This window comes from Streptomyces javensis, from assembly GCF_039525925.1.
In the GTDB taxonomy this organism is placed as follows: Bacteria; Actinomycetota; Actinomycetes; order Streptomycetales; family Streptomycetaceae; genus Streptomyces; species Streptomyces asiaticus.
In genome coordinates this window covers 1-57327 of record NZ_BAAAIF010000068.1, presented here as the reverse complement: position 1 = coordinate 57327, position 57327 = coordinate 1, and the positions used below count along the sequence as shown (strand labels likewise).

Annotated in this window: 42 protein-coding genes; 13 read left to right on the top strand and 29 right to left on the bottom strand. The window is 68.4% G+C overall.

Going from position 1 to position 57327, the window contains the following annotated elements:
* Positions 1-332: 332 nt before the first annotated feature.
* The 3 genes from ABD329_RS38460 to thyX form a co-directional block, all read right to left on the bottom strand.
* Positions 333-2018, bottom strand: a complete 1686-nt coding sequence (locus ABD329_RS38460) for a ribonuclease J (protein ID WP_198279279.1) — start codon at positions 2016-2018, stop codon at positions 333-335.
* A 124-nt stretch (positions 2019-2142) separates the two neighbouring features.
* The gene (gene dapA / locus ABD329_RS38455; protein WP_198279278.1) at positions 2143-3042 is read right to left on the bottom strand and encodes a 4-hydroxy-tetrahydrodipicolinate synthase; all 900 of its coding nucleotides are present in this window, start codon (positions 3040-3042) and stop codon (positions 2143-2145) included.
* Between the two features lie 206 nt (positions 3043-3248).
* Positions 3249-3989, bottom strand: coding sequence for an FAD-dependent thymidylate synthase (thyX, locus tag ABD329_RS38450; protein ID WP_198279277.1), 741 nt, complete (start codon positions 3987-3989; stop codon positions 3249-3251).
* A 178-nt stretch (positions 3990-4167) separates the two neighbouring features.
* On the opposite strand from thyX, the gene ABD329_RS38445 reads away from it, so the two are divergent.
* Both ABD329_RS38445 and ABD329_RS38440 read left to right on the top strand, forming a co-directional pair.
* Entirely contained in the window at positions 4168-4410 is a 243-nt protein-coding gene (locus ABD329_RS38445) for a hypothetical protein (RefSeq protein WP_037960714.1), read from the top strand.
* A 65-nt stretch (positions 4411-4475) separates the two neighbouring features.
* Complete coding sequence (locus ABD329_RS38440; RefSeq protein WP_198279276.1) at positions 4476-5027, top strand: PH domain-containing protein; 552 nt, start codon at positions 4476-4478, stop codon at positions 5025-5027.
* Positions 5028-5043: 16 nt separating this feature from the next.
* Here ABD329_RS38440 and ABD329_RS38435 read toward each other — a convergent pair whose 3' ends face one another.
* From ABD329_RS38435 to ABD329_RS38395, 9 genes are all read right to left on the bottom strand, one after another.
* Positions 5044-5505 (bottom strand): tetratricopeptide repeat protein, encoded by a 462-nt coding sequence (locus ABD329_RS38435; protein ID WP_020868049.1) that lies wholly within the window; start codon positions 5503-5505, stop codon positions 5044-5046.
* A gap of 10 nt (positions 5506-5515) precedes the next feature.
* Positions 5516-6268, bottom strand: a complete 753-nt coding sequence (gene dapB / locus ABD329_RS38430; RefSeq protein ID WP_198279275.1) for a 4-hydroxy-tetrahydrodipicolinate reductase — start codon at positions 6266-6268, stop codon at positions 5516-5518.
* Positions 6269-6357: 89 nt separating this feature from the next.
* The gene (locus tag ABD329_RS38425) at positions 6358-7737 is read right to left on the bottom strand and encodes a M16 family metallopeptidase (protein ID WP_198279274.1); all 1380 of its coding nucleotides are present in this window, start codon (positions 7735-7737) and stop codon (positions 6358-6360) included.
* Entirely contained in the window at positions 7734-9983 is a 2250-nt protein-coding gene (locus ABD329_RS38420) for a polyribonucleotide nucleotidyltransferase (protein ID WP_198279273.1), read from the bottom strand. Before ABD329_RS38420 ends, ABD329_RS38425 begins: the two co-directional genes overlap by 4 nt.
* Before the next feature lie 405 nt (positions 9984-10388).
* Positions 10389-10676 (bottom strand): 30S ribosomal protein S15, encoded by a 288-nt coding sequence (rpsO, locus tag ABD329_RS38415; RefSeq protein WP_020868053.1) that lies wholly within the window; start codon positions 10674-10676, stop codon positions 10389-10391.
* Positions 10677-10934: 258 nt separating this feature from the next.
* Entirely contained in the window at positions 10935-12992 is a 2058-nt protein-coding gene (locus ABD329_RS38410) for a serine/threonine-protein kinase (RefSeq protein WP_344317595.1), read from the bottom strand.
* Between the two features lie 75 nt (positions 12993-13067).
* Entirely contained in the window at positions 13068-15260 is a 2193-nt protein-coding gene (locus ABD329_RS38405) for a protein kinase domain-containing protein (protein ID WP_198275608.1), read from the bottom strand.
* Between the two features lie 11 nt (positions 15261-15271).
* Entirely contained in the window at positions 15272-17392 is a 2121-nt protein-coding gene (locus ABD329_RS38400) for an outer membrane protein assembly factor BamB family protein (protein ID WP_198275609.1), read from the bottom strand.
* Between the two features lie 23 nt (positions 17393-17415).
* A complete protein-coding gene (locus tag ABD329_RS38395; RefSeq protein ID WP_198275610.1) occupies positions 17416-19857 on the bottom strand; it encodes an outer membrane protein assembly factor BamB family protein in 2442 nt (813 codons plus the stop codon).
* Between the two features lie 439 nt (positions 19858-20296).
* Here ABD329_RS38395 and ABD329_RS38390 point away from each other — a divergent pair, with 439 nt between their 5' ends.
* From ABD329_RS38390 to ABD329_RS38380, 3 genes are read left to right on the top strand one after another with little or no spacing between them, the layout of a single operon-like run.
* On the top strand, positions 20297-20737 hold the full coding sequence (locus tag ABD329_RS38390) for a hypothetical protein (RefSeq protein WP_308279835.1): 441 nt from the start codon (positions 20297-20299) through the stop codon (positions 20735-20737).
* 12 nt (positions 20738-20749) lie between these two features.
* Complete coding sequence (locus ABD329_RS38385) at positions 20750-23044, top strand: DUF6571 family protein (protein ID WP_198275611.1); 2295 nt, start codon at positions 20750-20752, stop codon at positions 23042-23044.
* A gap of 6 nt (positions 23045-23050) precedes the next feature.
* Positions 23051-23749, top strand: a complete 699-nt coding sequence (locus ABD329_RS38380) for a hypothetical protein (RefSeq protein WP_198275612.1) — start codon at positions 23051-23053, stop codon at positions 23747-23749.
* 110 nt (positions 23750-23859) lie between these two features.
* Here ABD329_RS38380 and eccD read toward each other — a convergent pair whose 3' ends face one another.
* On the bottom strand, positions 23860-25317 hold the full coding sequence (gene eccD, locus ABD329_RS38375) for a type VII secretion integral membrane protein EccD (protein ID WP_198275613.1): 1458 nt from the start codon (positions 25315-25317) through the stop codon (positions 23860-23862).
* 174 nt (positions 25318-25491) lie between these two features.
* On the opposite strand from eccD, the gene eccCa reads away from it, so the two are divergent.
* The 4 genes from eccCa to ABD329_RS38355 all read left to right on the top strand — a co-directional run bounded on the left by eccCa (position 25492) and on the right by ABD329_RS38355 (position 33040).
* Positions 25492-29442, top strand: coding sequence for a type VII secretion protein EccCa (gene eccCa, locus ABD329_RS38370; protein WP_198275614.1), 3951 nt, complete (start codon positions 25492-25494; stop codon positions 29440-29442).
* Positions 29443-29544: 102 nt separating this feature from the next.
* Positions 29545-29994 (top strand): type VII secretion target, encoded by a 450-nt coding sequence (locus ABD329_RS38365; RefSeq protein ID WP_198275615.1) that lies wholly within the window; start codon positions 29545-29547, stop codon positions 29992-29994.
* A 50-nt stretch (positions 29995-30044) separates the two neighbouring features.
* Positions 30045-32354 (top strand): hypothetical protein, encoded by a 2310-nt coding sequence (locus ABD329_RS38360; RefSeq protein WP_198275616.1) that lies wholly within the window; start codon positions 30045-30047, stop codon positions 32352-32354.
* A gap of 20 nt (positions 32355-32374) precedes the next feature.
* A complete protein-coding gene (locus ABD329_RS38355) occupies positions 32375-33040 on the top strand; it encodes a hypothetical protein (RefSeq protein WP_198275617.1) in 666 nt (221 codons plus the stop codon).
* Between the two features lie 67 nt (positions 33041-33107).
* On the opposite strand, the gene ABD329_RS38350 is transcribed toward ABD329_RS38355, so the two are convergent.
* The 10 genes from ABD329_RS38350 to eccB form a co-directional block, all read right to left on the bottom strand.
* On the bottom strand, positions 33108-33419 hold the full coding sequence (locus ABD329_RS38350) for a WXG100 family type VII secretion target (protein WP_198275618.1): 312 nt from the start codon (positions 33417-33419) through the stop codon (positions 33108-33110).
* 81 nt (positions 33420-33500) lie between these two features.
* Complete coding sequence (locus ABD329_RS38345; protein WP_198275619.1) at positions 33501-33875, bottom strand: WXG100 family type VII secretion target; 375 nt, start codon at positions 33873-33875, stop codon at positions 33501-33503.
* Between the two features lie 132 nt (positions 33876-34007).
* Entirely contained in the window at positions 34008-35264 is a 1257-nt protein-coding gene (locus ABD329_RS38340) for a S8 family serine peptidase (RefSeq protein ID WP_198275620.1), read from the bottom strand.
* Between the two features lie 41 nt (positions 35265-35305).
* Positions 35306-36871 (bottom strand): WXG100 family type VII secretion target, encoded by a 1566-nt coding sequence (locus ABD329_RS38335; protein WP_198275621.1) that lies wholly within the window; start codon positions 36869-36871, stop codon positions 35306-35308.
* 14 nt (positions 36872-36885) lie between these two features.
* Complete coding sequence (locus ABD329_RS38330; RefSeq protein ID WP_198275622.1) at positions 36886-37344, bottom strand: hypothetical protein; 459 nt, start codon at positions 37342-37344, stop codon at positions 36886-36888.
* Positions 37345-37688: 344 nt separating this feature from the next.
* A complete protein-coding gene (locus ABD329_RS38325) occupies positions 37689-38258 on the bottom strand; it encodes a hypothetical protein (protein ID WP_198275623.1) in 570 nt (189 codons plus the stop codon).
* Positions 38255-40219 (bottom strand): alpha/beta hydrolase, encoded by a 1965-nt coding sequence (locus ABD329_RS38320; protein WP_198275624.1) that lies wholly within the window; start codon positions 40217-40219, stop codon positions 38255-38257. The genes ABD329_RS38325 and ABD329_RS38320 overlap by 4 nt, the downstream gene beginning before the upstream one ends.
* A gap of 7 nt (positions 40220-40226) precedes the next feature.
* On the bottom strand, positions 40227-40688 hold the full coding sequence (locus ABD329_RS38315; protein ID WP_198275625.1) for a hypothetical protein: 462 nt from the start codon (positions 40686-40688) through the stop codon (positions 40227-40229).
* A gap of 89 nt (positions 40689-40777) precedes the next feature.
* Positions 40778-42037: a type VII secretion-associated serine protease mycosin gene (mycP, locus tag ABD329_RS38310; protein ID WP_198275627.1), complete on the bottom strand. Its 1260-nt coding sequence runs from the start codon at positions 42035-42037 to the stop codon at positions 40778-40780.
* Between the two features lie 21 nt (positions 42038-42058).
* Entirely contained in the window at positions 42059-43621 is a 1563-nt protein-coding gene (eccB, locus tag ABD329_RS38305; protein WP_198275626.1) for a type VII secretion protein EccB, read from the bottom strand.
* 181 nt (positions 43622-43802) lie between these two features.
* Between eccB and eccE the strand changes: the two genes are divergently transcribed.
* The 3 genes from eccE (at position 43803) to ABD329_RS38290 (ending at position 46278) form a co-directional block, all read left to right on the top strand.
* The gene (gene eccE, locus ABD329_RS38300) at positions 43803-45146 is read left to right on the top strand and encodes a type VII secretion protein EccE (protein WP_344317590.1); all 1344 of its coding nucleotides are present in this window, start codon (positions 43803-43805) and stop codon (positions 45144-45146) included.
* Positions 45146-45952 carry a hypothetical protein gene (locus ABD329_RS38295; protein WP_198281713.1) on the top strand — a complete coding sequence of 269 codons (807 nt, stop codon included), beginning with the start codon at positions 45146-45148 and terminating at the stop codon, positions 45950-45952. The genes eccE and ABD329_RS38295 overlap by 1 nt, the downstream gene beginning before the upstream one ends.
* A gap of 95 nt (positions 45953-46047) precedes the next feature.
* Positions 46048-46278, top strand: coding sequence for a DUF397 domain-containing protein (locus tag ABD329_RS38290; protein ID WP_037960661.1), 231 nt, complete (start codon positions 46048-46050; stop codon positions 46276-46278).
* A gap of 72 nt (positions 46279-46350) precedes the next feature.
* Here the strand turns inward: ABD329_RS38290 and ABD329_RS38285 are convergent, their stop codons facing one another.
* On the bottom strand, positions 46351-48012 hold the full coding sequence (locus ABD329_RS38285; RefSeq protein WP_344317588.1) for an outer membrane protein assembly factor BamB family protein: 1662 nt from the start codon (positions 48010-48012) through the stop codon (positions 46351-46353).
* A gap of 581 nt (positions 48013-48593) precedes the next feature.
* Here ABD329_RS38285 and ABD329_RS38280 point away from each other — a divergent pair.
* A complete protein-coding gene (locus tag ABD329_RS38280; protein WP_344317586.1) occupies positions 48594-52004 on the top strand; it encodes an SCO5717 family growth-regulating ATPase in 3411 nt (1136 codons plus the stop codon).
* A gap of 183 nt (positions 52005-52187) precedes the next feature.
* On the opposite strand, the gene ABD329_RS38275 is transcribed toward ABD329_RS38280, so the two are convergent.
* From ABD329_RS38275 to infB, 5 genes are all read right to left on the bottom strand, one after another.
* Positions 52188-53141 (bottom strand): bifunctional riboflavin kinase/FAD synthetase, encoded by a 954-nt coding sequence (locus ABD329_RS38275; protein ID WP_198280508.1) that lies wholly within the window; start codon positions 53139-53141, stop codon positions 52188-52190.
* Positions 53142-53367: 226 nt separating this feature from the next.
* On the bottom strand, positions 53368-54306 hold the full coding sequence (gene truB / locus ABD329_RS38270) for a tRNA pseudouridine(55) synthase TruB (RefSeq protein ID WP_198280507.1): 939 nt from the start codon (positions 54304-54306) through the stop codon (positions 53368-53370).
* Complete coding sequence (gene rbfA, locus ABD329_RS38265; RefSeq protein WP_198280506.1) at positions 54303-54773, bottom strand: 30S ribosome-binding factor RbfA; 471 nt, start codon at positions 54771-54773, stop codon at positions 54303-54305. The genes truB and rbfA overlap by 4 nt, the downstream gene beginning before the upstream one ends.
* Positions 54774-54845: 72 nt before the next feature.
* Positions 54846-55142, bottom strand: a complete 297-nt coding sequence (locus ABD329_RS38260; RefSeq protein WP_138917261.1) for a DUF503 domain-containing protein — start codon at positions 55140-55142, stop codon at positions 54846-54848.
* 122 nt (positions 55143-55264) lie between these two features.
* Positions 55265-57327 (bottom strand): translation initiation factor IF-2 (gene infB / locus ABD329_RS38255; protein WP_344317585.1); only part of this gene is annotated, 2063 nt, incomplete at its 5' end.

The following is a 57327-nucleotide window of genomic DNA, read 5'->3' as shown; positions in this document are numbered from 1 at the left end:
AAACCGTTTCACCGGTTTCTCCGGGCGCTTCCCTTCGGTGTTTCCAACCTTACCAGATCCGATTTCCGGTCGTTTCCGATCCGAATTCCGTTTCCGGTGGCCGCTGGAGGGCCTTGCCTTTCGGCTTCGTCGACTTTATCAGAATTTCTCCGAGTCGATTTCCACCCCCGCCGGTGGGCTCCTCCGGAGACCGTTGAGTGCTCCGGGTTCCCCTCTGGCGGAGCCGTAAACGTACTGGAGCGGGGCTCCTCGATGCAAATCGAGGAGCCCCGCCGGGTGTTCAGCGCCGGTGTGGTGCTGAGGGAGTGTCAGAGGTGACGTCAGAGGTGACGTCAGACCTCGACGACCACGGGAAGGATCATCGGGCGGCGGCGGTAGCTGTCGGAGACCCACTTGCCGACCGCGCGACGCGCCAGCTGCTGGAGCTGATGCGGGTCCACGACCCCGTCGGAGGCCGACTTGGCCAGGGCATCCTCGATCTTCGGGATGACCGCGGAGAAGGCGGAGTCCTCGATACCGGAGCCCCTGGCCTGGATATGCGGACCGCCCACGATCTTGCCGGTCGTGCTGTCGACGACCACGAAGATCGAGATGATGCCCTCGTCGCCGAGGATGCGGCGGTCCTTGAGCGAGGTCTCCGTGACATCGCCGACCGAGAGGCCGTCCACGTACACGTATCCCGCCTGCACCTTGCCGACGATCTTGGCGATGCCGTCGACCAGGTCCACCACGACACCGTCCTCGGCGATGACGCAACGGTTCTTCGGAACCCCGGTCAACGCCCCCAACTCGGCGTTTGCGCGCAGATGCCGCCATTCGCCGTGCACCGGCATCAGGTTCTTGGGCTTGCAGATGTTGTAGAAGTACAGCAGCTCACCGGCCGAGGCATGGCCGGAGACATGGACCTTGGCGTTGCCCTTGTGGACGACCGTGGCGCCCCATCGCGTCAGTCCGTTGATGACCCGGTAGACCGCGTTCTCATTGCCGGGGATCAGCGAGGAGGCCAGAATCACCGTGTCGCCCTCGACGATCCGGATCTGGTGATCGCGGTTGGCCATCCGGGACAGTGCGGCCATCGGCTCGCCCTGGGAGCCCGTGCAGACCAGCACCACCTCGTCGTCCCGTAGGTCGTCGAGGGTCTTCACATCCACCACGAGACCGGCCGGCACCCGCAGATAGCCGAGGTCACGGGCGATGCCCATGTTGCGGACCATCGAGCGGCCGACGAAGGCGACCTTGCGCCCGTACTCATGCGCCGCGTCGAGGATCTGCTGGATGCGGTGCACATGGCTGGCGAAGCTGGCGACGATGATGCGCTTCTGCGCATTGCCGAAGACCTGGCGCAGCACACCGGAGATATCGCGCTCGGGCGGCACGAAACCGGGGACCTCGGCGTTGGTGGAGTCCACCAGCAGCAGATCGATGCCCTCCTCGCCGAGCTTGGCGAACGCGGGCAGATCCGTGAGCCGGCCGTCGAGCGGCAGCTGGTCCATCTTGAAGTCGCCGGTGTGCACGACCATGCCGGCCGGGGTGCGGATGGCGACCGCCAGGGCGTCCGGGATGGAGTGGTTGACCGCGACGAACTCGCACTCGAAGGGGCCGATCCGCTCGCGGTGCCCCTCCTCGACCTCGAGGGTGTACGGACGGATCCGGTGCTCCTGGAGCTTCGCCTCGATCAGGGCGAGCGTCAGCTTGGAGCCGATCAGCGGGATGTCGGGCTTCTCGCGGAGCAGGAAGGGGACGCCGCCGATGTGGTCCTCATGGCCGTGGGTGAGGACGATGCCGTCGATGTCGTCGAGACGGTCCCGGATGGATGTGAAGTCCGGCAGGATCAAGTCGACTCCGGGCTGCTCCTCCTCGGGGAAGAGCACCCCGCAGTCGACGATCAGCAGCCGGCCGCCGTACTCGAAGACCGTCATGTTCCGGCCGATCTCACCGAGGCCGCCGAGCGGGGTGACGCGCAGACCGCCCTCGGGGAGCTTCGGCGGAGGGCCGAGCTCAGGATGCGGATGACTCAAAAGACTCTCCTCACCACGCGCGCCACATGCCCCCTGGGCACATGGCGCGCGTGACATTCGTGCACTTGCTGATGTGTCTGTATGCAGTTGTGAAGTATGAAGGTGCGAGAAATCGCCTCTTTACTTAGAGCTGTACCCCGCCTGCGGCGAGATCGCGCTTGAGCTGTTCGGTTTCCTCGGCGGTCAGCTCGACCAACGGCAGGCGCAGCGGCCCCGCGGGCTGGCCCTGGAGGGTGAGCGCGGCCTTGGTGGTGATCACACCCTGGGTGCGGAACATGCCGGTGAAGACCGGCAGCAGCTTCTGGTGGATCTCCGTTGCCTTCGCGACGTCACCCGCGAGATGGGCCTCGAGCATGGCCCGCAGCTCGGGGCTGACCAGGTGGCCGACCACGGAGACGAAGCCGATCGCGCCGACCGACAGCAGCGGCAGGTTCAGCATGTCGTCGCCGGAGTACCAGGCGAGGCGGGAGCGGGCGATGGCCCAGCTGGCGCGTCCGAGGTCGCCCTTGGCGTCCTTGTTGGCGACGATGCGCGGGTGCTCGGCGAGCCGGACCATGGTCTCGGTGCCGATCGGGACACCGCTGCGGCCCGGGATGTCGTAGAGCATGACCGGCAGGCCGGTGGCGTCGGCGATGGCGGTGAAGTGCCGGAGCAGACCCTCCTGCGGCGGCTTGCTGTAGTACGGCGTGACGGCCAGCAGCCCGTGGGCACCGGCCTGCTCGGCGGCCCGGGCGAGCTCAACGCTGTGCCGGGTGTCATTGGTGCCCGCTCCGGCCACGACGTGGGCGCGGTCGCCGACCGCCTCCACCACGGCGCGTACGAGCTGGGCTTTCTCCGCATCGCTGGTGGTGGGGGACTCGCCGGTGGTGCCGTTGACGATCAGTCCGTCATTGCCGGCGTCCACCAGATGGGCAGCGAGTCGCTGGGCGCCGTCGAGGTCGAGCGCGCCGTCAGTGGTGAATGGCGTGACCATGGCGGTCAGCACCCGCCCGAAAGGGGTCTGCGATGTGGATGTCGGTGCCATGGGCTCCACGCTACTCGTAGCGCGCCCCACGGCGCTCGCTCGGGGCTGCGGACGGTGCGAAGAGATGGGACCCGGCACTGCCTGCTCGGGGGTTCAAGCAGTGCCGGGCCCGTTTGTTCAGCCTAGATGAACTTCTCGAAACGCCGCAATACGGACACTTCGCCCGGTGATCCGTCCGGGGAGCGGGCCCCGGGCCACGCGGCCGGTTACGGAGCCACTCGGCCGTTGGCGTTGAAGGCGGCGTGGGTCAGCGGCATCAGCCCCGCCCAGTGCGCCTCCATCCGCTCCCCCACCATCTCGATCTCCCGCTGCGGGAACGACGGCACCGCGGCCTGCTCATGCTGGGTGCGCAGCCCCAGAAAGTGCATCAGCGAGCGGGCGTTGCAGGTGGCGTACATCGAGGAGAACAGGCCGACCGGGAGCACGGCCCTGGCCACCTCGCGGGCCACCCCGGCGGCCAGCATCTCCTGGTACGCCTCGTAGGCGTGGCGGTACGCGTCCTCCATGACCCGGCCGGTCAGCTCGTGCTGCGCCGGGGTGCCCTCGACGAACTCGTACTTCCCCGGGCGGCCCTGCTGGACCAGCTTGCGGGCCTCCCCCGGGACGTAGAACACCGGCTCCAGACGGCGGTACCGACCGGACTCCTCGTTGTACGACCAGCCCACGCGGTGCCGCATGAACTCGCGGAAGACGAAGATCGGGGCGCTGATGAAGAAGGTCATCGAGTTGTGCTCGAACGGGCTGCCGTGGCGGTCCCGCATCAGGAAGTTGATCAGCCCCTTGGAGCGCTCCGGGTCCTTGGTGATCTCCTCGAGCGACTGCTCGCCCGCGGTGGACACCCGCGCGGCCCACAACACATCGGAGTCGGCAGCGCTGTGCTTGACCAGCTCGACGGTCACATCGCTGCGGAAACTGGCCTTCTCGATCTCGGCGGGGGTCTCGGTCACCGGGCGGGTCCTTCCATGGTGCGTCGCTCAGGGCGGCGCCCAGCTTACGGGCCACCACCGACAGTCCCGCCCAGCCGAAAATTTTGACTGAAGTCGTCGGATCCGGGCACCCAATCGGTCATTCACACGTCCTACACATTGAAGTACTCACGTTCGAGGTTCCAAGGAGAGCCCGCAGATGTTCCGCCGGCGAGAGCCCGTGCCGTTCGCCTTCGTCGCCGAAGCCGACCGTTTCCGCAGCAATGTCACTCCACCGCCCCGCCCCCGCGCCACACCGTCCCAGATCGCCGGACGGACCCTGATCGGGCTCACGATCGTCGCGGGATTCATCGGCTCGTTGATGTTCGGGATGCCCGCCCTCGACAGCCAGTCGCACCCCACCCACCAGATCCAGCAGTCAGAGGCGTCCGACGGACGCTGACCGACGCTGGGATAGCCTCACCCAGCACAGGCCCATCCGGACATGTGTGTGAGTGAGGAACTCCCGTGCCCCTGCCCTTCCTGACCGCCGACCGCGCCCGTGACGACGACGCGCCGGCCGGAGCGGACCCGCTCGGCTACGAGGACCCGGACCGCTGGCGCCGCCCTTACCGGCCGGGGCCCTGGAGGGTCGGGGGCGCCGCTCTTCTGCTGCTGCTCGCCTCGTACGTCCTGTTCTCGGCCATGATCATCGCGATGGCCGGAGCGCTGCCCGCGGCGGGCGTCTGCGTCGGCGTCGCGGCGCTGATGATCGTGACAGCCGTGAGGCTGGTGCGCAGCGGTGTCGTGGTGAGCGCCCAGGGGCTGCGCCGGATCGGCCTGCTGCGCAGCACCACCGTGCGGTGGCAGGACATCGCCGCGATACGCACGGCCCAGCAGCCGGTCCGCTGGCTTGGCCTGCCGCGCACCGTCCAGGGGCAGGCGCTGCTGCTCCAGCCCGTGCGCGGCGGAGCGCCGGACACCCTGATCACCAGCCATGACGCGGACTTCCTGGGTCAGGTGGAGAGCTTCGAGAGGGCCGCCGACGCGATCGAGGGCTGGTCCGCCGCCCACCGCTGAGCGGGTGGCCCCGGGTTCAGCCCCCGGCCGCCCGCACCGGCTTGCCGTCGTGCAGGGCGATGGCGCGCTGCATCGCCTTACGGGCGCGCGCGGTGTCCCGGGCGTCGTGGTACGCCACGGCGAGCCGGAACCAGGACCGCCAGTCGTCCGGCGACTGCTCGGTCTCGGCCCGGCGCTTGGCGAAGACGGCGTCCGCCGAGTCCCGGTCGATCCGTCCGCCGGGTGTCCGCACCAGCTCGTCGACCGGGAGGCCGCCCTCCGCCTCCAGCTCCCGGGCCAGCCGGTCCGCGCTCCGTGCGAACTGCGTGGTCTGCCACAGGAACCAGGCGCCGATGAGGGGCATCACCAGCACTGCCACGCCGAAGACGACGGTGACCGGGGTGCCCTCCCGGATCAGCAGCACCCCGCGGTCGCCGACCAGGACGAAGTAGACGACCAGGACGGCCGCGAGAACGAAATATGTGATCTTTGCGCGCACCGCTGTGCCCTCAGTCCAGATCGAGGAAGTGTTCCAGGCCGAAGGTCAGGCCGGGGGTGGCCACCACGCGGCGGACGCCGAGCAGGATGCCGGGCATGAAGCTGCTGTGGTGGGTGGAGTCATGGCGGATCGTGAGCGTCTCGCCCTCGCCGCCCAGCAGGACCTCCTGATGGGCCAGGAGCCCGCGCAGCCGCACCGAGTGCACCGGCACCCCGTCCACGTCCGCGCCCCGCGCCCCGTCGAGCGCCGTGGCGGTGGCATCCGGCTGCGGGGCGCAGCCGGCCTCACGCCGGGCCTCGGCGATCAGCTGTGCGGTGCGCGCGGCCGTGCCGGAGGGGGCGTCCACCTTGTTGGGGTGGTGCAACTCGATGACCTCGACCGACTCGAAGAACCGGGCGGCCTGGCGGGCGAACCGCATGGTCAGCACGGCGCCGATGGAGAAGTTCGGGGCGATGAGCACACCGGTGGTCGGCGAGGCCTCGAGCCAGCCGCGCAGCCGCGCCAGGCGCTCGTCCGTCCAGCCGGTGGTGCCGACGACGCCGTGGATGCCGTGGCGGAGGCAGAACTCGAGGTTGTCCATCACCGAGGCCGGTTCGGTCAGCTCGACCACCACCTCGGCGCCCGCCTCGACCAGGGTCTCCAGCTGGTCGCCCCGCCCCAGCGCGGCGACCAACTCCAAGTCCTCGGCGGCCTCCACGGCTCGTACGGCCTCGGAGCCGATCCGGCCCTTGGCACCGAGGACGGCCACACGCAGCTTGCTCATCGATCCTGTTTCCTTCGATCCGGGAGGCTCTGGCACGGACTGACCGGCGTACGGACTACGCCGGCGTACGGACCGAACCGACTGACGGGCTAGGCGACGGCCTCGTCGAGACGTGCCGCCTGCTTGTCCTTCAGCGGGCCGATGACGGACAGCGAAGGACGCCGTCCCAGTACATCGCGCGCCACCTCGCGCACCTCGTCCGGGGTGACCTCCGCGATCCGCTCGAGCATGTCGTCCACCGACATCTGCTCGCCCCAGCACAGCTCGCTCTTGCCGATCCGGTTCATCAGCGCGCCGGTGTCCTCCAGGCCCAGCACGGTGGAGCCGGAGAGCTGGCCGACGGCGCGCCGCAGCTCTTCGTCGCTCAGGCCGTTCTCCGCGACCTGGACGAGCTCGTCGCGGCAGATCTTGAGGACGTCGTGCACCTGGTTCGGGCGGCAGCCGGCGTAGACGCCGAAGAGCCCGCAGTCGGCGAAGCTGGAGGTGTAGGAGTAGACGCTGTAGGCGAGGCCGCGCTTCTCCCGGACCTCCTGGAAGAGCCGGGAGCTCATCCCACCGCCGAGGGCGGTGTTGAGCACCCCGAGCGCCCAGCGGCGGTCGTCGGTGCGCGGGATGCCGGGCATGCCGAGGACGACATGGGCCTGCTCGGTCTTGCGGTTCAGCAGCCCGACCTTGCCCGCCGTACGGATCGCACGGGTGCCGGCGCGCGGGGCGACCGGGGCCGCGTCGGTGCGGGACAGGGCGCCCGCCCCGTCGAACGCGGCGTGCACCTGGCGTACGACGTCGTCGTGGTCCACGTTGCCGGCGGCGGCGACGACCAGGTGCGTGGGGTCGTAGTGCTTCCGGTAGAAGCGGGCGATCTGGTCGCGGCCCAGGGCGTTGACGGTGTCGACGGTGCCCAGGACCGGGCGGCCGAGCGGGGTGTCGCCGAGCATGGTGTGGGCGAACAGGTCGTGCACACAGTCGCCCGGGTCGTCCTCGGTCATCGCGATCTCTTCGAGGACGACACCGCGCTCCGCGTCCACGTCCGCCGCGTTGATCACCGAGCCGGTCAGCATGTCGCAGACGACGTCGATGGCCAGCGGCAGATCGGTGTCGAGCACCCGCGCGTAGTAGCAGGTGTACTCCTTGGCGGTGAACGCGTTCATCTCGCCGCCGACCGCGTCGATGGCCGCGGAGATGTCCAGCGCGGAGCGCCGCCGGGTGCCCTTGAAGAGCAGGTGCTCCAGATAGTGGGTGGCTCCGCCGAGCGTACGGGTCTCGTCGCGCGAGCCGACGTGCGCCCAGATGCCGAAGGTGGCCGAGCGCACGGAGGGGAGGGTCTCGGTGACGACGCGCAGGCCCCCGGGGAGGGTCGTCCTGCGGACCGTGCCGATGCCGTTCTCACCCTCGAGAAGCGTTTGGGTACGGGCGACGGCCCGCGCCTCCGAGGAGGTGCGGGCCGTCGTGCCGTCGTCGCGGGACGTCACTTGGCGGCTTCGTCCTTCGTCTGGGGCTTGGCCTCGGCCTGGGACTCGTCCGCGTCCGCGCCCTCCTCGTCCTCGAGGACCGGGATGAGGGAGAGCTTGCCGCGCTGGTCGATCTCGGCGATCTCGACCTGGACCTTGGCGCCGACCTTCAGCACGTCCTCGACGTTCTCCACGCGCTTGCCGCCGGCGAGCTTGCGGATCTGCGAGATGTGCAGCAGGCCGTCCTTGCCCGGGAGCAGGGAGACGAACGCACCGAAGGTGGTGGTCTTCACGACCGTGCCCAGGTAGCGCTCGCCGACCTCCGGCATGGTCGGGTTGGCGATGCCGTTGATGGTCGCGCGGGCGGCCTCGGCGGCCGGGCCGTCGGCGGCACCGATGTAGATGGTGCCGTCGTCCTCGATGGTGATGTCGGCGCCGGTGTCCTCCTGGATCTGGTTGATCATCTTGCCCTTGGGGCCGATGACCTCACCGATCTTGTCGACCGGGATCTTCACGGTGATGATCCGCGGCGCGTTCGGGGACATCTCGTCCGGGACGTCGATGGCCTCGTTCATCACATCGAGGATGTGCAGCCGGGCGTCGCGGGCCTGCTTGAGGGCCGCGGCCAGCACGGACGCCGGAATGCCGTCCAGCTTGGTGTCCAGCTGGAGCGCGGTGACGAACTGCTTGGTGCCGGCGACCTTGAAGTCCATGTCGCCGAACGCGTCCTCCGCACCGAGGATGTCGGTGAGGGTGACGTAGTGGGTCTCGCCGTCGATCTCCTGGGAGATCAGGCCCATGGCGATGCCCGCGACCGGGGCCTTCAGCGGCACGCCGGCGTTGAGCAGCGACATCGTCGAGGCGCAGACCGACCCCATGGAGGTCGAGCCGTTGGAGCCGAGCGCCTCGGAGACCTGGCGGATGGCGTACGGGAACTCCTCGCGCGTCGGCAGCACCGGCAGCAGCGCCCGCTCGGCCAGGGCGCCGTGGCCGATCTCGCGGCGCTTGGGGGAGCCGACGCGGCCGGTCTCACCGGTGGAGTACGGCGGGAAGTTGTAGTTGTGCATGTAGCGCTTGCGGGTCTCGGGCGCGAGCGTGTCCAGCTGCTGCTCCATGCGGAGCATGTTCAGCGTGGTGACGCCCAGGATCTGGGTCTCGCCGCGCTCGAACAGCGCCGAGCCGTGGACCCGCGGAATCGCCTCGACCTCGGCGGCGAGCGTACGGATGTCCGTGACGCCGCGGCCGTCGATGCGCTTCTTCTCCTTGATGACGCGCTCGCGCACCACGGTCTTGGTCAGCGCGCGGTACGCCGCGGAGATCTCCTTCTCGCGCCCCTCGAACTGCGGCAGCAGCTTCTCGGCGGCCACGCCCTTGACGCGGTCCAGCTCGGCCTCGCGCTCCTGCTTGCCCGCGATGGTCAGCGCCTGGGCCAGCTCGTCGCGGACGGCGGCGGTGAGCGCCTCCAGGACGTCGTCCTGGTAGTCGAGGAAGATCGGGAACTCGGCGGTCGGCTTGGCCGCCTTGGCGGCGAGGTCGGCCTGCGCCTTGCACAGGACCTTGATGAAGGGCTTCGACGCCTCCAGACCGGCGGCGACGACCTCCTCGGTGGGAGCCTCGGCGCCGTCCTTGACCAGCTGGATGGTCTTGTCGGTGGCCTCGGCCTCGACCATCATGATCGCGACATCGCCGTCCTCGAGCACCCGGCCGGCGACGACCATGTCGAAGACGGCCTCCTCCAGCTCGGAGTGGGTCGGGAAGGCCACCCACTGGCCCTTGATCAGGGCGACGCGGGTACCACCGATGGGGCCGGAGAAGGGCAGCCCGGCCAGCTGCGTGGAGCAGGAGGCGGCGTTGATCGCGACCACGTCGTAGAGGTGGTCGGGGTTGAGCGCCATGACCGTCTCGACGACCTGGATCTCGTTGCGCAGGCCCTTCTTGAAGGACGGGCGCAGCGGGCGGTCGATCAGACGGCAGGTGAGGATCGCGTCCTCGGAGGGGCGGCCCTCACGGCGGAAGAACGAGCCGGGGATGCGCCCCGCCGCGTACATCCGCTCCTCGACGTCGACCGTGAGCGGGAAGAAGTCGAGCTGGTCCTTGGGGTTCTTGGAAACGGTGGTGGCCGACAGCACCATGGTGTCGTCGTCCAGGTAGGCCACGGCCGAACCGGCGGCCTGACGGGCCAGGCGGCCCGTCTCGAAACGGATGGTGCGGGTGCCGAAAGTGCCGTTGTCAATGACCGCTTCGGCGTAGTGGGTCTCGTTCTCCACCAGGGAAATCTCCTCTTCTGCGTCCCTCGTCCGTGTGACGGTGGACGGTGGTGGAGCAGCGCCCCTGGCCTTACGGGCCGGCGGCCGGGCCGGTCTTCGATCGAAGCCACCGGAATTGCCAGTTCCGGGAGCCACTACCGAGGACCGGCTCCTGTGGCGCCGGTGCGGCGGGAATGAGGCGCTCCTCCTCGTTCGTTATGGCGTTGTCTGGGACCAGACTACAAAGCTTCGGCCGTCATCACGACGGCTGTACTGTCCGGCCCCTACGGTACGTAGCGATGGCGCTACGCACCGGCGTGAAGACCGTACGGGTCACCATTGGCTCACCTTTGGCTGAAACCGTACGGCGCCGCGTATGGCAAAGGGAGCGGCCCCCGTCGCGGGAACCGCTCCCTCCTTGGCGTCTTACTTGGCGCCCGCCGCACCCCGGCGGATGCCCAGGCGCTCGACCAGCGCACGGAAGCGCGTGATGTCCTTCTTCGCCAGGTACTGGAGCAGGCGGCGGCGCTGGCCGACCAGGAGCAGCAGACCCCGGCGGGAGTGGTGGTCGTGCTTGTGGGTCTTGAGGTGCTCGGTCAGGTCGGAGATGCGGCGCGTGAGCAGCGCGACCTGAACCTCGGGGGAGCCGGTGTCGCCCTCCTTGGTGGCGAACTCGGTCATGATCTGCTTCTTGGTAGCGGCGTCGAGCGACACTCGGTACTCCTTGCTTTCGTCATCAGCCGCCGAGTGCCCCTGGTCGTTGTCTCAGGGGATCTTCCGTGACTCGGGAGGCGGGGTCCGCTGGGCGCTGTCTCCCGAGACTCAGGGCCTCCGGGGACGCGTACGCAAACGGCCAGGACACAGGGTACCAGCGTCTTGGTGGGGGGCGTGTGGGGGTGGCCTGGTGGGGGTGTCCGGGGTCAGGCGGGGGTGGGACGGCGGGGGGCCGGGGGTGGGCGGGGAGGCCGGGGGCTAGAAGACGGGCATGGCGGTGAGGGTGCCGGATTGCAGAGCGAACACACGGTTTCCGGCCGCTGCGAGCCGCCAGCCTCCCTCCGTCCCCGGAGCGTACGGCCAAGCGACGCTTCCGCTGCGGACATCGACCGCGACCACGCCTTGGTCCCCGCGCTCGTCGAGAGCCGCCCACACACTGCCGCCCTCGGCGACCGGGGCGTCAAGGGGGTGGTCGTCGGACGCGAACGGCAGTGTCCACATCTCCGCCCCGTCCTCCGCCCGCCATGCCGAGAGGTCGGTGCCGTCCACGGCGTACACCACGCCCTTCCGCACGGCCGGCGCGGTCCAGCCGGTCCCGTCCTGACCGGCGTGGGCCCACTTCTCCTCACCGCTCGCCGAGTCGAGTGCCCTCAAGCTCTTCCCCCCGAGGTAGACGACGCCGTCCGCGACGGCGGGGGCAAGGGCGGCGGGGGACCCCTGCTCACGCGGGCCCCAGGCGGTCCTGCCTGTACGGGTGTCGAGGGCGGCCACGTCGCCGTCCGATCCGTGGATCACCAGGCGGCCCTCGGCGACCGCCGCCTGGGCCGGTGCCTTGGCGGATGTGGCCACGGGCGCCGGGACAGTCCACAGCGTGCGGTGCGAGGTGAGGTCCACGGCGCGTATCCGACCGCCGCGGGTGGCGAGGTAGGCCGCGCTCTCGTCGGCGCCGAACAGCACGGCCGCGTCGGCGCCCGGCACCGACCACCGCTTCCTGCCGTCCTTGGTGCCCAGGCCGAGCAGCGCCCCCTTGGCGTCGGCGGTAAGGATGACGTCGTCGGACGCGGCGAGCACGCGGGCGGTGGTGGCGGCCGTGCGCTCGGAGGTCCACCGCCGCTTCCCGTTCCGCACCTCGTACGCGCGCAGCGCACCGCTGGGAGTCGCGACGACCACGAGGTCGTGGACGGGCAGTGGAGCGGGCAGATCGGTGCCGGATGCCTCGGCGACGCGGATCGGACCCCACAGCGGCTGTGGCGCTGTTCCTTCGTCATAGCGCGACAGCGGCTCGGCCTCCCAGGGCCGCCCGCCGGCCTCCGCCTCGTCGCCGCGCAGCAGCCACCACGCGACGCCTCCGCCACCCGCCGCGAGCACGGCGCCGCCCGCGGCGAGCGTCCCGATGAGCCGCCGCCGGGAGGGGCCCGTCCGGTCGCCGGGCAGGGTGGCCATGCGCCGGGCGTCCGCCTCGCGCCGCGCGATGTCCTGCGCGAGCGGTCCGCTCCTCCAGACCCGGTCCGCGCCCCGGGGCGGCGCCAGCGCCCGGCCGATCCAGTCGAGACCGGGCCGGGCCCCGGCGTCCTTGGCCAGACACGGCTCGACCAGGGGCCGCAGCGCCCCGGGCACCGCGCCCAACTCCGGCTCACCGTGCACCACCTGGTACTGCACGGCGGCCACGTGACCGCCTTCGTAGACCGGCCGCCCACCCGCCGCGTAGGCGAGGACCACTCCGAGGGAGAACACATCGCCCGCGGGGCCGGTCCGCTGCCCCAGGACCTGCTCGGGCGGGGCGTAGCCGGGGGTGGCGACGGTCTGTCCGGTCGTGGTCAGGGTCAGCCCGTGCTCGGGCCGGGCGATCCCGAAGTCGATGACCCTGGGACCGCGGGAGGTCAGCACGATGTTGGACGGTTTGAGGTCGCGGTGGACCAGCCCGGCTCCGTGGATGTCGTGGAGCGTACGGACGAGCGCGGCTCCCAACGCCCTTACCGCGGGCTCCTCCAGCGCTCCGTACCGCTCCACGGCCTGGTCGAGCGTGGGCCCGGCGAGGAACTCCGTGGCGATCCACGGCCGCCCGCCCTCGGTCTGCGCCGCGAGCACCCGCGCCACCCCGTCGCCCCGCACGGCCTGGGCCGCGTGCGCCTCGCGCACGAAACGCTGGGCCATATGGGGGTCATGGGCCACTTCGGGCCGCAGCACCTTGATCGCCGCTATCCGGCCCTCGGAATCCCGCCCCAGGTAGACCTGGCCCATGCCGCCCGCGCCGAGCACGCCGGTGAGGCGGTACGGGCCGAGGCGCAGCGGATCGCCGGTGCCGAGGGGTTTCATGGGAGAGGTCTCCTGGTCGATGAGGGGTTGATCGGATCAACGAGGCGGTGGGGGCCCGGGGAGCCACGTGCCGGGTCATTCCAGCGGGATGGCGCAGACGGTCTTGCCATTGGTGATGATGACCAGGCCCGCGCGGCGGTGCGCCCGCATCACGGAGGCGGACATGCCGTCCTTGTCACCGGAGGGCCCTTGGAAGGTCCATGCCGTGCGATGGGTGCGGAGGTCGATGGCCCTGGCCCAGCGGTCCTTCTCCGGCGAGGCGTAGAAGTACCTCTCGCCGACGACCGGAGTGGATTCGTAGGCTTCGGAGGAGGCCGCCTGGTCGGCCGCGCCCTTCTCCTGCCACAGCAGCCGCCCGCTCTGCGCGTCCAGGGCGACGAGGCCGTTCCTCCGCTCGACGCTGTAGACCACATCGTCCTTGACGACCGGCGGGCCGTAGTGCTCCATCCGCGGGTCGTAGCTCTCCCCGGATTTGCGCTCCGCGCCGAACCGCCATGCGGTCGCGCCGTCGGTGGTGCGCAGCGCTAGGAGCTCCCGGCCACCGGTGAATACATGATCGCCGGTGGTGGCGAAGGCTCTGTCCAGGGAGATCACCGCGTCGGATCCGAGCGGAATCCGCTTCGACCAGCGCTGGGCCCCGCTGTGGGGGTCGATGGCGATGGCCTCCTCTCCCGAGAAGCGCAGGAGCCGGGCACCGGCGGATGCCGCGGCGATGGGGTCGCTGGTACCCGGGGCTATGGCACGGGCCCAGAGCCGCTTCCCCGTACGCAGGTTGATGGCCAGACGCTTCTCTCCGCCCTTCGCAAATCCCTCGGCGAACAAGGTGCCGTCCATCACGGCGAGGAGTTTCGGTTCGAGGCCCAAGGCGCCGGTGCGAGCGATCGGGGTCTTGAGATTGCCCGTCTCGAGGTCGACGGGAGCGATCGCGGTGGCGCCGCTCTGATCGTCGGCCTCACAGGCGAGAAGCCGGTCCCCGTCGATGACGACGGGGACGGTCCGGTCGCTCTCCCCGCGCTTCTCACCGGTCTTCGCGTCCACGCACAGGAGCCCGTTGTCGTGGACGATGACGACATGGTCGCCGACGATCAGGGCCTCGAGATCCGTGGTCGCCTCGGGGACGGACATCTTCCACACCAGACGCGGACCCGCACCGGCGGGACGGCGGGTGGAGCGGGGCGCCGCGGCCGTACCGCCGTCGGATCCCTCCGCGTCGAGCCAGGCCCATGCCCCGGCCGCCCCACCGGCGACGAGTGCGCCGCCGCCCACCGCCGCGATCAGCTTCCGCCGGGAGAGCGCGGCTCCCACCCGCCCCGGGCCGGCGGTTTCGGTGCGGTGCTCCGCCTCACGGGGAGCCGGGAGCCTGCTGGGCTGGGCCTCCCATACGGCCGTGCAGCGCCGGGCGATCTCGGCGAGGACCAGGTCCGGCAACTGGTCCGCGAACCGCCGGATGTCACCCGCGTGATGGGCGCCCGTACGGAGCCGCTCCCCCAGCTCCACGGTGCCGGGCCGCTGCCGGGGATCCTTGGCGAAGCACGGCTCCAGTACGGTGCGCAATCCCCCCGGCAGCCCGGCCAGGCCGGGGTCGGTGTACCGCACCCGGTAGAGCAGATCGGCGGGCTGCCCGCCGCCGAAGGGCGGGCGGCCGGTGGCCGCGAAGACGAGCACTCCGGCAAGGGCGAACACATCGCCCGCGGCGGTGTGTTCGCCGCCGGAGACCTGTTCCGGCGACATATAGGCGGGCGTTCCGGCCGCCGCGCCCGTACGGGTCAGCCGGTCGTCGCCCACCGCGCGGGCGATGCCGAAGTCGATGACCTTGGGGCCGAGTGCGGTCAGCAGGATGTTGGAGGGCTTGAGGTCGCGGTGGACCACATCGGACCGGTGCAGCTGGGCGAGCGCGTCGCACAGGGCGGCTCCCAGCGCCCGTACCGCCTGCTCGGGCAGCGGCCCGGCGAGGGCGACCGCGTCGTCGAGTGGTGGGCCGAGGACGTATTCGGTGGCCAGCCAGGGCGTTCGGGCCAGTGGATCGGCGTCGATGACCTGCGCGCCGTGCTGTCCGCCGATGACGCGTGCCGCGTCGGTCTCCAGCTGGAACCGGGTGCGGAATTCGGCCTGCTCGGCGTAGTGCGTGTGCACCGTCTTCAAGGCGACCATCCGCCCCTTGGGCGAGCGGCCCAGATAGACCGTGCCCATTCCGCCGCCGCCGAGCCGGGCGAGAAGGATGTACGAACCGAGGGCTTGCGGATCGTCGTGGGTGAGGGGAGAAACCATCGCTATCCGTATCAGTCCACTGGCAGGGCGTAGAGGATGGTGCCGTTCAGGACGAGGACGATTCCGGGTGCGACGCCCACGACCTGGCCCGGCGCGGCGGCTTGTTGGCCCTTCCCGGCGAGTGCCGATCGCCACCGCAGCGAGCCGTCCGCCGCGTCCAGGGCCTCGATCTCCGAGTCGGTCACCTGGAAGACCGTGGCGCCCGAGTGGCTGACCGCGGTCTCGGCCCTCGTCCACGAGGATTCCAGGGGGGCGGCACTGCGGCGCCGCCAACGCGTGCTGCCGCTGCGCACATCGACGGCATAGGTGGTGGCGCGGGAATCGGTGGCGTATACCGCCTGCCCATGAGCGGTCGGAGTGCCGGACACCCTTCCCTTGGTCGCGACCCGCCAGCGCTCCTTACCGCCGACGACGTGAAACCCCCTCAGCATGTGCTCGTCGCAGGAGACCAGGAGATCTCCCGGAGCCACCAGACGCTGCTTGGCGCTCTCGTCCTTCATCCCGGCGAATTTCCGCGTCCACAACTTCCGGCCGCTGCGGCGGTCGAGGGCCAGATACGAGGAGGCGTCCTCGTCGTCCCCTTGGCTCGGCAGCAGGAGCATGGTGCTGAGCAGAAGCGCGGTGGTGTCGCCGTCTCCCTGATACGGAGCGGGGAGCGGCGCACGCCAGGTCTCCTTGCGCCGCGCGGAGTCGTAGCAGACCACCGAGTGGTCCTCGGTCCCCGTGCCCCCGTTCGCGTACTTCCTGGTCAGGAACCAGCAGATGTCCTTGTCGGCCCCGAGGAATTGGTAGATCGCCGGGCCCTCCACTCCGTCGTACCGCCGCTCCACCCCCTTGATTCGGCCCGTGGCGAGCGAGACCACGGAGAAGGCCGAGGTGTCCGGGGAGACGAAGGTGCCGTTGCCGAGCAGCGTGAGGGAGGACATGGGATAGAGCTTGTCGCGCGACCAGATCTTCTTGCCGGTTCGGAGATTGAGCGCGGACACCGAGTCAGTGGTCCAGATGAGGACGGTTTTGCCACGCCAGAGCAGCGGTGTCTGCTGTGGCTCGCTCCCGAGGTCGTGGCGCCACAGCGGAGCGGGCGCGATCCCGCGCCGAGCGAACATCTCCTGAGACCCCGTCCCCTCGCCGACCGCCCGCCAGCCGGCCACTCCGCCCGCTCCGAGTGCGAGGCCGACCGCTCCGGAGAGGCCACCGATGACCACGGCGCGCCGGGAGCGACCCGGCGGTGGGGTGGCAGCCGCCTCCTCAGGGTGCGCCTGTGCGGCCATGGGAGCCTGCGCCGGATACGCGGCGGCCTGCCGGGCAAGGGCCATCGCCACGGCATCGGGCAGACGGCCGACGGCTTCGGGCGCCGACGCCGCCCGGAGCTCCCGGGCCACCATGCCCGGCTGGGGCCGCTGCCCGGGATCCTGCGCGAGACAGACCGCGAGCAGCTCTCTCAGCCCTTCCGGCAGTGCCGCACGTGTCCCCTCGGCCACGTCTCGCCGGCCCGTCGCGGCGTAGCAGAGCATGGCGCCCAGCGCGTAGACGTCTCCCGCCGGGCTGGGGCGTTCACCCGCTCGCTGCTCCGGCGGCAGGGTGAAGGCATCGACCCCGAACGACGCGCCACGGCCCGGGCCGTTCAGCCCCGCCGCTCGCACCAGTCCGTACCCGGTCAGCCGGGGCCCGTCCGCCATGAGTAGCGTGGCCTGCGGCGAGACCCCGGCGTGAACGAGACCGCCGGCATGCCAGTTGGCGAGGGCGTGCGCGAGGACCGCGCCGAGCGCGCGCACCGTGGGTTCGGGCAGCGGGCCGTTATACGCGGCCAGCGCTGCGGGAAGCGGCAGGGCGGGGAAGCAGGCATAGGCGACCCAGGGGAGATCCGCGTCCGGCCCGGCGACATCGATCACGGGCGCCGCCCAACCACCGGTCAGACGGCGGGAGTTCTCGCCCTCCGACCGGAACCGCACCCGGTATCCGGGGTCGTCGGCGAGGGTTTCGTGCGGCAGCATCAGCACGGCCGTACGGCCGGTGCGGTCGTCCCTGGCGATACGGCGGCGCGCGTCGTCGGCCTGCCCACCGGCGTCCAGCGTGCCGATGATGCGGTACGGGCCGAGCCGTGTCGGTTCGGCGGGTCGCTGCGGTTCCATTCGCTCCTCCGGACAGCCGTGGCTCAGCTCAACGGCAAGGCGTAGACGCTTCTCCCGCTGGTGACGACGGCCAGACCATTCGTCACGGCCACCCGGCGCCGCGCCGTGACGGACCCCTTGTCCGCCGCGGCGCCGAGGTCCGTGAAGCGCCACCGCAGGGCGCCGTCCTCGGCGTCGAAAGCATCGACTTCCACGTCATTCGCCGTGAGCACCGTGCGCCCGGACGGATCCACGGCCGTGTCGGGTGTACGCGCTCCGGACAGCGTCTTCATCGCGAAGGCATAGGTGCGCTGCCATCGCACCTCTCCCGTGGCCGTCGACAGCGCGTGGACCGCATAGCCTCCGTCGGTGGCGTACACGACGTCACCGTGCACGACCGGAGCGCCGAAGTCGGCGGTGTGCCCGGCCCCGGCCTCTCCCTTGGCCTTCACGCTCCACGCGGAGCCGCCGCCGTCCTCCAGGCCGTACCCACGCAAGGTGTTGGTGACAGCGGCGATGAGGGTGTCGCGGCCGTCGGTGGTCACCGGCCGTCCGGCGGTCACACCCTCATAGGAGCGCCGCCACCGCCGTGTCCCCCGTTCCCGGTCGAAGGCCAGGAACATCTCGCCCCGCACGACGAGGGTGTCCTTCGTCAGATACCCCTCGTCGAAGCCGCCGGGCAGCGGGCCCCGCCAGAGCTCTTCCCGCCCGGCGAGGTCATAGGCGATCACGAGACCATCGTCGGTCGCGCCGCTCCCCCGGCGGCCCGCCGCGAGCCAGACGGTCCCGCCTTCCGTCGCCAGCAGGGCGGCGTACGGCGTGCTTCCACCCGGCCGGAAGCTCTTCGGCCACCACTGGATGTCGCCGGTCTCGGCGGACAGCGCGGCGAGCCCGTCGCCCGGGACCAGGATCGATTCCTTACCGATGGGCAGAAGCCGTCCCCTGGGGCGAACGTCGTCCTGCGTCCAGAGTCGCTTGCCCGTACGGAGGTCGATTCCGGTGACGGCCGCGTCGTTCGCGACGACGGCGACCTTGTCCGACCAGATGAGCGGGGGGTGTGTCGGGGGCCCACCCGCGATGTCATGGCGCCACAGCGGTGTGGGCGGGGCGCCGGCGAGCCGGCGACGGGAGTGGTTGGCCGCTGCCAGGCGCTCGGCCGGGGTCGGCGGAGGGTCGTCCTCGGCGGTCGCCACCCACATCGCACCGCCGCCGAGCGCGAGACCGGCCGAACCAGAGGCGGCCCCGACGAGCAGAGCACGCCTGGAGGGCCGTGCGGCGTCCTGCCTAGTCGGGCTCCCGGCGACGCTCGCGCCGCCCGACAGGCGGGTCGGCGCATGCGGGGTGCCGGGCGTGTCACCCCTGCCCGCGGCGTTGGGGTCGAGCGCACCCGGCGCCTCTCCCGGGATCGACGCGCCCTCTTTGAGCGGCGCACCCACCGCCGACTCCGCTTCCGCCGGCCCGACTTCCGGCTCGACCTCCGCCGCCAGCGTCGCCGCGGACTGCTCAGCCAGCGCGACGACCACCGGTGCCGGCAGCCAGCCAGGGCTCAGCAGCGCCGCCGCCCTGCCGAGGCCCCCGTCCACCGTGGTGGAACCCGGCCCACCGACCGGCATCGCCGAGGGCGGGCCCGCGGAGCCGCTGTCGAGGACCGTCGGCGTGGGCCCCGAAGGTGCCGCCGTCAGGCTCGCCGACAGCGGGAACCGCACACCCCGGGTCAGCCCGTCCACCAGCGCCGCCGCCGTGGGCCGCTCCGCCGGGTCCGACGCCAGACACGGGAGCACGATGCTCCTCAGCTCCTCCGGCAGACCGCCCGCCTCGGGCAGCCGCCGCCCGGTCGACGCGTACGCCAGCACCGCGCCCAGCGCGTAGATGTCCCCCAGCGGCCGTGGGCGCCCGCCCGCTGCCTGCTCCGGAGGCAGGGCATCGGCGGCCAGCCCGGAGAGCCCCACTCGACTCTGCCCGTCGGGTCCCGCTGCCCGTACCGCGCCGAAACCTCCCAGCCAGGGCCCGTCGCTCGCCACGAACACGTTCTCCGGCGCGATCCCCGCGTGGGTGAAGCCCGCCCGGTGGATCTCCGCCAGCGTCTCGGCCAGAGCCGCTCCCAGCGCACGTATGGTCCGGACCGGAAGCGGCCCTCCGCACATCTGCACCACACCCGGCAGCGGCAGCATCGGGCGGTACGGAAAAGCGCTCCACGGGGGTTCGGGCGCACGGTCGGAGATCTCGACGGGGGCGAGCCGGGCAAGCGGCCAAGCGCCACCGAGCCGTCGAGCGCTCTCCGCCTCCGTCAGAAAGCGGCTGCGGTACGCCGGGTCGTCGGCGAACTCAGGCGACGGCGTGCTGATGAGCACCGTACGGACCCCACCGGCACTGCGAGCGAGAAAGAGGCGGGCGGCCGCCGTCGGGCCCTCCTCACCAGGAGCCAGCCTGGCGATGATGTGATACGCCCCGAGTCGCCGCGGGTCGTCCTCACTCAGCGGTTCCATGTCCCCCCAACCCCCACGGTATGCCGAGCACTTCGGTCAGCCGCCGGGGCGTGCCTTCGGAAACGGTTTTCCCGACACAGCTATCGGAGGTGGTGAAGGTCAAGTGGCGGTCCGGTAGCTGCCTGCGTTGATACCGCAGATGCCATAGGCGCTCCACAGCATGCGCCCCGCCACCCTACCTACTCCGATCACAGCCGCCACAGGGTTCCCAGCACCAACCATCCGGACTGCGGACGGTTGGGCATCCGGACTGCGGACGGTTGGGCTCGCGCGGACCGCAGGGCCCGGGAAAGACCACTAACAAATGGTCGTGCGTACCTGCAATTCAGGCAGCGAGAACGGCGCACACAAGGGCTGCAAACAGACACAACCCCTTGCTAGCTTGACCCTTTACATCAACCACCGGACTCGCTGGTGGTGTTCAGCCACGGGGGGAAATGTGTCATTCGAGGATGAATGGGCCCAGATCAAGTCCGAGGCCGCGCAGCGACAGGAAACGCACATGCGCCTCAATCAGGTCGACGGTCCAGGTGGGACCGCCCCGAGTCCCGCGGCCCAGAAGGGAGACCTGAGCGTCAAGGCGAAGGACTTGGCCGCGATCGGTGACGCGGCATTCAAGCTCTACCAGCGGCTCGACAAGGACGGCGATCACGCCCAGACCACCAGCGCCACGGCGGCCAAAGACCTTAAGGACGACTTCGACATCGGCGGAGCGCTGAGCGAAGTCGTCGAAACCTGGCGCACTCAGGTCAACTCGCTGCTTGCCGCCTGCGCTCACATCTCCAATCACCTGGATTACACCAAGAAGGCACATGCAGGCGACGAACATTACATCGCCGCCTCGTTCAGCTACGAAACCCTCGACGAGAACTTCCGTTAGGAGCACAGAGCCATGAAGTTTGAAGCCCTTCTCCACGGAAATTTTTCGTCCCTCGGCAAAGCGGTGACCGACTGGACCGAAATGATCGACAAGCTCGAGTCGCTCAAGTGGGATGCCGAAGAGGTGCTGCAAGGACGCGCAAAGAAGGCCGACTGGGCGGGCGAGAATGCCACGGTGACACGCGAGTTCGTCACCAAAACCGCCAAAGAGTTCGGCGACGCCTACAATCAGGCGGTCACCATACGCAACATCCTTCAGGACACCCGAAACGAACTCATCGGCTACCGGGACGAACTCAAGAGGACGATCAGCACCGCCCAGAAGGAGAAGAACCTCACGGTGACGCCCAGCGGAAACGGCTGGACGATCCAAATGAATATCCATCCCGATCGAGCCGGAAAGGGGGTTGATCTACCCGAACACAACCAGGCCGACATGGAGAACCTGTCCGGCGACATCAAGCGGATCGTCAAGAACGCCACGGAGTCCGACACATCGGCGGCGCAGGTACTTCGTATGCTCACCACACAGACCCCCTACGGATTCTCCGAGGCGTACTATCAGGACCGCGACCACGCCGCGAAGGCCATCGCCGCTGCCGACAAGATCGTCAAATTGGCGAAGAAGGATCCCAGCGACCTCACCAACACGCAACTCGCCCAGATCAACACGGCGCTGGACAACTACAAGGATGACCCGCTGTTCGCTGAGCGCTTTGCGACAGGACTGGGGCCCAAAAAAACCCTGGAATTCTGGGCCGGTGTCGCCGACCCTTACCAGGGGAGCTACGATCCCGGTCGCGGCGATATCGCCAAGAAACTCCAGAAAAGCCTGGGCACCACCATCGGCACTGCCACACTGTCCGATAGCAGCGACATGCAGGTATGGGAAGGCAAAATGGTCGAGCTTGGCCCGCAGCGGCTGGAGATCGACCACGCCGGAAATCCGCAGGGTTTCCAGGTCATGAGTAATCTGATGCGGTTCGGCGAGTACGACAAGACGTTCCTCACCAACTACGGGAACGATCTCGTCGCGTACGACAAGAAGCACAACTCCAAGGACCTCCCCTACTGGACGAGCAATGCGGACACCGCCGATCTCAACTTCTATGGAAAGAGCGACCGCGGCCGCGACCCGATGAATGGCTTCCTCGAGGCCCTGGGCCATAACCCGGAGGCATCGACCGATTTCTTCGCCGCGCCCCCGGGAGAGAACGACACCGTGGACAGGGACTCCGAGGTCAATGAGAACCTGAAGTACCTCACCAAGGAGCGGGTCTGGCGCTCCGACGCTCCTATGGGCGATCCTGACAAGATCGTGGGCTACGACAAGCTCGGTCACGCTCTCGAATCAGCCACCACTGGCTACGCGTACGACGCGCCGGAACTTAACGGAAAACACCCGATGGTGCCCGGTTCCGCTGATCGGAGGACCGCCGAGACCGCAGACGTCATGGAACAGGTCGCCTACATTTACGGCGGCAAGGACGGGCCCAAGCTCATCCACGAGCAGGAGGGCATCTCCGACAGTCTCGGCAGGATGGGCGCCGCCTACATCGACGACATCAACAACTCCGTCTCCGGCATCAGCGACAACGCCGGCCACGACCCGAGTGAGTTCCCCGCCAAGTACCAAGGCCGGGCCGAATTCGGCAATCAGGGGGCCATCGACTTCCTCAGCGTTCTGGGTCAGGACGAGAAGTCCCACGGCATCGTCACCGCCGCCGAGCACGTCTACTCTCTCAGCGTCCTCGACGACAGTCCCGCCAACAGCGATGCGCACTACCAGCGCGGTAAGGACGCCCTGCTGACGGACGCTGAAGTCCGAGGGATCCTGGACCACTCACGTGTGCAACAGGCCGAGACCACGTACGGTGCGAATTCGGAGGAGGCCAACAAGTCCATCGCCAAGTCCGGAGAGTGGGGGAAGTACCTCATCGGGACCGGTGTCGCCGCCGGCGTCGCGATGGTCCCCGTCCCCGGCTCCACCGGTGCGGCCATCGCCCTCGCCCCCGTGGCCACCGAGGCCGCTGGCGAGATGCTGAACACGTTCCTCGGCCAAGAGGTCGACGAAGCGGTGGACGGTGCGAACAGTGACCCAACGGAAAAGACCCAGGACGCGAGAAGGAAGTTTTTCGCGGCAGGCGCCGACGACATGGGCAAGGCATACGACCAGTACTTCAAAGACTCTCGATTCGCGGACAAGGCCGATGACGACGACTTGGACCGCGATCTCAAGGATATGTACTACGGGACCGGGCCGAACGAGGACAAATACCGCGGGCGACCTCCCTACAAGAAGGACTGACCACCAGTGCACGCTTCTCTGAAGTCCTCACAAGCACCTCGGCTCAAGCCACTGGCGCACGGGACGCTGCTCATCGCTTCGGTCTCCCTCCTCGTACTCACCAGTGCGTGCTCAAACTCGGACGGCGACCAGGAAAAGGCAAACAAGGAAAAACCGAAGGGGCTGTCGGCCACGAAAGTGTGCGACGCGTCGATCTCCGGGCAAGCTGCACAGGATCTGCGCAAGCTCACCGGCGCGGACACCTTCGAACAGACTGACGAGGTCAAGCTCAAGAGCGTTGCCGAGAAACTCACGTCATCGTCGAGCACCGTTCGAAACGCTTGCGAGATCTACCTGCCGAACGCGGATATCCCGGCAATACAGATCGATTTCACCCGCCGGACCGAGTACCCGACGCGTAAGAGCTTCGAATCGAGCAACGCGAACGATTGGACTATCTTCCCCATCGGGCGGCATACCCGTGCATCGGGCAGCGGGGCGGACATCTACTTCTCCTGCCCCGCCAAGAGCAAGGACCTCCCGGACCTTGTCTACGGAAACCTGTTCACCTCGAAGTCATCACTCCCCAAGAACGACACGGACATCGCAAAAGTAGCAATCTTGAATTCCGTGTCGCGGAATCTCGCGAAGACGCTGGGCTGCTCGGAGGAGGCGCGACTACCGGAGGAAGTGCCGAGCCCGTCAGCCCATTGGACGAAACGCTGAGGACGCTGCCGGTATCCCCGCGCACGGCTGGGGGTGGTCCCTCTCTGCGGGGGATACCCCCCATCTGAGGGCCCACTCGTTCGGACCGGAGGTGGCCCCCTGGCATGCCCTCAGCCACTGGTCAGGCTCCGTGCCGAGCTGTAGACGTCCAGCACGGCGAGGCACAGGGGCACCAGGGCGAGTAGGAAGGCGCTCTCGGCCAGGTCGGACAGACGTCCCCAGAAGGGCGACAGGCCGTTTTTCGGAATGATCAGCGCGACCGCGATGATCAAGCCGGCGCCCGCGGTCACGGCCGCGGCGAGCCAGATCGTACGGATGTCCAGCGGGCCACGGTCGTTCTCGGTCAGGAGCTTGATGACCGCGTCGGCCGGCGGATTCAGCGACAGCCCCAGGACGAGCAGGGCGAGGGCGAGCAGACCCGCACCGAAGACGGCGGCGACCTGGGCGGTGTAGCGGAAGAGGCGGGCGCGCAGCAGCATCGCCAGACCGGCCGCGAGCGCGAGGAGCTGCGCCCACGCGCCATCGGAGAAGCCCAGGACCGCGGCGGCACCGACGACGACCGCCGAGCAGCCGCCGACCATGCCCAGCAGCATCTCGTGGCCGCGACGGGTCTGGGCGGCGATGCGGTGGATGTCGAGGGGCTCGGCCTCCGGACCGGCGTCGAGCTCATCGGCCGAGGAGTGGGGCGCGGCGTAACCGATGGGCAGACGGGCGACTCGAGCCGACAGCCCCGGCAGGAAGGCGATCACTCCGATCGCGACGACGGCGCACACCGCGGCCGTCTCGGTGGCCCCGGTATCGGTGACGATCTCGCAGAAGGTGGCAAGGGTCCCGACGCTGGCCGCGAACACGGCGGCGACGAACGGAGCGTCGCCGCTGGGCATGACGACGACCAGGACGGCCGAACCGACGAGCACGGTGACGCAGCCGAGCAGGAACTGGAGCCGTCCGACGCCTTCGCCCGCGTCCAGGGCCAGGATCCCCGATCCAGCGATCATGAGGTGGGGAAGGGCGGACATGCCGAGGGCTATGGCGGAGGCTCGGTCCTCGTACACCCGTGCCCGAACCCCGGCGAGGGACGTCAGCAACACGCCGACGGCGGCGGCGATGACACCCGGGAGACCGTGCATGTCGTGCTTGACCGGATCGGCGAACCAGAGCACGAAGCCCATGAGGATGAGCAGCAGCGCCCCTCCGAGCAGCCCGGCGGCCCGCAGGAACCGGTCGTTCCACAGCGTGCGGTCGCGTGTGACCGCGGAGGCGATCGCATCGGACACATCGTCGTAGACGGCGGGGGGCAGCGACTCGGCGAAGGGCCGCAGAGCCAGCAGTTCCCCGTCCAGGACCTGCTGGGCCAGGAGGGAGCGGCCGCTGTCCAGGACGGTGCCGTCGCGTCGGACCAGGTGATAGCCGGTGGGAGCACCAGCCGGCTGCGTCTGCCCCGTCAGACGCAGGATTTCCGGGTAAACGTCGGCGACAGGGATGTCCTCCGGAAGGGCGACATCGATCCGGCTGTCGGGCGCGACGACGGTCACCCTACAGAAACCGGTTGTTGCGGACATACTCACGTGTAAGGCCCCCTGGTTCGGTCTGCGACATCGCCGGTGTCATGCGCGCGGCGGCCACCCTACCGGGGCCCAGGAGCTGATACGTCGATAGGATCGCTGACTCGCGGAGGGAGGCCGTCGCCACGGGGGTGCCGGACGAGAACTGTCCCTCCGTACGGAGGGATGAGGGATCCGGTGAGCCAGGTCGTCGTCAAGCGCCAGCCGCGGGCTCTGCCGCCCGAGGTGCCGACCGAGGAACTCCGCCTCGAGCCACCCCCGGAACTGCCGCGCGGGCAGCAAGAAGGCATGCTGATGCAGCTGCTGCCGACGCTTGGCATGGGCTCGTCGATGGTCTACTTCTTCATGCCGGGTGCCGCCCCGATGATGAAGATCATGGGCGTGATGATGATGTTCTCCACGCTCGCCATGACCGTCGCCATGATCATGCGGCATCGGCAGGGTTCTCAGGGCCAGCGGGCGGACATGCGCCGCGACTACCTCAAGTACCTCGCCCAGACGCGCCGAACCGTACGGCGCACGGCCCGGCGGCAGCGCGACGCCCAGTTCTATCTGCACCCCGCCCCGGAGCAGCTGTGGGCGATCGTCGCCGAAGGCAGCCGGGTGTGGGAACGGCGGCTGACCGACGACGACTTCGTGCAGGTGCGGCTCGGGCTGGGCACACAGCAGCTCTCCACTCCCCTGATCGCCCCCGAGACCGCCACCGTGGATGAGCTGGAGCCCCTGACGGCAGGCGCGATGCAGCGCTTCCTCGCCACCCAGGGGTCACTGGACAACCTGCCCATGGCGGTGTCACTGCGCGCCTTCTACCACATGACCGTGTCCGGAGCTCCGGAGCAGGTGCACGGGATCGCCAGGGCGCTGATCGCCCAACTGGCCACCCTGCACTCACCGGAGGATCTCGTCATCGCGACGGTCGCCTCGCGCGGCGCGGCGGAGCAGTGGGAGTGGACGAAGTGGCTCCCCCACGCCCAGGTGCCCGGGTCCTTCGACGGCGCCGGCTCGCGACGGCTGTTCGGTGACTCCCTCGCCGAGGTGGAGGAGTTGCTGCGGGGGCGGCTGGAAGGCCGTACCCGCTTCAGCAGGGAAGGGCAGCCGCTGCTCGACCAGCCGCATCTGGTACTCGTGCTGGACGGAGCGATGGTGCCACCGGACTCGGCGTTCGCGGCGCCCGAGGGTCTACAGGGCGTCACCGTCATCGAGGTCCTGGCGGGCGAACTCGACGAACCGCGCGGCGGTCTGTCGATCGTCGTACGGCCGGGCAAGCTACAGCTGGAGTCGCAGGTCGCCGGGTACGACGGCACCCCCGACTCGCTGTCCGTCGAAGCGGCGGAGGCGCTCGCGCGGCAGCTCGCCCCGCTGCGCATGGGCGGGGACGACGATGATGAGCCACTGCTCGCCAACCTCGACTTCACCGAGCTGCTGGGGCTGGGCGACGCCGGTTCGGTGGATGTCTCCCGCACCTGGCGGCCCCGCTCGCTGGCCGAGCGGCTGCGGGTGCCGATCGGCGTCTCGGAGGACGGCTCCCCGGTCATGCTGGACCTCAAGGAGGCGGCGCAGGAGGGTATGGGCCCGCACGGTCTGTGCGTCGGCGCGACGGGCTCGGGCAAGTCGGAACTCCTGCGGACACTGGTGCTGGGGCTGGCGGTCACGCATTCGTCCGAAACCCTCAACTTCGTCCTCGCGGATTTCAAGGGTGGCGCCACCTTCGCGGGCATGTCGGAGCTGCCTCATGTGGCCGCGGTCATCACCAACCTCGCCGATGACCTCACGCTGGTCGACCGCATGCGCGACTCGATCACCGGTGAGCTCCAGCGCCGTCAGGAGCTGCTGCGTTCGGCGGGCAATTACGCGAACATGCACGACTACGAGAAGGCGCGAGCGGCCGGGGCCCCGCTGGAGCCCCTGGCATCACTCGTTCTGGTGATCGACGAGTTCAGCGAGCTGTTGACGGCGAAGCCGGACTTCATCGAGATGTTCATCCAGATCGGCCGTATCGGCCGATCGCTGGGTGTGCATCTGCTGCTCGCCTCGCAGCGACTGGAGGAGGGCCGCCTGCGCGGTCTGGAGACGTACCTCTCCTACCGCATCGGTCTGCGGACCTTCTCCGCCGCCGAGTCCCGTACGGCTCTGGGCGTGCCGGACGCGTACCACCTTCCCTCCGTGCCCGGCTCCGGCTATCTGAAGTTCGGTACGGACGAGATGACCCGCTTCAAGGCGGCGTACGTCTCCGGCACATACCGCACGGGCCCCGCGCAATTCGACAGCGCGTCCCTGCCCGTCGAGCGCCGACCAGTCCTGTTCACGGCCGCCCCGGTCCCGGTGACGTACGCCGCCCTGGATCCGGAGCGGCTGTCCGCCCCGGCCCGGCCCGAGGACGACGCACTGGCGGAGACGGTCCTGGACGTCATCGTGAGCCGTCTGGAGGGCCAGGGTCAGCCCGCCCACCAGGTCTGGCTGCCTCCCCTGGACGAGGCACCTTCCATGGACGAACTGCTGCCGCCGCTGGCCCCCACGCGGGAGCGGGGTCTGCAATCGGCGGACTACGCCAGGCCGGGTGGTCTCGTCGTGCCCCTGGGCCTCATCGACAAGCCGTTCGAGCAGCGGCGCGACATCCTCTACCGCGACTTTTCCGGCGCCGCGGGCCACATGCTGGTGGTGGGCGGCCCGCAGTCCGGCAAGTCCACCTTGATGCGCACGCTGGTCACGGGCTTCGCCCTCACCCACACCCCCGCCGAGGTGCAGTTCTACGGACTCGACTTCGGCGGCGGAGGTATGAGTGCCATCGCGGACCTTCCGCATGTGGGCGGGATCGCCTCCCGTCTGGACCCCGAGAAGGTGCGGCGGACCATCGCCGAGGTCTCCGGTGTTCTGGCCCGGCGCGAGGAGTACTTCCGCGCCAAGAACATCGACTCCATCGGCACCTATCGACGCCAGCGAGCCGCCGGACAACACGCCGACCAGGGCTGGGGCGATGTCTTTCTCGTCATCGACGGCTGGGGCAACTTCAAGGCCGAGTACGACATGCTGGAAGGCGTCGTCACGGATATCGCCGGTCGAGGGCTCGGCTACGGCGTCCATGTCGTCATCACGGCCTCCCGCAACATGGAGGTCCGCGCATCGCTGAAGGACCAGCTGCTCAACCGGCTGGAGCTGCGCCTCGGTGACACGATGGACTCGGAGTTCGACCGCAAGGTCGCCGCGAACGTCCCGGTCGGAGTTCCCGGCCGCGGTCAACTCCCGGAAAAACTCCACTTCATGGGCGCTCAGCCGCGTATCGACAAGGGCCACGACCCCGACACCATGACGGATGCGACGACCGAACTAGTCCGCGCGGTAAGCGCGGCCTGGTCCGGACCGCCCGCCCCGCGCGTGCGGCTGCTCCCGCGCAAGCTCCGCGCGGACGAGCTTCCCAAGGGTTTCGAATACCCGCAGCACGGCATTGCGATCGGCATCGACGAGACAAATCTGGAACCGGTATTCGTCGATTTCGAGACCGACCCGTTCTTCGTCATCTTCGGTGAAAGCGAGTCGGGCAAGACATCGCTCATCCGCCTGATCGCCAAGCAGATCATCGAGCGATACGGACCGGACGAAGCGAAGATCGTGGTCGGCGATTACCGCCGTTCCCTGCTCGGTGTCATCCCGGACAGCCATCTCCTCGAGTACGCCCCGATCGCGTCCGCCCTGGAACTCCACGCCAATGCGCTGAACGGGCTGATGGAACGGCGCGCCCCCAAGCCGGACATCACCCCGCAGCAGCTCCGCGACCGCAGTTGGTGGACCGGCCCCCAGTTCTTCGTCATCATCGACGACTACGAACTGGTTTCCACCAGCAGCGGCAACCCGCTGTCGGTCCTCACCGAGAACCTGCCCTTCGCCCGCGACGTGGGCATGCGTTTCATCATCGCCCGCAATTCGGCGGGCGCCTCCCGTTCGATGTTCGAAACCTTCATGCAGCGCGTGAAGGAACTCGGCGCCCAAGGCATGGTGCTCTCCGGCGACCCAGGTGAGGGCGACGTCTTCGGCGGAGTCCGCCCCCGCCCCATGCCACCCGGCCGCGGTTTCTTCGTCTCCCGCAAGCGCGGGGTACCGCTGACCCAGGTGGGGTGGCTGCCGGAGCAATAGAACCGCATGTGCGGGGGCTGCGGTCCGCGCAGCCCCCTGCTAACTTGACGTCTTAAGTCAAGCTAGCGGGCTTGCTTTGCGACCTGAGTCACAGGGGGAAACATGTCGTTCGAGGATGAATGGGCCGAAATCAGGGCCGAAGCCGCAAAGCAGCAGGAATCCCATACGCGGCTCAATCAGCTCGACGACGGCAATGGCGGCCGAGGAATCCCGCAGAAGAAGCTGAAGGTCACCGCCTCGGTGCTGCGAAGCAAAGCGGGCAGAGTCGACCACGTGAGCACCGGCTTCGCCAAAGCGGACAATGAGACCATGACCGAGACCGGTCAGGTGAAGGCGAGCCTCAAGGGCTTCGACTCCGCTGCGGCTTTCGCCACGTTCCAGGAGCGGTGGCGGGACCAGATGCGTTACGCCCAGGGTCTCCTGTCACAGGGGCTGGCGGGTCCGCTGAGGGACGCGGCCACGCACTTCGAGGTGACCGACAAGGGCGTCGGCGAGCAGATCGACCGAGGGAAGAAGAAGCGGGACGGCGGCCAGGACAAAGTCGCCAGGTAGCACCTGCCCCTCCCTCAGAGCGACGATCACAGCTCAAGGCGGAAGCACATATGGTCACCTATCACTCGCTCATCACCGTCGACCTCACCCCACTCTCCGAAGCGGTCGGCAAATGGCGCACGCTGCCGGGGAAGTTCCGGCAGGTCGGTACGAATCTGCGCACTGAGGTGCAGACCCCTCTGACCAACTCGGATTGGGAGGGCGAGGCAGCGGATTCGGCTTTCAAGAGGATGCAGAAGGCGGCGAAAGAGATCGAATTGGCCGCTTGCGAAGCCGAGGACGTGCATGGCCTGCTGCACGACGCGTACACGGCGTTCAAGAACGCCAAAAAGAAGCTCCAGGAGTACAAGAAGGACATTGAGGAGGCGAAGCACCTTGCCATCGATGACACCGGGCACGTCTCCTACAAGCCGACGAACCTCGATGACCTCACACCGGTACAACAGGGACTACAGGCGAAGAACTTCAGTGAAGTGGTGGCGGACTACAACCGTTACATCAGCGAGGTCGTCGGCAACGCCACCACCACCGACGAGATCCTGGCCTGGGCTCTGACACAGGACGGCAACGGTCGGAAGGAAGGTTTCTCCGCCGACGGGTACAGCAGCACCAAGGACGCCAAGGCGGGGCGCGAGCAGGCACGCAAGGACCTCCAAGAGGTCGAGAAGCTGGTCAGGTCCAAGAAGAACCTCAGCGCGACCGAGATCGCCCGGGCCAACACGCTCCTCTCCCGAAACGAGGGCGACCCCTACTTCTCCGAGAAGTTCGCCACCGACCTCGGCCCGAAAGAGACTCTGGAATTCTGGCAGCACGTCACGACCGGTCAGCAATTCGGCGACGAGCGCACCAAAAACCTGGAGAAACTCCAGAAATCGCTCGGCTACACCCTCGCCACCGCCTCTCACTCCAACAGCGATGAGATGAAGCAGTGGAAGAAGGAAATCATCAAGCTGGGGCCGCAGCGCGTCATGGACACCGACTGGGAGGCTGGGACACGTGATCCGGGGTCATATGGCTTCCAGGTGATGAGCAGCCTCCTGCGGTACGGCGAGTACGACAAGGACTTCCTCGTCGACTACGGCAAGGGCTACCCCGATCCGCACAGCAAGGACGGCCGTACCGGCGGCCTGTTCGAGTTCGACCGCAAGCACAAGGACGACCTCAAGGATCTCTACTGGCCCGACGGATACGAGACCTACGTCAACTTCGGTGAGGACAATGACCACGGAGTCGACCCCATGGCGGGCTACATGGAGTCGCTGGGGCATAGCCCCGAAGCGGCCCAGACCATTTTCCACCGCGACCGCTTTGAGCAGGATGAGAGCGTCCCGCCGAACGACGATCTCATGTATCTCCTCAAAGAGCGCAAGTGGCTGAACGGGAACTTCTACGCCGACGATGGCAAGGGATACGGCTACGACGAACTGGGGCACGCCTTCGAGGCTGCCGCACTGGGGCATCCGTATGACCAACCCGAGTTGGGTCTCCACCGCAACCCCGCCAGCGTCAATGTCGCGACACAGCTGATCAGCGTGGTCGGCGACAACTCCGGCATCCTCGCGGACAAGCACGGCCTCAGTGACAGCTTGGCTCGCGTGGGCGCCGGCTACATGGACAATCTGGACTGGGCCACAGCCAACCACGGCGACGCCGAATCGGGGGCGAAGACCCGCGACGCGGCTTTCGGCGCTCTCGGCTCGTCCGACATCTCCGTCGCCAATGAGACAGCCAAGAACTTCCTGTCGGCGGTCGGCAGGGATGACGGCGGTTACCAGATTCTCTCCGCGGCCCAGCACGACTTCACGACAAACGTGCTCAAGGCCCACCCGAACGCGGACGACTCTCTCACTCTGGCTCTGGGCACCGGCGCGGAGACGCAGGGCATCCTGGACGAGGCCCGCTCGGACGCCATCATGAGCGACGCGAACGACAGCAAAGAGGAGAAGGCGCGGAAGCTGTCGGAGGCGGGAGAGTGGCAGAAGTACCGGACCAGTACCGGAATCAGCACCGTCACCAGCCTCGTCACCGTACCGTTCGAAGCGGCCCGGGCCACGCCTTTCGTCACGCCCTTCGTTGACGCCGCCACCGGTGCCATCGACACCCAGACCGGTATCAACATCGACCGGGAGATCGAGAAGCAGCAGAAGGAGTTCGACGCGAAGGTCGACGCGGACGCTCACAATATGCAGAAGAAGTTCGTCGAAGCGAGCCAGCGTCGTTCGGTCAACCCGCTCGATGCCTATATCGCCGCCCACCCCGGACTCGATGACAGCGCTTGGTACAACGAGGCCAGCGAGCGCGTCAAGGCTGGCTACATCCGTGGCGTGGGGGATGCACAGCTGACTGGGAGCGGCAGTTAATGGAGCCGACAGGAGAGATCGTGCTACGCAATTTTCGTCTGACTCTTGGGCGACTGGCGGCCCTGGCCTGCACGTCCGCCATCGCCATCACGGGCTGTGGCGGTGATGACGACGAATCCGGGTCGCCGAAGCCGACCGCGGTGAAGCCGACCGCCGGCGCCGGCCTCGTTCCTGTCGCCCAAGCCTGCGGTGGCCTGTTCGACAAGGCCATCACAAAAGAGGCCCGGGAGCCGAACGGACCCAGCAAGGTCTATCCGGTCAAGACCAAGAGCACCGACCAAGTCGCGAAGGCCCTGCGCGGGGAGTCGGCCAGGAGAAGCACTCCCGAGGACCTCTGTACCTTGACGGACAAGGCCGACGGCAAGGAGCTGCTCGCCATCACCGTGGCGTGGACTCCTCACTCACCTTCGTCGGGCCGGTCGGTGCACTACACGACCACTGTCGGTCCGGAGGACGCAGGCAGGCTTCTCGTCGCGTGTGATGTCGGCGGGGGCGCAGAGGGATCGAGAGAAGGCCGTTCCCTGGAGTTCGCCATGCGCGACTACTTCACCGTCAGCGACCACTCGCACGCCAAGCTGCTCATCGCATCGGCGAAACAGATAACGTCGAAGCTGGACTGCCGGGAAGCTCCCGAATACCCGGATCCGAAGGTTGTGGCACCGCCGCCGAAACGGGGACTGCGGTAGAACTCGAATATGGGGGTGGGCAACCGCTGAAGCGGTTGCCCACCCCCATATTCTTGCGACCGCACCCTCAGATGGTGATGTCCTGGAACAGCTGGGCCGACTTCTTGTCGGTCGCCTGGTAGTCCATGCTGCCGGTCCTGACCTTGGTCGCCACCTCTTTGAGCGTGGTCTCGATGTGGTTGGCGCGCGTCTTGAACTGCCGCTCGGCGGCGAGCATCATCTGGTGAGCCTCGCCCTCCCAACCGTCGGTGACGGCCTTGACCGAGGCGATGATGGCCTCGATCTGCTGGCTCACCACCCTGGCGCCGCGCTCGAGGTCACCGGCGGTGTCCTCGAGCGAGTTGTATGTGACCTTGATGTCCATCCCGTCACCGGACACTTATGCTCCACCCCTCGTGGTGTCTTGATGGTTGTCGATCATTTCTGTCGCAAGGGCCGCCGTGATGGCGCCCGCAATCGATTAGAACTGGTCGACCTTGCTGTGGGCCAGGCCATCCGCACCACTGCCGAGGTGCCCGCCCGCCGCGCTGCCATTGACGTCAATGCTGCGCAGCTGGGATGCGATCTCGCCGTCGTTGGCGCCGCCGGAACGGTGCGTGAGCTGCACCGCCTCGTGGATGTTGACAATCAGCTGACGCAGGGCCTCATGATCCTCATTGAGGCTCATCTGCGCCCGCCGGAACGCGCTTCCGCCCTGACCGGTCCACGCCGCCTCCACCGTGTCGATGGCGTTGATCAGCGTGCGCAGGTTCTGCGAGAGGTCCTCGCTGACGCGGCCGAGGTCGCCCTCGAACTTCCTGAAATGTGCATCGCTTATCCGCTGCGAGCCCGACATCTTTCCACCTTCCCCCATGATGTGTTGGTGAGCCGAGCTGGGGATTCTTTCCTCAGCTCACCACTCTGTGGAGTTTCCTACCCGACATGGCAGGAAGCGTATAGCTGTTGTTGCTGCTGGTGCTGGTGCTGGTTACGGCCTGGCCGTCGTTCCACCACGACGCCGTACGACAGTGAAGGCGACCGCGGCCCCGACGACCACGACAACACCCGCACCCAAGGCGACCCAGAGCGTGGTGTTACCGCCGTCGTCGCTCGCTTCGGCCTTCGCTGCGGGCTTCTTAGCGGCTTGCTCATCCGATGCGGGGGGCCGTGAGGCACCCCCTGCCGACTTGGACGCCGACTCGGAAGGCTTTGGTTTCGTCGCTCCCTCACGAGCAAGCAACGGATTGGTGTTGGCCGGTCCCGGGTCCCCTTCGCCATCGAGGAGGACCTTGCGAGGCCGGACCGAGCCATACCCGAGGTAGCTGCTGGGAATGTCACCGGTCTTGGGCTTCGCGGCGGTCTGCATCATGACGCGGAGGACCTGGTTGTTGGTCCACTTTGGGTGCTTGGACCAGATCAGGGCGGCGGAGGCGGAGGTGATGGCGGTGGCTTGGCTGGTCCCGCCACTAATACAGGTCTGCTCGAGGTCTTTCTCGCAGCGCTCGGCAATCTTATCTCCAAGCGCCACCAGTCCCACGCTGTCTCCGTGGGTCGAAAACTCTGCTACCTCCCCCTTCTTATTGATCGCTCCCACGCCAACTACGCCTGGAAGGGAAGCAGGGTATCCGGGCAGATTATCCTTGTCCCCGTTGTTTCCCACTGCAGCAAATACGAGAGCACCCTTCTTTACGGCATAATTAACAGCGCTCTGAGACTTGCTGAAATTATGACGCTGCCCGACAATAGTACCAAACGAGACATTCACGATTCTCGATCCGTGATCAACCGCGTACCTGATTGCCCTGGCCATCAGGGGGTCGGCTGCATCTGCCTTGGGGTCCCCGACTACCTTCACCGGCAAGATCTTTACAGCAGGCGCCAATCCCTGAATGCCTCCACCGGCTCCGCTTCCAGCGATAAGAGCAGCCATGTTTGTGCCGTGACCTGTGGCATCTTGGTGCGGGTCCGTCGGCGTATTGGATGCATCCTTGCCCTCGAGTACATTGCCGCGAAGTTCGGGCAACGAGGCATTAACACCCGTGTCGATAACGGCGACGGTGATTCCCTTGCCCTTACTCACCTTCCACATCTCGTCGGCCTGCATGTCCTTCAGGTACCACTGCTGAGAGCTGATGTCCTGTGCAGCTGCCGCGGGCGCGATACCACCCACCGCCATGAGCCCGGCTCCGAGTGTCGCCAGAGCCGCCAGGGAGCGCCGCCGCGCTCCGTACTTCTGAAATGGCATAGGTGAGTGCTCTCCTCGGCGTTGCACAGGGATCTGTCGATCTACTCGATGACCGGCGGGACCGTGTCACGCCGTCCACCCGACCAGCTCTCTTCGTCTTCCTGAAGGTAATCGGGCCTGGAGCCGGAGGGTTCATAGCCGTTCGAGGCTGCCCTGCCAGATCGCGACGTCGACTCAGGCTCCACCTGGTTACCGCGCACGAGCCCAGACCCCCCGGGGGTGAATTCGGACTGCGTCCCGCGCCCAGAACGCGTACCGCTGACGGGACCTCCCGACTCAGATGCGAGCCGCCGACCCTGACCACCGCTGCTTCCGGGCGCGTGCGCACCCCCATCGGCGGGCACACCACCCGTGCCCAGGGGACCACGCCTGGGAGGGATTCCGTGTTCGTCTCCGACGACCGTGCCCTTCGGCAGACGCTGCCCATTCGCGTTGTTCGGCCCTCGTGGACTGTCCACGGTCCCACCCGGCTCTGAGGCCAGCCGTCGCCCCGGCCCGCCATTCGCAGGCGAAGGCGTGCCTTTGAAGCCGTGCGTAGCGGGTCCCATCGGCCCACGCTTCATGAGCCCTTGCTCTTCTCCGATAACCCTGCCCCGGGGAATCCGCGGAGTGTTGGTTTGCCCCGGTGGGCGAGCCTGTTGCCCGCCGTGAATACCGTCAGGCAACCCGGTCCGGGGAAGGCTCGTCGGCCGAGGCTGTTTTGCCGCGCCTTGGTAAGGGGGAAGAGGCTCCCGCATCGACCGGCCCCCACCTCGTACGGGAGGCGGGGCACTCGGCGGCAGGAACGGAGGCCTCGGCCCCCTGAGGCCCCCTGGCCCCACCGGGCCAGGTTGCTGGTCCGGCATATCAGGCGGCAAAGCCTGCTGCCTGGTCCTGTCAATGACGTCTGGCGTAGGCAGGGTGTCCGTGGAGTCGATGATCGTATTCGTGTCCGGTTCAAGGTCCACGTCATTACCCACGTGCCCCTCGTTCCCGATTCCCGCAGGCAAGGCCGCCTTTGCGGCACTGTGAGGGTCGGAAGTGACCGAGAACGGCGTGACATGTCCGGCGCCTTGCGTTCCCCCCGTCGATGAAGATGCTCCACCAGACGTTCCAGAGCTGTAGTCACCCCAGCCCGCACCGAGATCGGGCAGAAGAGGGAAGTTCGGCTCCTCCAGACCCTTGATCTCGGTATAAGCCGTCTCGTAGTACGAGTCCAGCTTGTCCATCTGCCGGAGCGCTTCAAGGTGGTGCTTGTCCGCGGCCGCCTTTTCCGCGTCGTTCTTGTGCTTCTTGTCGTCGGCCGCCGTCGGGGCCGGCATCGCTGCCTTGACCTCGGTCAGGCCCTGGCCCGCGGCAGTCATGTGTACGCCGACGAGCAGGGTGTACTCGGCCATCTTGTGGGTCTGTTTGGCAACCTCACGACCCCACTCACGGAAGGCGTCGGCGCCCTCGCCCTCCCAGTGCACCCGCTCGGCGTGTGCCTTGAGTTCCTCCGCGATTGCGCTGATGTCATCGAAGGCAGCCGACAGAGCGGCCCCGACGTCGGTCAGCGCGCCCGGCTTCGCGGTCGCGACCATGTCGTAGAGCTCGTCGTGCGACCGGTCCTCGAACTTTCCTCCGGCCATTTACCTTCTCCCCCTCACAGCGCGTCGCCCCCGACCTCTTTGCCACCGTGATTCCCACTCTGACCCGCGTGCTCCTCGGGCTCGCGGTAGTACTTCCGCGTACGTGTCTGGATCTCCCGCATTCGACGGGCCTGTTCGGCGTCCATGCCGTCGAAGCCACGCTCGGCGACGATCGCCATGAGGCCCATGGCCTCGATCTGGTCACCGAAGGACTTGGACAGGGTCTCCAGTCGCGCGTGGACCTTCTCGTAAAGGTTGGCCAAGTCGTCAGCAGACGTGAACCCGGTGCCCGAGCCGTACGCGTCCCGGGTGATGAACTGCTGCGAGATCGTCTTGCGCGATGCCGGGGACTTATCAAGGTCGGTCAGGACCTTGTCCAGGCGCTTCTTGAACTTGGCAAGCGTCTCGGCTTCCTTGACCAGCTTCTTGCCGAACGGCGTCTGTGGCTCAGACCCCGGCTCTATGGGCCTCACGCTGTCCCTCCCCGTATGACACCAACGATGTCCTAAGCCACTCTATCCATCAGAGTTGGACACCCCAACTGCCCCGTAGCTGTGGGACGTCGACGGTTCAGTAACGGTCCCCTCCCCCAAACGGCACATACGAGGCACACGTCACATCCGGTGACACTACCGACTTCACCACAGACGCACATGAGTACGCATACCTATTTCCCGGGACGACTGCCCGGCGTCCGCTTGGGCGCCAGCCCCCTAAACGCGCTTGCCACAGCCTGGCGGCGGGGCACGGTACGGCTGTGCATTGTGACAGGCGGACAGGCACACGGGGATCGGCATCCGCCCCCACCCACCGCCCCCTACTGGTCGTTGGGCTTGTATGCCTTATCGACGTAGCAGGGCGATGCCAGCGAGATGGAGATGCTGTCGCGCATCTTCTTCTCCCACTTCGATGGGTTCGGGTAGGTGGAAGGAAGACTCAGCTCGATCGTCACTGTGTGGTGCTCATTCTTGTCCTCTACCTCAAGTCGAAGCTGACGTGCCTTGGAGTTGGCCTCTCCATAGCGATAGACCTTCCAGCCATGCTTCGGAAGCTCACGATGAAGCCTGTCCATGGCTTCCTTCAGAGCATCCGCGGACGGCCCCGCCACCGACCACCAATGGTTCACACGGTAGCCATGATCAACGTCTTTGCAGGGGCTGGCGTGCGGGGCAGCCGGGGAAACGTCACCTCGCAGTTCAGAAAGATCGAGGATCTTGCTGGATTGTTGCCTGACCAAGTCCTTTGCATCTTCTAGGCTCATGCGCTGAGGCGTGTAGTCCAGACCATCGTCTTCTTTTGTCACCGTTGAGCATCCCGTCGCGGCGATGAGGGCAGACATGGCGAGGCCGACACGCCAGGCGAATCGGCATTGTGCGGAACCTGTCACTTGCGTGTCACTTCCCCATACCTACCGACCACAACTTTTGCCTGGTTCTGAAGACTCTCTGAGTCTTCATCCCAGTAACCACTGTGCCCCGACGTGTCTGTATCGACGATGTTACCCCCGAAATCGGGATCAGTTGGTTCGCGTGGATCAATTCGAATCACACCGAGCCTGATTCCGTTTTCGTCCGTTGGGTTCAGATCGCCCGGTCCGGACATGCCGTCCCCGTCGAGCCAGGGGATGATGTCGGGCATCTCGAAGTGGATATCTTTTTTGGCATGCCCCCAGGCACCCACTTCAGGGACCGGATCGCTGGAAGGCCACGGGATCTCACTCTTCCCGGCGTCGGCTGCCCAGACATGGTCCTCGCCGACATCGAGATCTGAAGCGTGACCGACCTGCATACCGGGGCTGCCCGCCACAAAGATGTCATCCGCCGCCAGATGTCCCTGGCGGGCAGCAGATCCGATAACGGTGCTCCCGTAACTATGACCCTCGACAGTCAAATGCCCTGGGGCTCCATCATGAGAAGCACGGAGACCGCTGACAAAGTCGTTCAACTTCGGTCCGCCCTCATCAGCATAGCTGCTCTTGGGGGAGTCGGTTACGATATTTTGCGGGGCATCGTAACCGAGCCAGGTAATAGTGGAGACATCCTGCCCCTGCGCTATGCCATCGCTGGCTCGCCACAGCTTTTCCATTCGCCCGACATCTCCTCCTATTTTCTCAAGACTCGACGTGGTCCCTGGGACGTAGACTGCCGTATGATCTGCCTTGTCGGGGTTGCCGTTGGCTACGATGGCATGACCATTACCCTCGGTGTCAAAGCCGAGCAAGTACGCCTTGGGCAATGGCTTCTCTCCAGGGTGCTTGGGATCCACCTGCCCTGTCCGGTCGAAGCGCTCCTGAATGGCGCCCATACCCTTCAGAGCCGCCTTCAATTCGCGTGCTTTGTCTCCGTACTTCTCGTCCCAAGCGACCCAGTCTCCGCTGTACGCGTTACCCGGAACAGCGTCACGTATGTCTACGTATTTGTTCGGCTCCTTGGGAATTGCCTGAAGTTGCATTGAATACTCACCACGCTTCTCCGCGAGCACAACGCGATTGGCTTCATCGCGAACGTCCGCCGGAATGCCGTTGAGTGATCCGAGACTGTCGGGGTACACAGAGGCGTACGTGGCTTTCTCCTCGTCGGAAAGCCCCCTCCACCACTTGGTGTTGTCCTCAGGGCTGCCGTGCTCGGGTGGGCGCTTGATCTCGCCGAGGTAATCCTTCGCGCCATGGCGGACTCCAGTGGCGTCCTTTTTCGTGTCGGCCCAGTCCTCCGCTGCGACGGTCAGATCGTCATCGGCCTTCAGCTTGCGCAGCTTGGGCGCCCACTTCTCGTCTGCCTGCGTGGCGTCATAGACGGCCTGAGCGATGCGATTGGCGATCGCTACCGCACGGCCGAAGTTCGGATTGGGGTGGATGTTCGCCGCCTGGCGATCCAGGGCGTCGGCGGCGTCATTCGCGTCGCCGGTCGGGTCGATCGGCTGGTTGGTCGGCTTGCCCTTCGCGCTGCCCTGGACCGTGCCGCCCTCCGGCACTTTGCCGTCGACCTTGTCACCGGCCGCCGGGTAGCTCACCGAGCCATCCGAGCCCACCGTGAACTTTTCCGCTTTGGCGTCCTCCACAGCGGCCTCGAGCTTGTCCTTGGCTGCTCGTAGTTCGTAGGCCAGAGAGTTGAGGGCGGTGGTGATGAGAGCGCACTCGACCTGGGTGTAGTGGAAATTGGTCGCCAGCTTCCGGAGCTGCACCACGGCGGCGTCAACGGCTTCGCCTTCGAGTGCTTTCCGCATGCCAGCGGCTATCTGCTGCTCGAGGTCGTCCTTGACCTGACTGGCCATGTCGCCGACGGTCCGATAGCCGCCCGCGGCGTCCTCGAACTCCGAGGGCTTGAGGGACTTGAGCGTCGCGTAATCCACCGCCGCTTCACCGACCCCGGCTCTCGCCGCCGACGGGCTTCGTGTCCTTGTACAGGACGTCCAGCCCGTCGAATGCGCACTTGGTGGCCTCGTCGTTCTTGTACTGGTGATCCCCGGCCCTCTCAAGCCGGTCCTGAATCGCGCCGCACTTCCCACTCACGCCCTTCAGGTAGCGCTTCCAGGAGCTGTAGAGCTCCCGCTGAGCCGCCGCGCTCTCGATGCCGCCACTCTTGCTGCCCGCGCCTAGGCCAGTCTGCTCCTCTTCCAGCTTCGTCAGCGCGGTCTTGATGTCCCCCCGGAGCTTGCCGACGCTCCGGCCGGCTGTGGTCCATGCCTTCTTGCTGGACTTCACCCCGCCTGATCCGCCTTGTGCCCATCCCGGCTTGTTGTCGGCGCTCGCGAGACTCATCCCGGTGTCACCGGACGCCTCGCGCTTCATTTGCGCCCATTCCATCTCGAACGTAGACATAGGCTCCCCGTCCCCCCTGGCTCGCACGACTCACAGTTACGCCAAATAGCTCAGTGTAGATGACACTTCACCGGCGTCTATGAGTACTCCTACTCAGCCATGCCGGAGCGCCGACGCCTCCGTTCGTTGAGAACTGCCGCCCAGCCCGCGATTCCCGCCACCGCGATGGCAGCCGCGCCCACGGAGTACGTCGCGAGGCGTTCCTTGCGCTCCTGAGGGGTCTCGCCCAGGGGCATGGGGGCGGGGTCGGGCGCGGCGACGTCGTGAGCTGCGCCCTTGTCCAGGGTGACGTGGTCGATGCGGGTTTCGTCGTTGGTGAGGGCGCGGACGGGGTCGACGACGCCCCAGCCGATGAAGCGGTCATGGTGGTTGACGGCGCGCTCGGCGGTCTGCTCGATCTGGGCGACCACCTCGTCTTGGTGCCACTCCGGGTGCTTGGCGCGAATCAGGGCGGCGACGCCGGCGACGTAGGGCGCGGAGAAGCTGGTGCCGTTGTCCACGCATTGGCCGCCCTTGGGGACGGTGGAGACCATTTCGACGCCGGGAGCGGCGACATCGACGAAGTCGCCGGACTGGGAGAAGGGAGCGCGTTCGTTGTTACGGTCCGAGGCGCCGACGGCGAGAACGCCGTCGTAAGCGGCCGGGTAGGTCTTCTTGACCTTGCCGTCGAGACCGTCGTTTCCGGCGGAGGCGACCACGACGACATCCGCTTGCAGCGCGTTCTCGACGGCTTGCTGGAGCGTGCTGTTCGTCTGGAGCGGCTTGACGGTGTCCTGGGAGATATTGATGACGCCGGCTCCCGCGTCGACCGCCCAGTCGATGGCCGTGGCCATGGTGTCGGTGGTGCCGGAGCCCTTTTCATCGTTCTGCCGGATCGGGATGATCTTGGCCTTCGGCGCGATGCCGACGAATCCCGTGCCCGAGTGCGGGCGGGCGGCGATGATGCCGGCGACCTTGGTGCCGTGGCCGACCGAGTCGTCCGTCCCGTTGCCCTTCTTCCCCTTGGACAGACTCTTCTTACCGCCCTTACGGACCTCCTTGCCCTTGCTGGTGTCGACGGCGTCCTTGAGCTGAGGATTGGTGTTGTCGACGCCGGTGTCGATGACGGCGACCTTGACCGGACGGCCCTTCGAATCCAGCCCCTTGGTGTCCTGCCACAGCTGGTCGAGCATGACGCGCTGAAGGGACCAGGGGGTGCCCTTTATCTGTTTGGCGGGGTAGGTGCATTCGCCACTGCCCGCGAGGGAGAGGTCCGGCGCCGCGGAGGCCGATGCCGGTCCGGCCGCCGCCGTCAGTGCCGTGAGGGCGGTCGCCGCTGACAGGGCGAGGGGTTTGATGGTGCACCGCATGTGTTCGGTCTTCCTCATCTCCTATGAACCCTGCGGCTGCTTGGCGCTGTTGGCGTCGAGGCGTGGGCCGGTGGGCAGGAATTCGGACCAGTCCGCGGGCACCGGCGTCGGGTTGACATCCTGGTATCCGAGGCTGCGCTGGGCCTTGTTGACGTCCTGCTGAGCCTCAGCGGCCTTTCCTTTGTCGGAGTCGTCGCCACCGATTTTCGACTTGCCGGAATCGCTGTCGTTGTTGGACTGGACCGAGTAGCGAAGGCCGGTGTCGGTCACCAGGAAGACGGGACCGTTCTTGATCTGCCGTCCGCTCACCTGACGGTAGAGCGCTCCCGACCCGGGGGTCACATAGGCGCTGGTGGCGCCGTCCGGGATGGTGGCCGGGAAGTCCTTGCCGGCCCAAGTCGTCACCTTGGCGCCGCCCTTGGCGGTCACCCCGTCCAAGATGCTGCAGCTGGTGTCCCGGGCTCCGGTGCCCAGCGCGGGATCGATGGAGTTGGCCTGGCTCGGGATTTCGCTGGGCCAGTGGTACTGGCCGTAGAAATCGTTCTCCGTGTCCGGGTTGAATGACTGGGCCGCCACTCGTTTGGCCATACTCGCCTCATTGATGGAGGTCTTGCTCCTGAGCAGGAGCTTGGCCACAAACTCCGAGATCCGCTGGACCTTTCCCTCCAGCACCACATACTTCTGGGTGCCGGCTCCGGTGGGCGCTTCGAGCACCATGCCGACCCGATTCGCCTCGCCGAGGCTCGGGACCCCGGCGTCATCGCCTACCCGGCCCGGGACCTGCGGAAAGTCGATCGGTGCCCCGTCCCTGAAGGTCGCCAGCCAGTCCGTGGTGACTCGCTGCGGCTTCGCACCGTCGTGAAAGATCGAGCGCAGCAGAAGATTGGTGTCCTCGGCGGACTTGGCCTTCCAGTCCCGGCCGCCGATCAGATACTTGACGCCCCGCGGATCGACGAGATAGCGGGCGCCGTCCTGATCCTGCACGTAGAGGGCCTGGCCACCGTGGAGCGCCTGGGAGCCGTGCAGCTTCTGGAGCTTCGGGTCCCGGTCGGAAAAGAGGAAGACGGCCTTCTGTGTGGTGTTCCCATTGCCGCCCGGCTGTTCACAGACGGCCCACGTCATGCGCTTCTTCGCCTCGTCCGCACTGGGGATGCGGTCCGGCGCGTACGGAATGCCGATAGTGGGCCCACGCGGGATGTGGCCGTCGTCCAGCTCTGACTCCTTCACCTTGATGATGCTGGACTTCTCGGGGTCGAGGAGGAGCTTGGCGGAGGCGAGGTTCAGCACGGGATGGAGTTGGGGCTTGCCGCCTGTCTTCAGGATGACGTACCGAGTGGTGGAGTCACTGCCGACGATCACATGCGATTCCGGTGTGTCCCACCCCTTGGGGGCGACGGGCTTGAACATGCCCCAGGCGCCGAAACCGGCGAGGATCAGGGCCCCGACGACGACTCCGGGCAGGACCGCGCGCAGCGGACGCGGCGCACCCTCCTCCGTGCCACTCGGCGTGGGTTGCAAAAAGGCGGCGACTGTCCGCTTCTTCGCGTAGATGTAGGCGTTGAGTTCATCCCGCCGTGATGCCATTTTTAGCCGCTTCTCCCCGCTTTTCGGCCTCGGTAGTCAGGTGGCCTGCCCTCGGTCCTGGCGTCGTACCGACCCTCTACTATGCCGGTAGTGAACTGGCTCATGCCGCCCGGGGACACTCACCGGGGCAACGACGACCGGGCCGTTCGGGCCGGTTTCGGACATTAGGGGGCTGACGGGGATGGCTGCCGCAACGCGCGCACGTGCCACGAGGAGCGCGTCCGGCCGAGGAGCACCGAGCAGACCCCGTCCGCCCGCACCCGCTGACGCCCCCCGGACGGCGGCTCCCACCGCCTCCGCCACCCCGCGCACGATGTCCCGGCCCGGCAGCATCGGCCCCCTGCGGCTTCAGCAATTCGTGCTGATCGAGGTGGCCGCGGCGATCGTGCTGGCCGCCGGGGTGGTCGACAAACTCCTGCTGGTGCCCGCCGGAGTCGTGGGCGTCGTCCTGGTGCTGCTGGCCGTGGTCACGCGTCATCAGCAGCCGATACCAGAATGGCTGAGCACCGCGCTCGCGCTGCGCAGGCGCCAGCGGCAGGCGGCGAAGCCGCTCGACGCGGGCACGGACCCCGGTTTCACGCCGGCTCTGGAGTGCGAACCGGCCCTGCGCACCTACACGTTCACCGATCGCGAGCGGCGCATGGTCGGCTTGGTGGGCGACGGCACCTTTCTGACCGCGATCCTCCAGGTGGACGCCACGGACTCACCGCTGCGCCCGCACCGTACGCAGCGTCCGCTGCCGCTTTCGCTGCTGCGCGACGCCATGGACGTCGACGGAATCCTGCTGGAGTCCGTGCAGGTGGTGCAGCATGCGTTGCCGGCGCCCGCACCCCACCTGTCGGCGCAGACGGTGCCCGTACGCAACTACGGGCCGCTTCAGGAGCAGACGGGCGCGCCCGCGGTCCGTCTGACGTGGGTGGCCTTGAAGTTCGACCCGGAGCTCTGCCCGGAGGCCGTCGCGGCCCGGGGCGGGGGCCTCGAGGGCGCGCAACGGTGTGTGCTGCGGGCGGCAGACCAGCTGTCGAGCAGGTTGCAGGGGGCAGGCTTCGGCGTGACGCTCCTGCCGGAAGAAGGCGTGACGGCGGCGATCGCCACCGCCGCGAGCGTCAATCCGAGGGCGACGGCGCAGGCCCGGCAGACCAACACGCTCAGTCGACGCACGGTCGAGAGCACACGGGCCTGGCGCTGCGACGACCGATGGCACACCACTTACTGGGTCAGCAGGTGGCCACAGTTGGGACCGGGAGCCACGCCCCTTCCCCAACTGGCCGCGCTGCTGACCTCACTGCCCGCGCTCGCGACCACGCTCAGCCTCACTCTGCGACGGGGCGGGACGCAGAGCGGCCGCCCCGCGCCCACGGTGAGCGGGCATGTGCGGATCACGGGTCATAGCGCGGACGACCTGGTCGCGATGAGACGAGAGCTCCAGCGCACGGCCCGTGGGGTGCGGGTGGGTCTCGCACGGCTGGACCGCGAGCAGGTACCCGGCGTACTCGCCACTCTGCCCCTGGGAGGGACCCGCTGATGGCCATGCCGACGACCGTCTCAGGCGGCCCTTCCTACGCCCCGGCTCCCGCACCTGGCCAAATGCCCGGTCAGCCGGACGAGCCCGTGGCTCCCTCCCCGCGCAGGACGCGACGCGGATTCGGGCTGATCGGACCCCGGCGTCAACGGCATGAGCTCCCCCCGGAGCAGTTCGACGCACTGGCGCTGCCGGTCGGCGACGACGGGGTGGTGATCGGTGTCGGCGCGCGGGACCAACCCGCCGTGCTGGGTCTGCACCGTCCCACGCCCTTCAACGTGGTTCTGGTCGGCGGGCTGTGGACGGCGCAGGTGATCGGGTTGCGGGCGGTGGCCACGGGCGCCCGGGTCACCGTGGAGACCGGCCGTCAGCAGATGTGGGCGTCCTTGGCGCAGGCCGCGAACGGCGGATACCAGAGCATGACGCTCCACGACGTGGGACGTGTCCCGCCGCAGGGGCCGTCGATCGGCAGCCCCGTTCTGGTGATCCGTGACGCGGGCATGCGACCGCCGCGCGGGCGGGTGACCTCGGCGCCATGGCAGTCCGTGCTGACGCTTCTGCCCTATCTGAGCCCGGTCGCCCCCCGGCTCATGGAGAACGCGGACCTGGTGGGCGTCCAGCGGGTGTCGCCCGAGGAGGCCGCCCAGATCGGACGGATCATGGGACTGCCGGCCACGGATGTCGAATCACTGTCCACGCTTCCGGACGGGGTCACTCTTTGGTGTGATAGTCAATCGCGGCTCTACGTGGCGACGCATCCGACTGACATCGAATCCGGCCTGCTGGGCGGGGCTCGCCGCATGGACTGACAGTGTTCGATTGCCGCCGTGCACACGGTGGATGAGACTGTCAGCCAAGCACCAGGCGGGCTTGTTTCCGCGGTACCCGAAGGGATTCTCCACCAATGGCCGATGCCAAAGAGAAGGAAGAGCTGTACGCCCTCGACATCTCCGGTGTCGAGTGGCTCAGTGCACCTGGCAGCAGCTCCGAGGACCGGGTGGAGATCGCCTACCTGCCGAACGGGGCAGTGGCCATGCGGAATTCCACCGACCCCGAGACCGTGCTGCGCTACACGGAGGCCGAATGGCGTGCCTTCGTCCTGGGCGCGAGGGACGGCGAATTCGATCTGAGCTGAGGAGCGCGGGCGCGGGGGCGGACGCCGGTCGGTGTCCGCCCCCGCGGTCGTGTCCCACCGCTCGGCCGCCGCTCAGCGGCCGAAGGCCATCAGGAGGTTTTCGGCGGTGGTGTCGGTGCCGGTGATGCGGTTGGTGGCGATGTAGAAGTTGCCGTTGCGGTAGGTGTGGGTGGCCGAGTAGAAGTCGCGCTCGGCTTTTTGGGTGGCCTGGGGGAGGCGCAGGAGGGTTTTGGGCTTGCCGCCGTTGGGGCCGATGCGGACTATTCGGCCGGGCGCGGTGTATGAGGGCTTTTCGTAGGCGATGAGGTTCTTGCCGTCCATGTTCAGCGGGAGCAGGAGCCGTTCGGCCACCTTGACCGCCCATTTCCGTTTGCCGGTGGTGAGGTCGAAGGCGTGGATCTCGCTTGTGGAGCCCAGACCGTGGTCCTGGGTCATCTCGGTCGGCAGGTAGAAGGTGTCGGCGGAGACGGCGACGCCCTCGCAGTTGCCCATGTTGGTGCCGAAGATGTCCGTGCCGCACTCCGGCTGGTAGGACTGCTTGCCCAGCGTGAGGGTCGAGCGTTCCCTGCCCTTGTCGGAGAGGGCAAGGATGCCGCCGGAGCGCCGGTCCTGGTCGATGAGAGCCACCACAGCGGGGCTGCTGGAGAAGATGTTGCTGACCTTGAAGCCCTTACGGACGGTGTAGGTCCACTTGATCGAGCCGCCGGGGGTGAGTTGCTGGAGCTTGGCGGTGCCATTGGTGCAGGAGTAGGCGCGCAGCAGGACCTTGCCGCCCGCGTAGCCGTCAATGGAACAGCCCGCGCTCGGCTTTTCGGGTGAGACTTCCTTGCCGTCGCTGACCTTGATGACGGCGGAGCCGCCGAACCAGGCCATGCCGACGAGATCGCCGCTCTGCGCCATCCCCACGTTCGTGTAGCCACCGCCAATGGCGTCGCTCTCGGGGGCGGGACGGTCCCAGAGCTTGACGCCCTTGTTGAGGTCGATCAGGGCGAGTTGGCTACAGGCGTCCTTGCCATGGCCTTCGTAGGCGACCACGACCTTGCCGCCGGTCGTGGAGGTGGGAGCGGCGCAGACCGCCTTGGGGAGCGAGAGGGTCCACTTGCTGCCCCCTTCGTCGTTGTACGCGACGATCTTGTTCTCGACCGCCTTGACGACGTAGCCCTTCATCGCCCAGAAGCCGGGCACTTCGAGGTTGCTCTTACTGACCTCGGGCGCGGGCTTCTGGTAAAGGACCTTGGCCTCGCCCACCCGGCGCTGATCGTTGGGATCGCTTTCGCCACTGCCGCGGCCACCGGTGTTGTCGCCGTCACCGGTCGTCGGCTCGGGCGTCGGGTCCTGTGTCCTGGCGTGGCTCGGGGTGGTCGTCGTGGGACTCGCGGTGGGGTTCTTACCGCTGTCATCACCGCCCACCGCCGCGTACACCCCGCCACCGGCCGCGAGCAGTACCGCCACCGCCGCACCGACGATGACGGCCTTCCGCTTCGGGGCTCGGCCGCCGTTGGTGGGCGGAGGCGTGCCGTACGGCCCGCCGGGCGGTGGGGTGTACGGGCTGCCGTACTCGGGCTGGCGTGCATACGGGTTCTGGGCGTACGGGTTCTGGGCGTACGGGTTCGACGGGTCCGGGCCCCGGGACGGGCCGGGCGGTGGTGGGGGCGGGCTCGGTGGGAGGGCACCGTCCCAGATCTGGGGCGGAGTGTGGCCCGTAGACGGAGCTGCTGGCGGCCCCTGGGGCACGGTGGGCGGCGTGGGTGGTGTGGGTGATGTCGGAGGTCTCCGCGGCGAGCCGAAGCCGCTCTGACCGGGCTCCCGGGGCTCTTGGGGCTCTTGGGGCAGGTCGGGGTCCTGAGGCTCTGGGGGCGGTGGGCCGAAACCGTCGGAGGGCGGCTGGTTGGGTGGCTGGGGCGGCTGCGGCATCTGCGCCTACCTCTCACACGAGTCCACCGACCGGTCGGCCTCCTCCCCGCGATCCGGTCGGCGGCGGCGGCCGGAAAGGGGCGACATGGTCGCAGGTCCCACAGTGCAACGGCATTCGAGCGGGGATTCTTTGTACCACCGGACGCTTGGACTTCTCCCCGCGGTTGCCGGGTACGTACCGCCGTAAGGCACGGTGAGGTCTCGGACAGCCTCGAGTGCGCGGATGGGCCTGCCCCCGCGGCGCTCATGGTGATTAGTCTTGGGGTACCCGGTGGAGCGCCCGTGCAGGGGTCCCCGGCGTCACAAAAGGGGAAAGCCGAACGGTCGGACGACAGTAGCGATCGGCAACAGATCGGCCTCGCCAAGAATTTCAAGGGTGTTCGACCACACCAGGAGGCATTGTGAGCAGCGATCGGGACGAGATCCGCACGGGCGGAATCACACCCGGCGATGATCGGTCCGACGCGGAGACCGAGCACACGGGCGAGTTCACCATCGACTACACCCCACCCGCCTGGTACACGCAGAACGCTTCGTCGTCGTCCTCGCCGTCCTCCACGGCCCCCACGTCGACCGGCGGTTCCGGGGGAACCGGGACGGGCACCGGTGCGGGGATGCCGGGGCCGCCGCCTCCGCCGCCCACCGGCCATCCGGTGCCCGTGCCGGGGGTGCCGGAGCCGAGCGGTTTTCCGGGTGCCTGGCCGCCGCCTGCCCCGGCGCCGTCCTCCGATGTCGTGTCGGACGCCTCCGAGGTGCAGGAGGCCCCCGGGCAGAGGGAGGACGAGGCACGGTCGGCACCGGAGAGCAGAGAGTCCGACTCGGGCAGGCGTATGCCGCCTTTGTCTGACTCCGGGTCGGGTTCCATTGGTGCCGCGCCCGCGGATGACAGTGCTACGGGTGGCGGCGTTCCGGACAGTGCTGAGCCTTCGCCCTCCTACAACGTTTCCGCCCCGGCCTCCGATGACGAGACGGAGGATTCGGCTGCGGCTTCCTCTTCCGCTTCCGCTCCCGCCGATGACGACTTCACGCTGGCTCCCGCCGCTGCTCCGCAGGACGACGACGCCTTCCGGCCGGAACCGGAGTACGCCTCCGAGGCGGGCTCCGACGAGGGCGAGAACGGCGATGTGGGCAGCCCCTCCACCGTGCGGTTCTCCACCTCCGCGCTGCGGCGGGAGATCGCCGAGAGGCGGAGTGAGGACTCCGGCGCCGGGGGCGCTGATTCCGATCCCGGTTCCGGTTCCGACCCCGGTTCCGGTTCTCCTTCGGGTTCCTACTCCGGTTCCGACTCCGGTGCTCCTTCCGGCTTCGATGCCGGGTCCGATTCTGGGTCTGAGTCCCGTTCGGACGGCGACTCCGGCTCCTCGGGCTCGGACGACCGTACCGACGACGACGTGCGCAGCGAGGGCACGCTGCGCTTCTCCACCGCCGCGCTGCGGCGTGAAATGGAGGAGTTGAGGCAGGCGAGTGCCGAGCCTCAGGACGCGGTCCCTGAAGACGCCGTGCCCGAGGACGCCGTGCCGCCGAGCGCGCCGTCGCCCGAGCAGCCCGCCACCACTTGGGCCCCGCCGCCCGTTCCGCAGTCGGGGCTGCCGCCGCTGCCGCCGGACTTCCAGCCCGCGGCGCCCGAGGACGCCCCGCCGGCTCCGGGTCCCGCTTCCGTTCCGGAGCAGCGGACGGATGGGCCCGCCACGCCTGGTGCCGGAGTGCCGCTCCCGCCGCAGGACACCTCCTGGGCGCCTCCCCCGCCCCAGACGCACGGGCAGCCCGGGCAGCCCGCCGCCGGACCGGGACCGCAGGGTGGGTACGGCTATCCGCGGCCCGGTGAGGGCGCTCCGGGTGCGATCCCCGGCCAGCCCGGTCCGGCCCCGCTGCCCTCGCTGCCGGATCAGGCCCAGGGGGCGCAGCCCCCGATGGGCAACGTGCCCGGCCCGCAGGGCGGTTACCAGCAGCCCGGCCCGGGCGTGCCGGGTCCGGGTCCCGGTCCGCAGGGTGCCCCGGCTCCGCAGGGGCCCCACTACGGCTATCCGCAGCCGGGGGCCCAGCCCGCGCCCGGTCCGGGCGCGCCGGGCCAGGGCCAGGGCCAGGGGCCGGCGCCCGTTCCGGGCGGCTACGGCTTCCCACAGCCGCCCGCCCCGGACCAGCAGAGCCAGGACCAGGGGCCGTACCAGCAGCCCCCCGCACAGCCCTACCCCGCGCCCCAGCCGGGGCAGGCCGAGCACCCCGGACAGCCCGGCCAGCCGATGTACCCGGGCCAGCCCGGACAGCCTGCCCAGCCCGGTCAGCCCGGTCACTCCGCCCAGCCCGGTCAGCCCGGTCCGTACGCGCCGAACGGCCCCGTCCAGGGCCAGCCGCCGCATGCCCCGCAGGGTCAGCAGTTCCCCGGGCAGCAGGGTCCGGGCGCGCAGGGTGGCTATGGTTTCCCGCGGCCCGGCAACGGCGTTCCCGGGCCCGGACCCGGGCCGCAGGCACAGCCACAGCCGCATGACGGCTACGGCTATCCGCGTCCGGACGCCCAGGCCGCCCCGGCGGCCCCCGCCGACCCCCGTACCGGCGGCTGGCCGACCGTGACGCCCGACCAGCGGCGCCAGGCCGGAGGCGCGGGGGCGCCGCTCGGGTACACCGCAGCGGTCGAGCTCTCCTCGGACCGGCTGATCAAGGGCAAGCAGAAGCCGAAGAAGAACACCCCCGGCCCCTCCCGCTTCAAGCTCGGCGGCAAGAAGGAGGAGGCGGAGCGGCAGCGCAAGCTGGAGCTGATCCGTACGCCGGTGCTCTCCTGCTACCGCATCGCGGTGATCAGCCTCAAGGGCGGTGTCGGCAAGACCACGACGACCACCGCCCTCGGCGCGACCCTGGCCATCGAGCGCCAGGACAAGGTCATCGCGATCGACGCCAACCCGGACGCGGGCACCCTCGGCCGACGGGTCCGCCGGGAGACCGGTGCGACCATTCGCGACCTGGTCACCGCGATCCCGTACCTCAACAGCTACATGGACATCCGGCGGTTCACCTCACAGGCGCCGTCGGGGCTGGAGATCCTGGCCAACGACGTGGACCCGGCGGTCTCGACGACGTTCAACGACGACGACTACCGCCGCGTCATCGACGTCCTGGGCAAGCAGTACCCGATCATCCTCACCGACTCGGGCACGGGCCTGCTCTACAGCGCCATGCGCGGCGTCCTCGACCTCGCCGACCAGCTGATCATCATCTCCACGCCCTCGGTGGACGGCGCGAGCAGCGCCAGCACCACCCTGGACTGGCTGTCCGCGCACGGGTACGCGGATCTGGTCTCGCGGAGCATCACGGTGATCTCCGGGGTTCGGGAGACCGGCAAGATGATCAAGGTCGAGGACATCGTGTCCCACTTCGAGACCCGCTGCCGCGGGGTGATCGTCGTGCCGTTCGACGAGCATCTGTCGGCGGGCGCCGAGGTGGACCTGGACATGATGCGGCCCAAGACGCGTGAGGCGTACTTCAACCTCTCGGCCATGGTCGCGGAGGACTTCACCCGCGCCCAGCAGGAGCAGGGTCTGTGGACGGGCGACGGAGCGGCCCAGCCGCCGCAGGTGGCCCCGCCGATGCCCGGACAGGCCCAGCAGCAGCCCTACCCGGGCGCGTACGCGCCTCAGCAGGGCCAGCAGCCGCAGTACCCCGGGTACCCGCAGCAAGGCGGCCAGCAGGGCTGGCAGCAGTCCTACGGGCAGGGGCAGCAGCCGCAGCCCGGGCAGCCGTGGCAGCAGGCCCAGCCGGGGCAGCCCGGCCAGCCCGGGCAACCGGGGCAGCCCTGGCAGCAGCAGCCCCCGCAGCAGTAGCGACCGAGCGGAGACGAGAACGCGCCCCGTGGGCCGGATCACCGGCCCACGGGGCGCGTTCTCGTTCTCCCGTTCATCACGGTTCAGCACACGGCGCACTGCGCCCAGCACGCGCCCTCAGTGGCTCCCGTACGCCTCAGCCGCGCCGTACGCGCCCGTACGCGCCGTACACGTCCGTACGCGTCAGCGGCTTCCGTGCTCCTCCACAAGCTCCCGCGCCCGCTTCACATCGGCCGCCATGCGCTCAAGCAGCGCCTCGATCGAGTCGAACTTCTCCTGGCCCCGCAGATAGGCGAGGAAGTCGACCTCGACATGGAGTCCGTACAGATCCAGGCCGACCCGGTCGATCGCATACGCCTCGACCGTCCGCTCGGTCCCGTCGAACTGCGGATTGGTGCCGACCGAGATCGCGGCGGGCATCGCCTCGCCCCGCGCCGTCAGCCAGCCGGCGTAGACGCCGTCGGCCGGGATGGCGGTGTGCGGCAGGGTCTCCAGGTTGGCCGTCGGGAAGCCCAGCTCACGGCCGCGCTGCGCACCGCGCACCACCACGCCCTCGACCCGGTGCGGCCGCCCCAGGACCTCCATCGCGCCCGTGACATCGCCCTCCGCGACCAGGCGGCGCACCAGCGTGGAGGAGAACGGCTCACCGCCGCCCGCCTCGCCGCGCTCGTACAAATCGATGACCTCGACCTCGTAGTCGTAAGTGGTGCCGAGCTCGCGCAGGAAGGCCACGTTCCCGGCGGCCTTGTGGCCGAAGCGGAAGTTGGGGCCCTCCACCACGGCCCGGGCGTGCAACTTGTCCACCAGCACCTTCACCACGAAGTCGGCGGGGGTGAGCCGCGAGAACTCCGCCGTGAACGGCAGGATCAGCACCGCGTCCACGCCCAGCCCGGCCATCAGTTCCGCGCGCCGCTGGTGGGTGGCGAGCAGCGGTGGATGGCTGCCGGGCCGCACGACCTCGCTCGGATGCGGGTCGAAGGTGACCACGACCGCCGGTACGCCCAGCTCACGCGCCCGTGCCACGGCACGGCCGATGATCAGCTGGTGCCCTCGGTGCACCCCGTCGTAGGAACCGATGGTGACGACGCTGCGCCCCCAGTCCTCGGGGATGTCCTCCAAGCCACGCCAGCGCTGCACTTTGCCCGCTCCTCGCCCGAACCTTTGTCTGTCGACTTCGCAGGTCTAAGACTGCCATGTCCCGGGCGCCCGGCTCGCATCGGTGGCCGCCCCAAGCGCCCGGACCGGCCGGAAAGCCACGGTAGGCGGCCGGTCCCGGCGCGTGCAACGCGGCCCGGAGTCGGCAACGACACATCGGCGCCGCGCCGGCCGGGCCGAGGGCCGCCCGCAGCGGGCGGCAACGGCGTCATACGAAGACGGCCAGGCTCTTCGCCTTGCCCTTCGACTCCTCCACCAGGGCCAGAAAGCGCCCCTCCGGCCCGAAGACCGCGACCGGCCCCGGACCCGGACTCGAATCCAGTGCCCCCGGCTGCCCCGACGGCATGTCGATCCGCACCCCGTTGCCCAGCAGCCGGGCCTGGCGCTCGTCCACGTCCCAGCGCGGGAACGCGGCGGCCGCCGCCTCCGCGATGGGGAGGATCTCCAGCGACTCCTCCAGCCGCTCCAGCGTCCTGGCGGCCTCCAGCCCGTACGGACCGACCCGGGTCCGGCGCAGGGCCGTCAGATGGCCGCCCACGCCCAGTCCGGCGCCCAGGTCGCGCGCCAGGGCCCGGATATAGGTGCCGGAGGAGCACACCACCGTGACGTCCAGGTCGAGGACGGTGGTGCCGTCCTCCGCCTTGGCCTCTCGGCGGTCGTGGAGGACGAAGGAGGAGACGGTCACCGGCCGCGCCGGAATCGCGAACTCCTCGCCCTCCCGCGCCCGTGCGTAGGAGCGCTTGCCGTCGATCTTGATGGCGCTGACCTTCGAGGGGACCTGCTGGATGTCCCCGGTCAGCTCCTCGATCCCGGCCTGGACGGCGCCCGGGTCGACCCCGGCGGCGCCCTCCGAGGCGGTGATCTCGCCCTCCGCGTCATCGGTGACCGTGGTCTGCCCGAGCCGGATGGTGGCCCGGTACTCCTTCTCGGTCAGCGCCAGATGGCCCAGCAGCCGGGTGGCCTTCTCCACGCCGACCACGAGCACGCCCGTGGCCATCGGGTCCAGCGTCCCGGCGTGGCCGACCCGCCGGGTGCCGGCGAAGCGGCGCATCTTGGCGACGACGTCGTGCGAGGTGAAACCGGCCGGTTTGTCGACAATCACCAGGCCGTCCGGCGCTCCGGAACGGGCCCTTCCGTTACGCGTCATGCGTCCGCTGAACCCTTACCGTCGGTGCCGGGCTCCTCGTCGTCCTCCTGGCCGGGCTTGCGGTACGGGTCGGCCTCGCCCGCGTAAGCGGCGCCCGAGGACGCCTCGCGCACCTGGGCGTCCGCCTCCCTGGCCTTGGCGAGGAGATCGTCGATGGTGCGGGCGTTCTCCGGCAGCGCGTCCGGGACGAACGTCAGGGTCGGGGTGAAGCGCACCCCCGTCTGGCGCCCGACCTCCGACCGCAGCACACCCTTGGCGCTCTCCAGGGCCGCGGCGGAGGCCGCCCGCTCCTCGTCGTCGCCGAAGACCGTGTAGAAGACGGTCGCCTCCCGCAGATCACCGGTGATCCGGGTGTCGGTGATGGTCACATAGCCCAGCCGCGGATCCTTGATCCGCCGCTGGAGGGTCTCCGCGACCACGACCCGGATGCGGTCCGCCAGCTTGCGTGCCCGCGCGGTGTCGCTCATGCGTCTTCTTCTCTCTTCTTCGCGTCAGTCATCGATGGCCGGGGGCGCGGTCTGCGACCACCGGTCCGGCCCTCATTCATCATCGCCACCGTGGAACCGCCGTCGCACGGCCAGCAGCTCCACCTCCGGCCGCGCCGCCACCAGCCGCTCGCAGCGGTCGAGCACCTCCGTGAGGTGGCCCGCGTCCCCGGAGACCATCGCCAGGCCGATCTGGGCCCTGCGGTAGAGGTCCTGGTCGCCGACCTCCGCCACGCTCACCGCGAATTTGCGGTGCAGTTCGGCGACGATCGGGCGGACGACGGAGCGCTTCTCCTTCAACGACCGTACGTCGCCGAGAAGCAGGTCAAAGGACAACGTCCCTACATACATGCGGTCCGGGTCAAGCCACCCGTGGGGCCTTTGTGGTTGCGGGCTTCTCGCACCGTACACGCAAGGGCCGGGGCCGATCGACGGAAATTCCTCCGCCGATCGGCCCCGGCCGCCGCCGCTTGTCAGCCGCGCGGCTTCTCGCGCATCTCGTACGTCGCGATGACGTCGTCGATCTTGATGTCGTTGTAGCTGCCGAGGTTGATACCGCCCTCGAAGCCCTCGCGAATCTCGGTGACGTCGTCCTTGAACCGGCGCAGACCCTCGATGTTGAGGTTCTCCGCGATGACCTTGCCGTCGCGGATGAGGCGGGCCTTGGTGTTCCGCCGGACCTCGCCGGAGCGGATGAGCACACCGGCGATGTTGCCCAGCTTGGACGAGCGGAAGATCTCGCGGATCTCCGCCGTACCGAGCTCGACCTCTTCGTACTCCGGCTTGAGCATGCCCTTCAGGGCCGCCTCGATCTCCTCGATCACCTGGTAGATGACCGAGTAGTAGCGGACGTCCACGCCCTCGCGCTCGGCCATCTGCGTGGCACGCCCGTCGGCGCGCACGTTGAAGCCGATGACGATGGCGTCGGAGCCCGTCGCCAGGTCGATGTCGGTCTCGGTGACCGCACCCACACCGCGGTGCAGCACCCGCAGGTCCACCTCTTCGCCGACGTCGAGCTGGAGCAGCGAGGACTCGAGAGCCTCCACCGAACCGGACGCGTCGCCCTTGATGATGAGGTTGAGCTGCTGGACCTGACCGGCCTTGAGCACCTTGTCCAGGTCCTCCAGGGAGACCCGGCGGGTGCGCTTGGCGAACGCCGCGTTCCGCTCGCGGGCGGCGCGCTTCTCGGCGATCTGGCGGGCGGTGCGGTCCTCGTCCACGACGAGGAAGTTGTCGCCCGCACCGGGCACGTTGGTCAGACCGAGCACCAGGACCGGGGTCGCCGGGCCGGCCTCCACCACGTTGTTCCCGTTGTCGTCGAGCATCGCCCGGACGCGGCCGTACGCGTCGCCGACGACCATCGTGTCGCCGACCCGCAGGGTGCCGCGCTGGACCAGCACGGTGGCCACGGCGCCGCGGCCGCGGTCGAGGTGGGCCTCGATCGCGATGCCCTGTGCGTCCTGCTCCGAGTTGGCCCGCAGGTCGAGCGAGGCGTCGGCGGTGAGGACGACGGCCTCCAGCAGGCTGTCGATGTGCAGACCCTGCTTGGCGGAGATGTCGACGAACATGGTGTCGCCGCCGTACTCCTCGGCCACCAGGCCGTACTCGGTCAGCTGACCGCGCACCTTGGTCGGGTCCGCGCCCTCGACGTCGATCTTGTTGACCGCGACCACGATCGGCACATCGGCCGCCTTGGCGTGGTTCAGCGCCTCGATCGTCTGGGGCATCACACCGTCGTTGGCCGCCACCACGAGGATCGCGATGTCGGTCGACTTGGCACCACGGGCACGCATGGCGGTGAACGCCTCGTGACCCGGGGTGTCGATGAAGGTGATCCTGCGCTCTTCGTCGTTGACCTCGGTCGAGACCTGGTAGGCACCGATGTGCTGGGTGATGCCGCCGGCCTCGCCCGCGACCACGTTGGTCTTGCGGATCGCGTCCAGCAGTCGGGTCTTACCGTGGTCGACGTGACCCATGACGGTCACCACCGGCGGACGCGCGGAGAGCATCTCCTCGCCGCCCTCGTCCTCGCCGAACTCGATGTCGAAGGACTCGAGGAGCTCGCGGTCCTCCTCCTCCGGGCTGACGATCTCGACGTTGTAGTTCATCTCGTCGGCGAGAAGCTGAAGCGTCTCGTCGGAGACGGACTGCGTCGCGGTGACCATCTCGCCGAGGTTGAGCATGACGGCGACCAGCGACGCCGGGTTGGCGTTGATCTTCTCCGCGAAGTCGGTGAGAGAGGCACCCCGCGACAGCCGGACCGTCTGGCCGTTGCCGCGCGGCAGCATCACGCCGCCGACCGACGGGGCCTGCATGGCCTCGTACTCCTGGCGCCTCTGCCGCTTCGACTTACGGCCACGGCGCGCCGGACCGCCGGGACGGCCGAAGGCGCCCTGCGTGCCACCGCGGCCACCGGGACCGCCGGGACGGCCACCGAAGCCGGGACGGCCACCGCCGCCGCCGAAGCCGCCGCCGGGACCCCCCGGACGGCCGGCGAAGCCGCCGCCGCCACCGGGACGACCGCCGCCGCCCGGAC

Bases quoted from the DNA above. Each gene is read 5' to 3' on its own strand.
- dapA (WP_198279278.1), bottom strand. From the start codon at position 3,042: ATGGCACCGACATCCACATCGCAGACCCCTTTCGGGCGGGTGCTGACC.
- ABD329_RS38445 (WP_037960714.1), top strand. From the start codon at position 4,168: ATGTTCCGCCGGCGAGAGCCCGTGCCGTTCGCCTTCGTCGCCGAAGCC.
- dapB (WP_198279275.1), bottom strand. From the start codon at position 6,268: ATGAGCAAGCTGCGTGTGGCCGTCCTCGGTGCCAAGGGCCGGATCGGC.
- ABD329_RS38410 (WP_344317595.1), bottom strand. From the start codon at position 12,992: ATGAAACCCCTCGGCACCGGCGATCCGCTGCGCCTCGGCCCGTACCGC.
- ABD329_RS38405 (WP_198275608.1), bottom strand. From the start codon at position 15,260: ATGGTTTCTCCCCTCACCCACGACGATCCGCAAGCCCTCGGTTCGTAC.
- ABD329_RS38400 (WP_198275609.1), bottom strand. From the start codon at position 17,392: ATGGAACCGCAGCGACCCGCCGAACCGACACGGCTCGGCCCGTACCGC.
- ABD329_RS38395 (WP_198275610.1), bottom strand. From the start codon at position 19,857: ATGGAACCGCTGAGTGAGGACGACCCGCGGCGACTCGGGGCGTATCAC.
- ABD329_RS38385 (WP_198275611.1), top strand. From the start codon at position 20,750: ATGAAGTTTGAAGCCCTTCTCCACGGAAATTTTTCGTCCCTCGGCAAA.
- ABD329_RS38365 (WP_198275615.1), top strand. From the start codon at position 29,545: ATGTCGTTCGAGGATGAATGGGCCGAAATCAGGGCCGAAGCCGCAAAG.
- ABD329_RS38360 (WP_198275616.1), top strand. From the start codon at position 30,045: ATGGTCACCTATCACTCGCTCATCACCGTCGACCTCACCCCACTCTCC.
- ABD329_RS38345 (WP_198275619.1), bottom strand. From the start codon at position 33,875: ATGTCGGGCTCGCAGCGGATAAGCGATGCACATTTCAGGAAGTTCGAG.
- ABD329_RS38340 (WP_198275620.1), bottom strand. From the start codon at position 35,264: ATGCCATTTCAGAAGTACGGAGCGCGGCGGCGCTCCCTGGCGGCTCTG.
- ABD329_RS38335 (WP_198275621.1), bottom strand. From the start codon at position 36,871: ATGGCCGGAGGAAAGTTCGAGGACCGGTCGCACGACGAGCTCTACGAC.
- ABD329_RS38315 (WP_198275625.1), bottom strand. From the start codon at position 40,688: ATGTCTACGTTCGAGATGGAATGGGCGCAAATGAAGCGCGAGGCGTCC.
- mycP (WP_198275627.1), bottom strand. From the start codon at position 42,037: ATGCGGTGCACCATCAAACCCCTCGCCCTGTCAGCGGCGACCGCCCTC.
- eccB (WP_198275626.1), bottom strand. From the start codon at position 43,621: ATGGCATCACGGCGGGATGAACTCAACGCCTACATCTACGCGAAGAAG.
- eccE (WP_344317590.1), top strand. From the start codon at position 43,803: ATGGCTGCCGCAACGCGCGCACGTGCCACGAGGAGCGCGTCCGGCCGA.
- ABD329_RS38295 (WP_198281713.1), top strand. From the start codon at position 45,146: ATGGCCATGCCGACGACCGTCTCAGGCGGCCCTTCCTACGCCCCGGCT.
- ABD329_RS38290 (WP_037960661.1), top strand. From the start codon at position 46,048: ATGGCCGATGCCAAAGAGAAGGAAGAGCTGTACGCCCTCGACATCTCC.
- truB (WP_198280507.1), bottom strand. From the start codon at position 54,306: ATGACGCGTAACGGAAGGGCCCGTTCCGGAGCGCCGGACGGCCTGGTG.
- rbfA (WP_198280506.1), bottom strand. From the start codon at position 54,773: ATGAGCGACACCGCGCGGGCACGCAAGCTGGCGGACCGCATCCGGGTC.
- ABD329_RS38260 (WP_138917261.1), bottom strand. From the start codon at position 55,142: ATGTATGTAGGGACGTTGTCCTTTGACCTGCTTCTCGGCGACGTACGG.